Raw genomic sequence first — 57,267 nt, 5'->3', positions numbered from 1 at the left:
GGGTTGTCAGGCCCACTCTTGAGCTACGCTGGCGCCATGGCCGATGCCGAAACTCGTTTGACCCGCAAGGGCCGTGCCACCCGCGATCGGATCGTCGAAGCGGCCGCCGAGGTGGCGCTCGAGCGCGGGGTCCAGGGGATGACGAACGAGGAGGTGCGCCGTGCCGCCGGTGTCAGCGGATCGCAACTCATGCACTACTTCCCGGACAAGGAGTCGCTCCTCTCCGCCGTCATTGATTGGCGGGCCAGGGCCGTCATGAACTTCACCCAGATGGCGGCCAAGGAAGGACTGGACACCTTCGAAGGACTGCAGTCCTGGGTCGATGCCTACCTCGATCACGAGGAAGCATGCGTGGCGGGCTGCAGCTTCGGTTCGCTCGCAGCCGAGCTGGTCAAGAGCGAGACGGGCCTTCGGGAGAAGCTGGCCGACGGGTTCGACCAGTGGGAGGAGCTGTTCCGCGCCGGCCTGCAGGCTATGCGGGATCGCGGCGAACTGAAACGCAGCGCCGACCCCCGAGCCCTGACCAATGCCCTGATGTCCAGCTTCCAAGGGGGGATGCTGCTCTCCCAGGCATCAGGCGATTCCACCGCGCTCCGCGATGCCCTCACCGCAGCGCTGGACTATCTGTCAACCTTCCGCTCCGCCCGATCGCGGGCGTGAACGAAAGTCACTCGCCGGTGGCTGAAAGCTTGCCGTCGCGGTAGTCCACCAGCCGTCCCTGCGCCTGCGGATAAGGCGTCGCCTTGGGTGGAGTGTCGCCGTCGCGGAGCCGGATCGCGGCGTCCACTCCCGCGTCGATTGCTGCCCGGTACGGCAGCGATCCCGTACTCACGCGCCGTACGCCGAGGTCGGCGAGTTCGCGTACCGTCATGCCGGGGACCGGTAGAACATTGACCGGTACGGACAGCGTCGCGGTCAAAGTCCGGATCTCGTCGGGTTGGCTGATGCCGGGGACGAAGATCCCGTCGGCGCCGGCCTCGACGTAGGCCTGCGCGCGGATCATCGTCTCCTCCAGGTTCGCCGATTGGCCCAACCAGTAGGTGTCCACCCGTGCGTTCACGAACAGGTCGGGCGAGGTCGCCTTGATCGCGGCCACCTTGGCGGCGTGCCGGCCAGGTTCGACGAGCCGCTCGTCGGTGCTGTCCTCGATGTTGATCCCCGCCACGCCGAGGTCGGCGAGGTAGGACGCCACCTCGTCGGGATCATCGGAGTAGCCGTCCTCGACGTCGGCGGTCACCGGCACCGGCAGCCGCAACAGGCGAGCCGCCAGCGTGGCCGTCGCCTCTCGCGTGGAACGGCCACCGTCCGGGGAACCCTCGATCGCCGCAACTCCGAAGCTTGTCGTGCCGACCGCCGGGAATCCGGCGACCACGAACCCGAGCGCGGAGCCGACATCCCATGCGTTCGGCAACACCAACGGTGCCGGGCCCTCGTGGAGCGCGCGGAAGGCCTGTGCCGCGTCGCGGGCGTTCACGCCTCCGCCGGTGCGTCGTAGGTCTCGAGTACGCGCGATTCCAGCAGGGGCACGATCCGGCCGAGCACCAGGTCGACGAAGTGCGGCGTCTCACGATGGGCGGCCAATGCCGCGGCGTCGCGGTACCGCTCGAGCAGGGTGATTCGTCGCGGGTCATCCAGGCTGGCGAAGGCCTCGAACGAGACGTTGCCCGCCTCGCCGCGACTCGCCGTCGCTAGCTCCCCCAGCAGCCGCTTGACCTCGGCCTCCTTGCCGGGCCTGATCACGTAGCGAGCGATGAGCTGGATCTCCGACATCAATGGTCCTCTCGTATTGGGCTACATAGCCCATTTTAGGTTGAGATGAGCATCCTGACAAACAGGACGTAGCGCGGCCAACTTCAGTCCTTCGATATCTCCGGGTAGTACTGCGGCGCTTCGTAGCGATCAACCATGCCGTAGTCGCGGACAACGCGGACCTCGCGCACCCTGGTACCGGCCGGCACAGTTCGCGCGATCCTGAATCGCTCCGCCGCTGGGTGGTCCCGCCACGTTGCCACGAGGATGAGCTGACCTGGGGTCAGCACAGCGTCGAACACATCCCAGTCCACCAACCCAACGGTCTCTGGATCGAAGCCGAACCAGGCAGCACAATCCTCTGCGCTGGCCGCCTTCACCTGATCCCGCGGCTTCGTCAAGTTCAGCAGCGTGACAGCTGTGCCCACGCCAGTCTCTGTCTCATCGAGCCTTTGCTCTTGTAGCTGTTGCCCGGCCGGCAGGTCGTTGTCCGCCGTCACCTGCCCTACCCGTAGGTGGTAGTCGCCGAGGATTCGGTCGCGACCCTTCGCCTGGACCTCGTGATGACGGGCCCTGGTATGCCAGCGCACCAGGGCCTTCTCATCGCGCCAGTTCGACAGCGACAGGATCCAGCCATCGCGCGTGATGCTCCGGTATCGGATGTTGTCCACGAACCCAGCGATCTGCTCGAGCTCCGGCTTCAGCATCTTCGCGGAGTCGAGGTAGGTGTTCCACTCTTCGGACCTGGGCCGAACCTCGAACAGCACTGAGAACATGGCTCAACTTCCTTACCAGATCGGTGGCGAAGCGAGGCCTCGCAGCGAGGGATTTGGGATTTGATTCCCATTCCTCTATCTTCTGGGATACAGAACCCAAAAGGAAGTGCTCATGACTTCAGATCTTGCAGGAAAGACCGCCCTCGTCACAGGCGCGACGGCCGGCATCGGCAAGGCCGTCAGCTTGGCCCTCGCGGCACGCGGCGCGACCGTCATCGTTCACGGAAGGGACGCGGCCCGGGGCGCCCAGGTCGTGCAGGAGATCGAGGCAGCAGGTGGTACAGCGCGCTTCATCGCCGCCGACATGAGTGACAAGGACGACGTACGGCGACTCGCGGCCGAGGCCGGCGACGTCGACATCCTGGTCAACAACGCCGGGGTGTATCGGTTCGGAGGCACGACCGACACCGACGACGCCCTCTTCGACCTTCACATCGACACGAACTTCCGGGCGCCGTTCATCCTGGTGCAGGAGCTCGCACCGGCCATGGCTGCCCGCGGTGGCGGCGCGATCGTGAACGTCAGCACGTTCGGCGCGGCCGTGGCCGGCAAGGGCGGTGGCATCTACGGGGCATCCAAGGCGGCGCTCGAGCTGATGACGCTGGTCTGGGCCGACGAGTTCGGCCCGGACGGGGTGCGGGTAAACGCCGTCGCGGCAGGGCCGACGTACACGCCCGGGACGGCGCCGGCCGCCGATATGGTCGAGGCTCTGGGGCGCGCTTTCGCGTTGGAGCGCGTCGCTCAGCCCGAGGAGATCGCCGCCACGGTCAGCTTCCTCGCCGGTCCGGAGTCCAGCTTCGTGAACGGCTCCGTGCTACAGGCCCACGGCGGCATCAAGGCCGTCGTACCGCGGGTCTGATCATGTCCGCGACCACGTCATCCGAGCTGAACCGTGCCACCGCTCATCTCGCGCAGGTCGATGATGTGCTCGCGGCGCTCCTGGACAGCGGAGCCGACCCAGACCCCTTCCACGGGGAAAGCCCGGTGCCGGCCGAAAAGCGGTTCGCCTCGATGGTGCTCCACATCATCGGTCAGCAGATCTCGATCCGGGTCGCGGAGGTGATCTTCGGACGGCTCGAGGCCGCACTCGGGGCGCCTCCCACCCCGGAAGGCGTACTCAAGCTGGGTCCGGAGGCGCTTCGTCCACTCGGGATGTCGCAGGCGAAGGCCTCCTATCTGGTAGACCTCGCCCAGCGCGAGTCCGACGGCCGACTGAGCTTGACCGAGATCCATGCGTACTCCGACGATGAGGCGCTCACGCGGCTGACCGCCGTACGTGGCATCGGGCTCTGGTCGGCGCAGATGTTCCTACTCCACCAGCTTCAGCGGCCCGACATCTTCCCTGCGGGCGATGTCGGTCTCCGCAAAGCCGTGCAGCGAGCCTGGTCCCTTGCCGACGTACCGTCGATCAAGCAAGTTGAACAGCGCGCGGTGGCATGGTCGCCGTATCGCACTTACGCCGCGGCGTTGTTGTGGCGCTCAGGCGGCCACCTGGGCGGGCATCAAGACGACATCTGAGTCCCTTGACTATGCCGGACCCATGATCCTGACGCTCGCCTTCACAGCCTGAAGTTCGTGCGAGCCGCCACAGCCGGATCGCTTGCGAACGTGTGGAGGTGGGCCAGGGCAGCTGAGAGTGAAGCCCGTAGCGGCGCCGGGTCGCGGAACGTCTGGGCCAGCAACATGCCGCCCTGCTGCGCGCCTAGGAGGCTGCAAGCGAGTTTCTCGGGATCGGCATCTTCCCGCAGGTCACCGCGCTCCTTCATCGCTGCCAGCCCGTCCCGGAACATGCCGAGCCACCGGTCGAACCCGGAGGCGAGGTCGGCGCGGAAATCGGCGTCGGTCTCAACCAGTTGCCCGGCCAACGACCCGAAGACGCACCCCCCGACACACTCGCGCTCGAGCATCACGCCGACCTGCATCTCAGCCCAGAGCTCGAGCGCCTCGAACGTGTCCAGGGCACCCAGGTCCGGGTGCCGGTGGTTCTCGATCGTGGAGTCGGCCTGAGCGCACACCACGGCCTTCACGAGGCTTCGCTTGTCAGTGAAGTAGTGCGTCATCTGCGAGCCGCTGACACCGGCTGCCTTGCGCACGTCCTCGATCCCGGTGCCGGCCACGCCGTGCTCGAGGATCAGGTCCGCCGCCACGCCGAGAATCCGATCGCGTGTCGCCCGCCCCTTGCTCGTCAGCCGAGGGCCTGTGGTCTCTGCGTCGCTCATGCTCCAATCCTAGCGTTTTGGGATGTAGATCCCAATGAGCTATATTTTGGGAAATCAATCCCAAAATGAGAGTTGCGACCATGACCGTTGATCTCACTGCCCAGTCCACCGGAACGGCCGCCCCGGTCGTCCTCATCACCGGCGCCCTGACCGGCATCGGTCGCGCGACGGCCACCACCTTCGCCGAGCGCGGTGCAAGGTTGGTCGTCTCCGGCCGCCACCCCGACAAGGGCAAGACCCTCGTCGACGACCTGGAGGCCAAGGGCACCGAGGCACTCTTCGTCCGCACCGATGTTCGTCACGACCAGGAACTGGCAGCCCTCGTCGACACCGCCGTGGAGCGCTTCGGCCGCATCGACATCGCGGTCAACAACGCCGGTACCGACGGCCAGTTCGCCGCCCTGCCCGACATGACCGAGGAGCTCTACAGCCAAACCTTCGACACCAACGTGTTGGGCACCCTGCTCTCTCTCAAGCACGAGCTGCGCATCATGCAGCAGCAGGGGTCGGGCAGCATCGTCAACATCAGCTCCATCTACGGCGAGCGCGGCTTCCCCACCGGATCCCTGTACGTCGCGAGCAAGCACGCCATCATCGGCATCTCCCGATCCGCGGCACTCGAGGCCGCCGCGTACGGCGTACGGGTCAACGCCATCGGTCCCGGCCCTGTCCAGACCGACATGTTCGACCGCGTCACGGGCCACGACGCCGACGCCAAAGCCGCCTTCCTCAGCAGCGTCCCAGTCGGCCGGGCCGGACGCCCGGAGGAGATCGCGGAGGCCATCGTCTACGTCACCTCACCGAACGCCGGCTTCCTCACCGGCCAGACCATCATCATCGACGGCGGCATGAACGCGGCCTGACCCTCGCAACCCCGAAAGCACTGCCTTCCGAGGGAGCCCATCTGCGCGCTCGTAAGCACCAGGACCTCTAGAACTCGTCCTTAGTGTTCCGGGAGGGACTGTGGTAGGCCGAATGCTGCGAAGGCGGTGTTTTCGAAGCGGGTCATGGCGCGGATGTGGTCGTTGACGAGGAGTAGGACGAACAGGCTTGTTCCGCGGCGGGTTCCGTCGGGGGCGCGGACGTAGGCGCCGAAGGCGGGTTGGCCGTTGGCTCGCGTGGGGATGAGGCTGTACTGGCGGCCACTGCCGAAAAGCAACGCCATGAACCGGGCCGCGGACTCCCGCCCCTCGTACTCGAACGGCATTGGCGGCATCGACACGAAAACGTCGTCGGTGAACAGTTCGACGAGGGCTTCGAGGTCGGACGACTCGTAGGCGCGGACGAACCGAGCCACGATGGCGTCCTCCTCTGGCGACCCGGCAGCGGGCTGTACGTCGGTCTGCCCCCACAGGGCCCGTTGCCGTTCCAGATTCGAACGGGCGCGCTTGAGCGCGCTGTTCACCAAGGCCAGTGTGGTGTCGAGGATCTCCGCGACCTCGCCCGCACGGAATCCCAGGACGTCGCGGAGAATCACGACCGCGAGTTGCCGCGGAGGCAGGACCTGCAGCGCGGCGACGAACGCCAACGAGATCGACTCGCGCTGCTCGTACCGAGCCTCGGGGCCGACCGGCAGCCCGAGCGCACCCTCCGCGAAAACGTCCGGGATCGGCCCGAGCCAGACCGCTTCGCCGAGCCGGGTCGGTTCGGGGGGTTCGACACCGGGAATGTCCCACGCCTTCGCCGGCCGCCGGCGGGCAGCTCGCAGCGCGTTGAGGCACTGGTTGGTCGCGATCCGGTACAGCCAGGTGCGGATCGATGCCCGTTCGCCAAAGCCGGCGAGGCCTCGCCAGGCCGCGACCAGCGTCTCCTGTACGGCGTCTTCGGCGTCCGGCATCGAACCCAGCATGCGGTAGCAATGCACAGCGAGCTCGCGACGATGAGGTTCGGTCAGCGCACGGAACGCCTCGGCGTCACCGGCCCGCGCCCTCGAGATCAGGTCTTCCGACACCACATCCACCTTTCCGGCAGCGCGCGGCCATCCCACGCCCATCGTCGTACAGACACCGCGAGCCACGAGAACTGATCGCCCACACCGGCCACCGTCCCGCCAGGCAGGAACGATGCCCTGCGCAACTAGTCTGCCCGGCTCTGGAGGGTGACGACGTACTTGCCCTCGCCGCGGCCTTCGGCGAGGGCCTGCTGGGCTGCGGCGACCTGCTGGAGCCCCTCGAGGGGCGTGACTTCCACTGGGAGTTCGCCGCGCGCGACGGCGGCGAGCGCCTCGGATTGCGCCTCGGCGATCAGCCACGGCGCCCTGGCCGCGAGGCCGCGCATGCTGAATGCGCCGACCATCGCGTTCGTCGCGAAGAGCCGGCCCGTCGGGATGGCGTCGAGCGCCGCACCGCTGGCGTTGCCGTACAGCATGATCCGTCCCGTCGGCGCCACCAGTTCGAGATCCTTGTCGATCCACTTGGTCCCCTGCGAGTCCAGGATGAGGTCCACGCCGCGTCCCTCGGTACGCCGCATTACGGCGGCCGACAACTCGTCGTCGCGAACCAGTACGGCGTCGTACCCTGCTCGCTCAGCACCTGCGGAACGGCTGCTATGGCCGACCGTTCCCAGGATCAGCCCAGCCCCCTGGCGCCGCGCCACCCGAGCCAGTGCTTGCCCTAGGCCACCACCCGCCGAGTGAACCAGCACCGACCCTCCCGGCCGCAAGGACCGTAAGAGAAGTACGGCCGTCGTCAAGGTGCCCGGCACCGCCGCCGCCGTCTCGAACGTGAGCCCGGCCGGAATCGGCGACACCAGACGAGCCGGCACCTTCACGACCTCGGCCAATCCGCCGGCTGTCGTGAACGCAACGACTGGCATGCCGACCTCGAGCCCGTCGACCCCGGGCCCCAGGGCGCGGATGGTTCCAGCTGCCTCGAGGCCGGGAACGAACGGCCAACTCGTCGCGTAGCCCGGGTCGCCCCGGCGCGCCATCACATCGATGAAGTTCACTCCCGCGGCCCGGACGTCGATCGTCACCTCACCCGGCCCCGCCACCGGCACCTCGACCTCCCCGACCCGGGTCGCACTGCCGTCGGCGGCCGGCTGATCGAAGATCACTGCCAGCATGTCCCCTCCTCGTTGTTCGACGTACGACGAACATCGTATAACCAGGCAACCGGACCAGCACAAGGGCCGACGCCGATTGCCCATCCCCGAAGGGCAGGCATACGCGAGTCAGGCCTCGGCGAGCTGTCGCTCGTAGGTCTCCAGCACCGAGTCCAGCAGGCCGGGAAACCGGGCGTTCAGATCGTCCAGCCGAAGTGTCGTCCACCGGCGGTTGCCTTCGTCGCGCTGACGGATCACGCCGGCCTCCCGCAGGACGCGGAAGTGATGCGTCAGCGTCGACGGCGCGACGTCGACCGGGAACGTGCCGCACGGCCGCTCGACATCGGACCGAAGCGTGCGAACGATCGTCATCCGCGTCGGATCCGCCAGCGCGTGCAGCAGGTCGAGAAGATCCAGCTCGACGAGGTCCGGGTGAGTGAGCACGCGACGGTGCGAACGCGGCATGAGGTACCTCCCCTTCGGCAGCAGCTTATACGACGTACGTCGTACGTCGGAGGAGCCCGGGAGCGAGCGTCAGGGCCTGGCGGCGATGATGCTGCGTGGGGATAGGAGGGAAGAACCAGCCATGAGCCTCGAGGTGACCATCGTGCAGGCATGCCTGCGTTCCGGACGAGGTGGAAGCCGGACCGCGGTGATCGAGGACCGGGACCTGAGCGACGCCGCGCGACGTGCCGTACCTGCGGCGGTCGGCGCATCCCACGCGGTCTTCATCTCCGTGCAGGATCCGTCGGCGGTCAGGCTTCGGTTCTTCACCTCCACCGGCGAGCTCCCCGCCTGTGGCCACGGAACGGTCGCCGCCCTCGCCGTACTGGCCCAGCGCAGCGGCGACGACCGGTACGACGGAGTACTGCATTCGACAGCGCGATCGTTGCCAGGTCACGCCATTGGCAGTGAGGGCGTCTACAGCGCGGCCTTCGAGCCCGGCCCGGTCGACCTGCGTGCCGCGACCCCCGAGGAAGCCGATCCAATTCTCTCCGCGTTACGAGTCAGCGCCGAGACCGCCCGATGCCATGTCGCCTCCGTGGGACGACCGCGTCTGCTGGTCGAACTCGCCGACCAGCAGACGCTCGCGGACCTGGCGCCCGACATGCCCGCGTTGCGAGCGGCCACCGATCGGCTCGGCCTGCTCGGCTGCTACGCCTACGGGACGCCGTCGGCTGACGGCCACACCGTCGCCCGCATGTTCGCTCCGTCCATCGGCGTTCCAGAAGACATCGCCAACGCCAACAGCACAGCGTGTGCAGCCGCACATCTGTCGACTCGAGGGCACGCGAGGCTGCAAGTGGATATGGGCGATTCCTTGGGCCATCCCGCGACCATGACAGCCACGGTCACCGGACCGCCCGACGCACCGATCGTCGAAGTCGGCGGCACCGCAACAATCTCAGGCCGGCGCCGCCTCAGCTAAGCGCTCGCGTTCCCCTTCGAGCGACATCAACTTGCTTGTGCCTGCGCGCGAATTGCACGGGCGAGGGAGGCGTTCTCCCGTTCGAGCGCCTTCACCGCGCCGTTGCGCCAGCTCTCGGTCAACGCTTGCGCCATCGGATCCGGGAAGATGTCCTCTTCGTCCTTCTCCACTCCGTCGAGAATGCTCTCCGCGACGGACTCCGGCGACGCCTTGGGAATGTCGACCCCCGCGCTCATGTCGGTGTCGACGATGCCGGTCAGCACGGCATGGACGCTCACGCCGCGATCCGCAAGCAGCGCCCGCATCGATTGAGTCATCGAAAAGGCCGCTGCCTTTGAGATTCCATAGGCCGGAACGACCGGGAACGGCGCGAGAGCGTTCACCGAGAGATTGTTGACGATCGCTCCACCCGAACGGACCAATTGCGGCAGGAAAGCCTCGACCATCCTCTGCATCCCGAAGAGGTTGACGGCAAGATGCCGATCGATCACAGCGCGATCGCTCAGATCGTCGTACGCCGCTACTCCGGCGTTGTTGACCAGGACGTCGAGGGAGTCGATCTGTCCGGCAGCCCGTTCGACCTGTGCCGCGTCGGTCACGTCGAGAGTCAGCGGCGTTACGCGCTGATCCGCGTGGGTCCAGCCCGTCCGCGTGCCGGCGTACACCCGCTTCGCACCTCTCTTCAGGATCTCCTCGACCAATGCCTGCCCGATGCCGCGGTTGGCACCGGTCACCAGAAATGTCTTGCCCGCGATGAATACCATGTTGTCGATTTCCATTCTTCTCAGGGGGAGATAACACGCCGACCGGTTATGACGTGACCGAAGGTCGGCGGCGAGGTCGAGATCAGTGCGCGAGAGCCGGCGCGTGCCCGAATGCCGATACCAGGGACGGATCGACGAACACGGTGACCCGGGAGATCCTGGCCCCGATCAACGTCAGGACCTGAATTCCGTACGCCTCGTAGCGACCGTCGTGGGTACGCTGATAAATCACGAAGGCGGGCTGCCCGTTGGCGGCCGTCGGCACGATCCGCCATTGCTGCCGGTGCAGCAGAACATGATCGGCCAAGAAACCGATGACTGCTCGCCGGCCGGTGAACCAGGTGGGAACGGGTGGCATTTCCAGCTCGACATCGGCCCGCAAGAGGTCCACGAGCGCATCCGCATCAGCGCGATCGAACGCGTCCACATACCGCGCGAGGAGCTCGCGCCGCGATTCCTCCACGGGCTCGGCCAGGTCGTCCTGGACGGGTCCCGCCGCTGCCAGCTGCGCCCGGGCTCGACGCAGCGCGCTGTCGACAGCGGCGGTCGTCGTACCGAGCATTTCCGCGACCTCGACCGACCGGAAGGACAGCACGTCGCGCAGCGTCAGCACAGCACGTTGCCGGGCAGGCAGGAGCTGGAGCGCGGCGATGAACGCGAGCCGGACACTGCTCCTCCCCTCCACGATCGCCGCCGGGTCCTCGCCTCCGAACAGCGCGTCGGGCGCCGGCTGGAGCCATAGAACCGACGGGTCGCCTGGTGCGAGCTCGACCCTGTGATCGTCCGACGGCGCACCGAGACCCGACGGCAGCGGACGTCGGGAGCGTGTCTCGAGAGCGGTCAGACAAGCCATGGTGGCGATCTTGTACAGCCACCGCCGTACCGAAGAACGACCCTCGAACCGGTCGAACCCACGCCATGCGCGCAGATAGGTTTCCTGCACCAGGTCCTCGGCGTCATGGATCGAGCCGAGAATCCGGTAGCAATGCGCGAGCAGCTCTCGTCTGAAGGGCTCAACCGCGGCGGCGAAGTCCCCGTCCGGTGGCATCCCGGTGTCTGCCTGGGTCGCTGTGAGACTCACTGTGAATGTCCTCCGGTCCGGCGTCGCGCGGATCACGCTGATCAGGTTCGGTCGAACGTCATGACCCCCGCTGAGCCCGAAAACCGTCGCTGCGCTGGAGTGACCCCGGTCACAGTGCGGCTCCGCCGGCCGCCTCCCGACGGAAGAAGGCGTCGGCTGCAGACGTTGAGCCGATCAGGACGGCTGAAACGGCAGGAGTCGGGATCATGGAAGTTCGCCAGCTCGAGTTCTTTGTCGCTGTCGCGGAGGAATTGCACTTCGGCCGCGCCGCGGAACGGCTACACATCGGGCAGCCGGCAGTCAGCCAGCAGGTCGCGCGCCTGGAGCGCGAGCTCGGTGTCCAGCTCTTCGATCGCACGACCCGCCGGGTCAAGCTGACCGCGGCCGGCGGCCGGCTGTTGCCGGAGGCACAAGCCACGCTGGCAGCCTTCGGGCGGCTGCGGTCCGCGGTTGCCGAGCCCGTCGCGGTAATCACCGGTCCGCTCAGGATCGGGACAAGCCAGGGATTGGGAGATCGCCTCGACCGCGTCCTCGACTCGATCGCGACGCTGGCACCACAGGTCGAGGTCCGGCTCGTGAGCCTGCAATCGGCGGATCGTCTCGACGCAGTACGGCGCGGTGAGCTCGACGCCGCCTTCATTCGGCCGGCGGCACACGTCACCGGTCTGGACACCGTCGCGGTCTGGAACGAGACCCTCGTGGCCGCACTGCCGGCCACCCACGTGGCCGCGGCGCGCTCGCTGGTAACCCTCGCCGATCTGGCGAGTACGCCGCTCAGGCTGAGCCCGCGGCTGGCGAATCCTGGGCTCTACGACTTCATCACCGGACTCCTTCGGCAATCCGGCGTCGAACCGCCGGCAGGTCCGCCAATCGGCTCGGTGTACGACGCACTCGCCGAGATCGGTGCCGGACCGCCGGCCTGGACCGTCCTGTACTCCTCGGCGGCCGAGCGGTTGCGAGTCCACCGGATCGCCTTCCGGCGATTGGACGTCCCGGCCTTACAGACCCTGATCGCGACCGCTCCCGGCCCGTCGGCTCCCGCGGTCCGGCTCCTGCTGGACAGCTGCCTTGCCGCCGCCTGACTGCGCGCCGCAGGCTCCCAGACGCCTCGGTCCGAGCTTCGTTGACGATTGGTGATTCATGCCGATCGGTGATGAGTGAACATGGCACAGTCGCCTTGTTGACGGCGTATTCACGGCCTGAGATTGACGCATGAAAGCACTCGTGAACACGCCCACAGGCCTCGTCGTCCAGACCGTCGCCGACCCGGCTCCCGCACCCGACCAGGCGCTGATCGCCGTACGGTCGTTCTCCGTCAACCGCGGCGAACTTGACCTGCTAGCGGCCCGTACCGAGGACTGGCGGCCGGGACAGGACATCGCCGGAGTGGTGGTCGAACCGGCCGCGGACGGATCCGGACCGGCAGCAGGAGCGAGGGTCGTCGCGCTCGCCGAAGACAGTGGCTGGGCCGAACTCGCGTCGGTATCCACGGCCCGCTTGGCCGAGCTGCCCGACACCGTGGACATCGAGCACGCCGCCGCGCTGCCGTTGGCCGGTCGAGCCGCGTTGAACACCCTGCGCATAGGCGGCAACTTGGTGGGCAAGAAGGTGCTGGTTACCGGCGCAACCGGTGGCGTCGGTCAGCTCCAGGTCCAGCTCGCAGTCCTAGCCGGCGGCGAAGTCACCGCGATCGGTCGGGGCGAAGCGGCGGAGCTTCTGGTCAAGTACGGCGCCGGCTCCGTCGTACCGACCGTCTCGGAGGCGAACGGTCTGTTCGATCTGGTCACGGAGTCGATCGGCGGTGAGTCGCTCGAAGCCGCGGTCACAAAGGTCGCACCGGGTGGCACCGTGGTGGTCTTCGGCGCGAGCAGTCGACGGAAGGCGTCCATCAACCTCTACGACTTCATCGGGCACGAGGGCGCGCGCCTGGTCAGCTACCTGTCGTACGCCGACCCTTCGCCGGTCAACGCGGACCTTCGAACACTTGCCGACCTCGTCGCCGCTGGTTCCCTGCAGCCGGCGGTAGGTTTCCAGGCCGGGTGGGACCAGGTAGACCGAGCCCTCGACGGGCTCCGCAACCGCAGCTTCCACGGCAAAGCAGTGCTCACGATCCCCTGAAACCCCAGCTCAGCAGGAATGGAGTTTGCATGGTGAGCGTCAGTGTCGAACACCCCTCCGGCCCAAAGTGCCACCGCGCTGAGCAGCCCCAATGAACTATCGGGATGGGCGAGCCGGCGATACTCATGAAGTGGACGTCCTGAGCGACGCTATTGTTGCCGTACGCACCGGTCGGCCGCACTCCATTCGGCACGAGTTGTTCGCGCCGTGGGGGCTGCGTTTCCCACCAGGTGAGGGCGCAGGCTTCCACGTCGTACTTCGGGGCTCGTGCTGGCTGATCCCGGCCGACGAGCCACCGATCGCGCTGAAGGCCGGCGACGTGGCCCTCGTCGGCGGCGACCTCGCCCATGGGATCGCCGACAGCCCGACGTCACGCCTCGTGGAATTCCAGCTCGACGACAGCGATACGCCGTACCGCGAGATCCGGCACGAAGGTTCCGGTCGGAGCACACTGATCTTGTGCGGCGCATACAGGCTGGACCGGACAAGGATCCACCCTGTGCTGTCCGAGCTGCCGCCCGTCGTCCACGTGCCGGCGTACTCCGGAGCGCATTCGTCGGTCCACGCCGTGGTTGAGTTGCTGGCTGATGAGGTTGATCGACAGCAACCCGGCATGGATGCGATCGTGCCGTCGCTGCTGGACACGTTGTTGCTCTACGTTGCGCGTTCCTGGTTCGAACAGAGCTCGCGCGACGAGAGCACGACCGGGTGGATCGCAGCACTGAAAGATCCCGCGATCAGCTCCGCGTTGTCCGCCATCCATCACGATCTGACCCATCCCTGGACGGTGGAAGAACTTGGGGAGAGAGCGGGGCTGTCGCGGGCGGCGTTCGCCCGTCGGTTCACCACGCTGATCGGACAACCACCGCTCGCGTACGTGACCTGGTGGCGGATGATCACGGCCGCCCGGCTGCTGCGGGAGTCCGATGTCCCGTTGCGCGTCGTGGCAAGGCAGGCCGGCTACAGCTCCGAGATCGCCTTCGCCGCCGCGTTCAAGCGGGAGCACGGCGTCAGCCCCGGCCGATACCGGCGACCCTCACCCAAAGACGTTGCTGCGGGCAACAACGTCCAGGTCCCCGCGGAAGACGATCGCTTCGCTGTCGCGGACGATCGAACATGGAGCCTCTTGATCGAACGCTCATAGCCTGATGGAGCCCGGTTCGCGTCGTACCGGGCCAGACGATCAAAGGGAGTCAGGCATGACGAAGGCAGTCCGCTTCGACGAGCTCGGTGGGCCGGAGGTGCTCCGGCTGGAAGAGCTGAAGCTCGAGGAGCCCGCCCATGGTGAGGTCCGGATCCGTGTCGACGCGATCGGCCTGAATCGAGCCGAGTCCAATTTCCGTTCGGGCACCTACGTGTATCCGCCGAACCTCCCGGGCTCCGGCCTCGGCTACGAGGCTGCCGGAGTGGTCGATGCTGTCGGCGAGGGCGTCGACGAGTTCGCGGTCGGCGATGCCGTCAGCGCAGCGCCGACGTTCCTGATGACCGACTACGGCACGTACGGCGAGGCGGTCGTTCTGCCCGCCCATGGCCTGGTTCACCGTCCGGCCGATGTCGATCCGGTGACCGGAGCCGCCACCTGGATGGCCTACACGACCGCCTACGGTCTGCTGGTCGAATTCGGCGGAATCAACCCGGGCGACACGGTATTGATCAACGCGGCATCAAGCAGCGTCGGCCTCGCCTCGATCCAGGTCGCCAACCATCTCGGCGCCGTCCCGATCGCCACCACTCGCACGCACGCCAAGAAGCAACGGCTGCTGGATGCGGGCGCGGCCCATGTCATCGCCACCGAGGAGGAGGACCTCGTCGCGGAAGTTCACGGCCTGACGGGCGGCCGGGGTGTGGAGTTGGCCATCGACGCCATCATGGGCCCGGCGGTCACAACTCTGATCCAGACGGTCGTGCCCGACGGGAGCCTGTTGTTCTACGGCTGGCTGGATCCGACGCCGGCGCCGATGCCCATCGCCGCGGACTTCCGCGGCCGCAATATCCGCACCTACGCGTTCACCGAGGTCACGATCGAGGATCCGGCCCGGCTCCGCCGAGCCAAGCACTTCATCAACGCCGGTGTACGAGCGGGCACCCTCCGCCCCGTGATCGACCGCACCTTCGACCTGACCGACGTAGTCGCGGCTCATCGCCACCTGGAGTCCAACACCCAGTTCGGCAAGATCGTCCTCACGGTCGAGCACTAGACGTCAGGCCGGCGGGTGATCGTCGGTAAGATCATACGTATGGCAAGGGACTCGATTCCGGCATCCGGGCTGATTCCGCGACGTCTGCCCGCGGGTCGGCTCGGGGTTTCGGTCGTCGCCGAGCTGGTGGACCTGATTGTGACGGGCCGGTTGCAGGAGGGCGACCTGCTGCCTCCGGAAGCGCCGCTGAGCGAGCACTTCGGTGTGAGCCGGACGGTGTTGCGTGAGTCGGTGAAACGGCTCGAGGAGAAGGGGCTGGTCACCGTCTCCCAGGGCCGTGGCACCCAGGTGCGAGCACCGGGCTACTGGAACATGCTGGACCCGGTGGTGTTGTCGGCACTGATCGACAACGACGAGAGCCTCGGCGTCCTCGACGAATTGACCGTGGTGCGAGCGAGTCTCGAGTCGGCGATGGCAGGAGCGGTCGCCGGCGCCCACAACGCCGATGAGCTCCGCCGGCTGGAGAACGCGTTGACGGCAATGCGGGAGAGCGAGTCGGAGACAGACTCGTTCCGGCAGGCCGATGTGATCTTCCACTACGCAGTCATGGAGATCTCCGGCAACCAGCTCGCCGAGAACATCGCCAAGCACCTCTACAAGCGAGCCGTCGAGTCCAGCCGGTACCAGGGCATCGACCCGCCGGACGCGGTGGCGCTCACTCTCAAGGAGCACGAGGCGATCGTCAAGGCGATCGCGCGCAATGACCGCGCCGGCGCCGAGAAGGCGATGCACAATCACATCCACGGGTCGTGGGAGCGTCGCCGGCTGTCCGACCACGCTCCCCGCCCCCGCGGTCGCAAACGAGGTCAGCGGCGGGAGTAGATGTCGGCAGCGTTGCCGCCGAACACCCGCGCACGCTCGGCCGTGGACAGCTCACCCAGCAGGCTGTCCACTGCTGCTTTCCACGCCACCGCTCCTCCGCCGAGCTCCACCAGCGGCCAGTCGGAACCGTAGAGCAGGCGATCCGGCCCGAACGCCTCCAGGGCGACCAGCACACGGTCCGCGAGATCCTCGGCGCGCCAGGACCCCGGAGCCAGGCCGGACACGAGACCCGAAACCTTGGCGGCGACATTGGGACGGCGTGCGAGCTCCTTCAGCCCGGTTGCCCAGGCGCTCGTGGCCGCTCCGGGCGCCGGCGGCCCGCCCAGATGGTCCAGCACGAAGCGCACTCCCTCGTGCCGACCGCTCACGACTGCAGCCTGCGGCAGCTGCCAGTCGCGGACCACGAAGTCGAAACACAGACCCTCGCGGTCCAGCACACCGATGCCGAGGGCAACATCCTCCCGCCCCAGCCACTCAGGATCGGGGTCGATGTGCACAAGATGCCGCACCCCGACCAGCGGAACGGTCGCATTCCGGCGGATCAGGTCGAGCTGCGCTCCGACGTCGGTCGTGAGGTCGACCCAGCCGACCAGGCCTGCGACCACGGACGGATCCAGGCGAGCGAGCCGGAGGCTCTCCGACAAACTGTTGCTCGACTGAACGACGACCGCACGCTTGAGCCCCGTCGAGGCAAGCATCGCCTTCAGGTCGGGCGATCCGAAGTCACGGGCGATCGGCGCCATCGTCTCCGGATCGATCCAGTCCTGCGGGTCCAGCGCCCGATCCCACAGATGTACGTGCGCATCGATTCCCACGGTCATCCGAGGTGCCAGACCTCGTCGACGGGCTGCCACAACGCACCCGGGATCCGTTCTTCGGCGATCCGCACCTGACACGGGTCGGTGTGCTTCCACCACTCCTGCGACACCGGGTCGTCCGCGATCCGCTGCATGTCCGCGTCGTGGTCCTCGCCGACGTACTCGTAGTACGCGAACAAGATGTCGCCGAAGACGAAGATGCTGTAGTTGCGAATGTTGCACTCGACAAGCTTCTGCTCCACGCCCGGCCAGACGGCGCTGTGCAGTCTCAGGTACTCCTCGCGCTTCTCGGGACGTACGCCGACGACGAGCGCGTGACGCTCGGGCGCGCGCGTCACGAGACCGGCCTCAGCGGCGTGGCGGGAACGTCGATCACGTCCGGCTCGGCCACCAGCCGTAGTGCGGCGCGCTCCGGCCGGATATGGGGTCCCGTCGAAGCGGGAACCGTCGCCGCGGTACCGGCCGATGCCAGCTTGGACTCGTCCACCTCGATGCCGATACCCGGGCGATCGCCGAGAATGATCCCGCCGTCGTCGAACTCCTGGTCGACGTCCAGACCGACGGGGAAGTGCAGATCCTGGACCTCGTGCGTCAGAAGATTCGGTACTGCGGCAGCCGCGTGTGCGATCGGGTTCGCGTTGTAGGCGACGGGGCTCACCGGCAGGTCGTGACCGTGCGCCAGCGTCGCCACGCGCAGGAAGTGGGTGATCCCCCAGACGTTGCCCACCTGCACGATGTCCAGAGCATTCGCGTCGAGCAACGGCCGGTACTGCTCGAGACCGGTCAGGTTCTCGCCGCTGGCGATAGCTGCCCGGACCTTGCCGCGCAGCGCGGCCAGACCGGCGGCATCCCACCGCCGCAGCGGTTCCTCCACCCAGGTGAGGTCCATCCGCTCCTCGATCGCTGCCACGTACCGGGCAGCCTGGGCCTGGTTCCACGACTCGTTCGCGTCGAACATCAGCGCGGGTCGGCGGGAGTTGCGGCTCAGAACCTCGCGGGCGATCTCCAGTCGCGGCAGGTCGCGGTCGAGGTCACGGCCGCCCTTGAGCTTGGCCGCCTTGAAGCCGCGGTCCGCGAAGCGTCCGTAGAGCTCGGCCAGCTCCTCGTCGGTGAGGCCGTACTCGAGACCGGACGCGTAGCCGGGAACGAACCGTTCGCGCGCGCCGAGAAGCCGCCAGAGCGGCTCCCCGGCCGCCTTGGCCTTGATGTCCCACAGCGCCATGTCGACGGCGCCGATCGTGCCGAACACGGGCCCGGAGTGACCGGCCTTGAACACCCAGTCGAGCATGCGGTCGTAGAGCGCGATCACCGAGCGCGGGTCCTCGCCGGCCACGGCAGGAAAGACCCGCGCGATGTCGTCGTGCGCGCCGAGGCCGACACCCTCGATGCCGGCGTCCGTCTCAACGACGAGCACGGGGACCGGGGTCGTGTTCCCGCTGTGTACGCCGTTGACGTCGCCGGTGACTCTCCCCCAATCGTGAACCGTGCTCAGACTGCGATATCCGGTGATCTTCATAGGTGGTTCTCCTTGAGGGCGGTCATTCCTTGGTGCCTCCCGCGGTCATCCCCGCGACGAGGAACCGTTGCGAGAAGAGGAACACGAACAGCACGGGCAGGATCGACACGATCGTCGCCAACGCCAGGGTAGGCAGCTGGACGGAGTCGGATCCGGCCGAGCTGGGGTTGAACGCGGGGGTCGCGGCCAGCAGCGAAGTGAGCCCGACCTGGACCGGGTAGCCGTCGCTCGAGGGCAGCATCACGAACGGCAGGAAGAAGTTGTTCCAGTTCTGCACGAAGCTGAAGAAGGCGACCAGCGCGACGATCGGCGCGGCCAGCGGCAGCGCGATCCGCGAGAAGACCTGGAACTCCGTGCAGCCGTCGATGCGGGCAGCCGCCAGCAGGTCGCGCGGGATGCTCGTCGAGAAGTAGATGTAGGTCAGGTAGACGCCGAACGGGAAGAACGACATCGGCAGGATCACCGACAGCGGGCTCCCGATCAGGCCGATGCTGTTCAGCTCGAGGAAGATCGGCAGTACCAGAGCGGTGCTGGGGATGAGCATCACGACCAGCGTCAGCACGAGGAGCGCCCGTCGTCCCTTGAACTCCGTGAGCGCCAGCGCGTACCCGGCGGGGACGCCGACGACGAGCGTGATCACCAGGGCACCGAGCGCGTAGACGGCCGAGTTCCCGATCCAGGTGGTGACGGCGCCGTCCTGGAAGGCGAACAGCTGGTGCCAGTTGGCGACGAGATCGCTCCACGACCCGGCTGAGAACGGGTTCGAGACGATCAGCGATTTCGCGGACTTGGTGACCGCGAGCAGCAGCCAGACGATCGGGATCACGAAGAACAGGACGAACAGGGCCATCACGATTCCCGCGACGGACCGCGCGCTCCACCCGCGGAGGTTCACGCGGCTGGACTCACTGGAGAGTGCCGACATACTCATTCCTTCTCGAACAGGCCGCCGCGGGTCACGAACACCCACGACAGCAGGAGCGCGACCACCAGCAGCAGGAGCGAGATCGCCGCCGCGCCGTTGAAGTCGTTCTGCTGGAACGCGTACTGGTAGGCGAGCTGGTTCAGCGAGTAGTCGTTCGGGACCACCGCGTTGCTGGCCTGACTGAGCAGTTGCGGTTCGACGAACAGCTGCGTGCCCGCCGCCAGCGACATGACGCCCATGTACGCGATCCACTTGCGCAGCATCGGCAGCTGGATGTGGATCGCGGTCTGTACGGCGTTCGCGCCGTCGACCCGGGCCGCCTCGATCACCTCGGCGCTGATGTTGTTCAGCGCGCCGTACATGATCACGATCCATCCGCCGGCCCCGGTCCAGAACGCGATGATCGCGAAGATCGCGGGCAGGTGCCCGGGCTGGATGACCGCGACGAAGCTGTCGAACCCGAAGGCCTTGAGCAAGCCGCTGACCGGGCTGGCGGTCGGGTCGAGAACGAACAGCCAGAGCAGCACGCTGGACGCCCCGGCGAGCGCGCCGGGCAGGTAGTAGACGAAGCGCAGCGCCGTACTCACCCAACGCACCCGTACTGCGTGCACGAGCAGTGCCAACCCGACGACGAAGACGACCAGCGCGATCAGCCAGATCACCAGGTAGATGGTCACGTGGAGCACGGCCGGCCAGAACCGAAAGTCGCCGACGACCTTCGTGAAGTTGGTGATGCCGGCGAATCCGCCGTCGGCGTTGGTGAAGGCGAGCACCACGGCGTACAGCGCGGGAACGACGCCGAAGGCCAGGGTCAGGAGTGCGTAGAGCGAGACGAAGACGTAGCCGATCGGCGTGCGGCCGGCTGCCCGGCCGTTCCGCCGGGCCGGCCGCCGGCGCTCGGAAGCGCCGGCGGTCAGCTGGTCGCTCGGGGGAGCGATGGTCATGTCAGTTCACCGAGTATCCGTTGACCTTGGCCTGGTTCTCGATCGCCTGCTGCCAGGTCGGCAAGAGTTCCAGGATCGACTTGCCGCCGGTCACCGCTGTGGTCATCGTCTTGGCCCAGACCGCTTCCTGGCTGAAGATGCCGTAACCCCAGCCGTCCCACACCTGCGACGCGGCGGTGACGATCGGCTCGAGCGAGGTCGCGAAGTACTTGCTGGACTCCTGCTTGGCGACCCACTTCTCGGCCGCCGGCGCGTAGGCCGGATAACCCGGCGCGACCTTGACCTGGTAGTCGTCGGCAGTGGTGACGAACTGGACGAACTTCTCCGCGGCCGCGAGGTTCTTCGAATGGCTGGAGACGAACCACGTCCCGCCGCCCACGTTGCCGGTGACCGGCTTGTCGTCGCCCTTCCACGGCAGCGGCGCGGCGATGCCGAGCTGGCCGGCGGGCACCTTCAGCGACTGCGGGTTGTTGAAGATCGCGCCGGCGTACCAGGCCGGACCGGGCATCATCAGCACCTTGCCGGTGTACTTCTTCAGGAACTCCGGGGTGAAGACGCTGACGACCGGGACGGTTCCGTTGCCGCGGAGCGTGTCCAGCATCGACGCCGCCCGCTTGCACTCGGTCGTGTCGGTCTTCACGGTGACGGACTTCGGTCCGGTGATCCCGTTGGCCTGGCACTTGCTGGCCCAGAAGAAGACCTCGGGCGTCCACGCGTCCCCGGCCGTGCCGATGATGTAGCCCGGGTGCTCCTTGGCCACCTTCTCGCCCAGCGCCTGGTACTCCTCCCACGTGGTGGGAACGGCGTAGCCGAACTGGTCCATCAGCTTCTTGTTGTACCAGAGCACGGCCTGCGCGAGGTCGTTCCGCAGGCAGTACACCTGGCCTTCCACGGTGCACGGGTTCAGCGAGCCCGCCGTGAACTTCGAGAGCGTGTCATCGGGCACCAGGCCCTTGTTCAGCACGGCCGCGAAGGCCTGCTTGCCGCCGCTCTTCTGGCTCGCCCACGCGGCGTCGTTGTTCTGGCTGGAGAACACGACGTCCGGCCAGCCGCTGCCGGCCCGGTCGAAGAGCTGCATCTTGGTACGGAACGAGTTCGACCCGTTCGCCGATCCGTCGTACGAGACGACCTGGATCTTGGTGTCCGGGTTGGCCTGCTGGAAAGCCTTCGCGGCGGCCTGCCGGTCGGCGTCCACCCAGACCGTGATGGTCGACGAAGTGTCCTGCTTGGCTTCGGGGAAGCCGTGCGACCCGCTCGCCGAGCTGTTGCTGCCGCCGCAGGCGGCGAGCGCCAGGAACGCCGTTGCGGCGGCGCAGAGCACGGCGACGGTCCTCGCCGGCCGGCGGCGGAGCTGAACCGCGGTGTGGATTCCGACCATGAGCTGTCCTTGTCTTGTCGACTCTGTTGACGAGTCGGAGTGGATCGGTGATGCCAGATGATAGGGCATACGTATGATGTATGACTATGGCTCGGCGAGTTACCGGGCCAGCCAGCCGCCGTCGACCGGAAGAATCGTGCCGGTGACGTAGCGGGCGGCGTCCGATGCCAGGTAGACGGCCGCACCGGCGATGTCGGCCGCCGTACCCCAGCGACCTGCCGGGATCCGTTCGAGGATGGCCCGCGACCGGTCAGGATCGTCCCGCAGTGCTTCGGTGTTGTCGGTCGCGATGTAGCCGGGAGCGATCCCGTTCACCGTCACGCCGCGCCCTGCCCACTCGTTGGACAGCGCGCGCACCAGCCCGGCCGCACCGGACTTGGCGGCCGCGTACCCCGGCACATTGATCCCGCCCTGGAACGAGAGCAGCGAGGCGGTGAAGACGATCCGGCCGTACTCCGCCTGCAACATCCGCCGGCCGAGAATCTGACTGAGCACGAACGCGCTGGTCAGATCGACCTCGAGCACCTCGTCGAACCAGTCGAGGGGATGCTCGGCCGCGGGCGCGCGGCGGATCGTCCCGGCATTGTTGACCAGAATGTCCACCTGGCGGCCTTCGAGCGCTTCGGCGAAATCGATCACCTGAGCGCGGTCGGCGAAGTCCACCCGGTGCCCGGAGAAGTCCCGGCCGAGCTCGCGCACCCGCTCACCGATCGCGGACGTGGCGGGGTCAAGGGTGGCTGACACACCGACGATGTCGGCGCCGGCCGCGGCCAGCGCCTCGGCGACAGCGAAGCCGATCCCGCGCTTCGCGCCCGTCACCACCGCGAGCCGCCCGGTCAGGTCGAAGGGGTTCATGAGGCGTTCAGCTCCACCAGCAGCTTCATCGCCTGCCCTGCCTCGAGCACACCGAAGGCCGACTGCACCTCGGCCAGCGGTACGACGCCGGTCACCAGCTTCGCCGCCGGAATCGTGCCGTCGGCAACGAGTTCCGCGGCGCGCTCGAAGTCGGCCCGCTGATACACCCGCGCACCGAGGATCCTCAGCTCCCGCCAGAACACCCGATGAAGATCGAGCGGCCGCGGTTGCGGATGGATCGCCACCACGACAAGCGTTCCGCGGACCTTGACCAGGTCGGTGGCCCCTCGGACGGCCGCGGCAGCGCCCGATACCTCGAACACCACATCCGCGCCGGCGCCACCGGTCCACTCCTCCACCCATGCGGCCTGGTCGACCGAGGAGGGGTCCACCGTCGTGAGTCCGAGCTCGGCGGCAGCGGTCCTGCGGGCCGGATCGATCTCCGCGACCACGACCTCGGCACCGAGCGCGGCCGCGACGGTCGCGATCAGCACACCGATCGGTCCGGCGCCGATGACCACGGCCTTGTCTCCGGCCGCGAGTTCAGACCGCCGTACGTCGTGAACCGCGACGGCGACCGGCTCGACGAGTGCGGCGTCTCGCAGCGATACCCCGGCCGGCAGCCTCACCAGAGTTGCCGCCGGGACGTTCCAGAACTGCTGCAAGGCACCAGGGCTGTCGATACCGATGAAGTCCAGGTGCTGGCAGATGTGCTGGTTCCCCGCTCGGCAAGCCGGACACGTTCCGTCCCAGACGAGCGGCATGACGGTCACCGGGTCCCCGATCGACCATCCCTCGACGCCAGGTCCCAGCGCGGCGATCGTGCCCGACATCTCGTGCCCGATGGTTGCCGGCGTGCTGACGCGAGCGTCCATGTCGCCGTGGAACACGTGCAGGTCGGTGCCGCACAGGCCGACGTACGCAACGGCGATCCGAACCTCCCCCGCACGCAGGTCGGCCGGCTCGCGCTCCTCGAGCGCCATCGTCCGGCTACCCACGTAGTTGACCGCGAACATCCCTGTTTCCTCCTCGATGCAGAACGCGGCAAACATAATACGTATGCTGAAAATATGTCCAGAGTCCCTCTTGCCACCAGGCCGCTGCGCACCGGTCACCAGCTCACCGAACTCGGCCTCGGCGCCGCCCAGTTCGGCAACCTGTTCACCGAGACCACCGACCAGCAGGCGGCCGGCGCCGTCACGGTCGCGCTCGACGAAGGCATCCGCTACTTCGACACGGCTCCGCACTACGGCCTGGGTCTGTCGGAGCACCGGCTCGGCCAGGCATTGGGCGGCACCGACGGCGTCCTGGTCTCCTCGAAGGTGGGACGCCTGCTGGTCGCGAGTCCGGAGACCGCCGATCAGCTGGACGACGACGGCTTCGTGGTTCCCGCAACGACCAAGCGCGTCTGGGACTTCAGCCGCGACGGGATTCTCCGGTCAGTGGAGCAGTCCCTTGCCCGCCTCGGGACGGACCGGCTCGACATCGCCTACCTGCATGATCCGGACGACCACTGGGAATCAGCCTCATCGACCGGAATCGCTGCCCTGGTTGAACTTCGGGAGCAGGGCGTCGTCGGCGCGATTGGGGCCGGCATGAATCAGGCGGCGATGCTGGCGGAGTTCGTCCGGCGTACGGATGTCGACGTTGTCATGGTCGCCGGGCGGCTCACCCTCCTCGACCATTCGGCTCTCGACGAACTGCTGCCCATCGCTCACGAGCGCGGTGTCGGCGTGGTCGCGGCGGCGGTCTACAACTCGGGCCTGCTCAGCACTGCGACCGTCGACAGCACCGCGTACTACGACTACGGACAGGCGCCGCAAGCCGTCGTCGACCGTGCCTCACGCCTCGCCGAGATCTGCGATCGGTACGGCGTAAGCCTTCCGGCGGCCGCGATCCAGTACCCGCTGCGCCATCCCGCGGTCGTGTCCGTGGTCACCGGCATGCGCACCGCGGAGCATGTCCGGAGTACCGCGAACAGGTACCGGCAGGACATCCCGGACACCCTGTGGGACGAGCTGCACTCGACCGGTTTAGCTCCGGATCCCGCCCGAAACCTCTAGTCGAGCGAGCGCTTGTCGCAAACATCATACGTATGCTAACTCTGTTCCGGGGGTATCGACGCCCCCTAGAACAGGAAGCGATCGAACATGACATTGAGGTCTGAATCGCGACGCTCGATGACCAAACCCAGGGGACGCCGACCGGCCCTGCTGGCGCTGCTCGGCGCCGGCGCCGTCATCGCCTCGGCGCTCAGCCCGCTGGGTGCGCAGGCCGACCCCGCGACGACGTACTACGCGGCCCCGGACGGCAAGGACGCCGGGAACTGCAGCCAGGTGAAGCCCTGCACGCTGGAACGAGCGCAGCAGGCAGTCCGTAAGTCCGTGAAGCACGGCGACGTGACGGTTCAACTTGCCGATGGCAACTACCGGCTGACGGAGCCGCTCCGGTTCGACGCCGACGACAGCGGCGGCGACAACACCGTGCACTGGACTGCCGCCCCCGGCGCCCACCCCGTCATCACCGGTGCCTCCGCGGTCACCGGCTGGACCAAGTCCGCGGCAGGCCCGGGCATCTGGGAAGCCAGCACTCCCAGCGGCCTCGACAGCCGCCAGCTGTACGTGAACGGCGTGATCGCTCCGCGCGCCGCGATCCGTCTCGCCAACTCCGACGTCACTCCGACCGCGACCGGTCTGACCATCAAGAACCCGGCACTGAGCTATCTCGCCACGCTCCCCGACCAGGGCCGGATCGAGTTCGAGTCGCTCGGAGACTTCACCAACCGGTACTCGCCGGTGCAGAGCATCAGCCCGACCGAGATCACGATGGCGCAGCCGGCCTGGGACAACAACACGTGGGGCTGGGACACTGTCCAGCGGTCCTTCCTGGCGGGGCCGAGCTGGTACCTCGACAACTCGCTGAGCTTCCTCACCCAGGTCGGTCAGTGGTACATCGACCCGACCGGCGGCAAGGTCTACTACAAGCCCGCCGACGGCGTGGACCCGAACCAGCTGGACGTCGAGCTGCCCAGGCTGCAGTCGCTCATCAGCATCGGCGGGACCTACGACAACCCGGTCACCGGCCTCTCCTTCGAGGGCATCCAGTTCTCCGGCACGTCGTGGCTCGGCCCGTCGGTCGACGGGTACGCCGACCAGCAGAACGGCCTGTTCATCAAGGGCGCGTACGACTACCGGCCCGCGGACGCCTTTACCAGCTGCTCCCGCGGCTGTGAGATGTTCGAGCGCGCACGCACCAGCTGGTATCAGGAGCCCGCCGCAGTGCAGGTCTCGGCTGCCAGTCGCGTCTCGTTCACCGGGAACACGTTCACGAACCTCGGCCAGTCGGCCCTGGGAATCGGGAACGACGCCAACGCGACCGTGACCGGAGTCGGCCTCGGCGCGAGCAACATCGATGTCGTCGGCAACCAGTTCGTCGAGAACAGCGGCCATGGCGTCGCGGTCGGCGGCGTACTGCCCGACGCGCATCACCCCAGCGACCCGCGGATGACCAACCAGGACATCCTGATCGAGAACAACACGATCAACCGGGTCGGCGTGGACTACAAGGACAACAGCGGCATCCTCAGCACCTACGTCACCGGCGCCCGGATCCTCCACAACGAGGTCTCCAACGTCCCGTACGACGGGATCGACACCGGCTACGGCTGGGGTATCAACGACGCGGGCGGCTCGAACGACTACGTCGACCGCGGCTACTACAACTGGAACACCAAGTACACGACGCCGACCACGCTCAAGGACACCCAGGTCGAGGGCAACCTCGTGCACAACACGAAGGCACGCTTCGCCGACGGTGGCTCGGTCTACAACCTGTCGGCGAACCCCGGCGCGGTGGTCAGCAAGAACTACCTGTTCAACATCTCCGGTGTCGGGCTGTACCTCGACGAGGGCTCGCGCTCGATGACCTACGAGAACAACGTGATCCAGGGCGGTTCGTTCGTGTTCACGAACGCCTCGAGCCTGCGGAACAACACCAGTGACAACCTGATCCAGAACAACTGGTACAACTCCGGCGGCGCCTCCACACCGAACGCGGCGGCGCACAACAACCAGCTGATCAACAACCTCAAGATCACCGGCACCAACTGGCCCGCGGGAGCAGTCGACGTCATCTGCGCGGCCGGAGTCGCCCCGCAGTACCGGACGTCGCTCAACGCCAACCAGTTCGGCTTCACCGGCTGCCCGGTCGCTGCGCCCGTCGCGCCCGGATACGCGATCGCCACCGGCTCTGTCGTCAACTCCTACACCGGCCAGAACGGCGGAGCCTTCGGCATCGCGGCTGCGGGTGCGGACGTCTGGGGCGCCGGCGGTCAGCACGACGACCAGTTCGCCGCGATCTACCGCCCCGGTTCGGTCCAGGCGACGACCAGCGTCTCCGCGCGGGTCGTGGCGGTGAACGACTCCAACTCGAACGCCAAGTCGGGCGTCATGATCCGCAACGACATCACCAAGGCCGGATCCTCGGCCGGCTACGCGGTCGTCGCGGTCACCGCCCGGAACGGAGTCGTCTTCGAGTACGACTCCAACGGTGACGGCTACCTTGACACCGAGGTGCGTGCGAGCGTCGACATCTACCGGCCCATCTGGGTGAAACTCGCCCGGTCCGGCACGTCGTACAGCGCCTCGTACTCCTACGATGGCCAGAACTACGTCCCGATCGGCACGCCGGTAACCCTCACCTCGGCCGCAGCACAACAGGACGGCGGCATCTTCTCCACCTCCCACAACACAACCCAATCAGCAATCAACCAGTTCGACTCAGTGCAGTTCGCCGGCTGACCGTAGCCAGTAGCGACCGCGGGCCTTCCACCCCTGGGTGGAAGGCCCGCGGTTGTGTTTGAGCCGTCGGCACTTCCTCCCAGGTAGACAACTTCCTGACACGGAGGAGCACGAGATGACGGCAGAGAATATGGCGCCCTCGCCGGACCCACATCGGCTTCGGACCCGGCACCGTCTTCGACACCACGACGCAACAGCACCTGTCGTCGTACGACGGGAAACTGAGCATCGGCGCCGTCTGTCTATGGCCAGGGGCGTCTTCGCCGCGGTGGTCAGGGCGTCCGAACTGCTCGGGGCTGACCAGTAGAGTCGCCCGCATGGAAGGACTCCGCGACAACCTCGCGGCGTACCGGTTGAGATCGAATCCCGACGCCCTGTGGGCGAGGAGTACGACGTACTGAACCTGGAGACGCTGGACCCAGGGTCTCGACAACGGCGATTGGGAGATCGCACTCAACACGTATCTCCACTCGCCGGGCTACCTGAACCAGGTCGAGGGCCAGGTCATCGACAGGAACGGCTCGAGCGCTTCCACGTGGACGCGGCCAAGCTCGGGCGTGCGGATGACATGGTGAACATCCTGAACACGCAGTACGGCGTGTTCAGCACCTACGGCGTCTTCCCGAACCTGCTTTTCAACCAGCTGGACTACTACTCGGCCGAAGGCTACGGCACCTTTGCGGCAGCGCTGCAGGATGCATTGCACCAAAGCCTGAGTCCGACTCCAGTCGGCGATCCCGTGATCCGCGTGTTCCCGGCGTGGGACGCGAAGTACAAGCTGCTGGTCAAGGACGGTTTCCTGGGGTCGTCGTCGAGACACTCGTCGCCCCGAGAACGGTCTGCTGGAGTTCAAGACGCACAAGGGCGAGAACGTCGTCCTTGGTCCGGGTGGGCACGGCGCCGGAGACGTACCGGACGTCTGAGGTGATCGACACGACCGCGGCAAGCGCCAGCCCGAGCTAGGACATGTCGCCGGTCGCGCTCACGGGCGGCTCCTCGAGTTCGGTTGCTCTTAGCAACCGGCCCGTGGAGCCGCCCGTGGGCGTCGTATGGCTTCGATCTTTACTGGGTGACTACCAGGTGGTCGAGGTTGAACCAGCCGGCGTCGGTGGGGGTGTAGAGGACGGCGATCGTGTTGGAGCCTGACTGGAGATTCACCGGGATGGTTGCGTCTCCCCAGGTGTTCCAGCTTCCGGTGAGCGGTAGTGGGATCTGCTGAGAAGCTCCACCGTTGACCGATACCGAGGCGCTACGGGTTCCAGCCGGACCGTTGGGACCGGCCGCGTAGCGGAGGTCGAGGGTGTACGTGCCCGCAGACTGGGTCATGATCCGTTGCGTCACGCTCCCCCCGGGTGTCGTGAAGCAGGCGGCGAAGCCGGACCCCGTGTACCCCGGATGGTCAGTAGCCAGGCATGCACCACCGGCGAGCGTCCCGTCCTCGGCCTCGCAGACGTCGCCGATCCCGCATTGCTGCAGCACATCGGAGGAGTTCTGCACGGAGATGTCCTGCCCGCCGGACTTGGCGGCCGCCGTGGCCGTGAACCGATAGTTGCCTTTAGCAAGGTCGGCGGACGTGGTCACCGTGTACTGCGCAACCACGCTTTGTCCGGCACCGAGCGACGGCACGCTCGCGCAGGCCGCTGCGTCGGTACCGCCACAGGTGATGTTGAATCCCGGGGCTGGCTCGCCGGCCGCGGTGTAGACGGCAAGACCGGTCTGGACCTTGCGATCGACCTGGTCGCCGCCGTTGGTGAAGGTGACAGGGACGGTGTACGAACTCCCGGCCTGTACTGCGCTCGGAGCCTCGAGTGAGACCTCCTGCGGTTCGGCCGAGGACAGGTAGACGCCGTACGCATCGTGCTTCGACTGGAAGTCGAAGGGTACGGCGACGGCGTCGCCGTCAACTGCGACGTCCTGGCTGAAGACGACCTGGCGCGCGAAGAGCGGGCCCTGGTCCGGGATTCGGTAGACGGTGGCGTGGACACGGCCGTCGCGGACCAGCCACGGCGTCGAGGACAGGCCGGTGAAGTTCACCGCCATCGGTCCGACGTACCCGCCCTGGATGTCACCGATCAGCGCGACGGCTCGTTTTTCCGCAGGGTCCTCGGACGCCGAGATCGCGGTCGACCCGACTTGTTCGGAGGTGGAGACGAGCGTCCCGGTCAGGTCGGCGTAGGTTCGCATGGCCCACCAGTTGCCATTCGGGGCCCAGCCGGCCGGGGTCTTGGTGAGCAGCCCCGTCAGGTTCGGGATTGTGCAGCAGATCCAGTTGCCGCGCATGGCGTTGGCGTAGTTCGACTGTGCGAGCCGGGCGTCGTACCAGGCGGTGTCGCCGGCGGTCTGCCGGTCGGCCGGCTGGTACTCGTTCGCCGAGAGCGGCCGCTGGCTGATTCCGTTGGCATCCAGCGCGTCGGCGAGCGACTGGCCCACCGTCACCGGGTCGTCGATGTCCCCTTCGTCGTGATTGGTGATCTCGTCGGGGACGGTGCCGGCCGCCTTCGCATGGGCCAGGAAGGTCTGCCATTCGTCCGGACGCCGCTCAGGGGTGAACGCGAACGAAGGGCCGGCGATCTTCGCATCGGGGGCAAGGCGACGGATCTCGCGATAGGCGCTGTCCCACATCTGGAAGTACTGCGCCGTGTTCACTCCCGGCTTCCAGAAGATGCTGAGGTCCGGCTCGTTCCAGATCTCGTAGGTGAACTCCTGATCGGATGCCTGCAGTTGGGTCACGGTCGCGTCGATGAAGCTGATCCAGTTGCTGCAGTCTCCGTTGGTGCACGGCCACAGGGTGCTCGCGGGCGCACCGCCGGTCGAACCGAACACGTCGCTCAGCAGGACCTGGTACTCGAACTTGTGACGTGGCGGCTGCTGCAACCGCTTCGCCTCGGCGATCACCGCGTCGATGTTGGCCTGCGTGGCCGCTCCGAACGTGAACTGGTCTTTGATCCAGCCGCCGGAATACCAACCGCCACTGCGAAACGCATTGAGCTTCAGGGGGTCGATGAATTGGTCGGACGGCTGTAATCCGTCCTGCGTGACGCCGTAGAGGATGCCGAGACCGACTCCCGCAGACCGCTTCGTCTTTGCGGACAGGTCGACGCTCAGCTGCTTTGCGCTTGCGGCCTCGACAGCGGCGTCCGCCGATGCGGGCTTCTGGGCGCCGACCAAGAGTGCAGCCGCGATGAGAAGCGCGCCGAGGGTTGCGATTCCCTTCCTACGGCGCAGTCTTCGGGTCTGCGCCGTCGCGGCGACAGTGCCGACGCGGCGCACTCCGTTCGATAGGTGTCCTGGACTGGGTGACATGGTTCTCCTCTTTCGATGACGGACGTCGCAGGCACACGCAGGCAAGGGAGTTCCGCAGGGTGTGCGTGCTCGACGACGAGCCGACCATCACGACCGGGCGAGGGACTCGGTCACGACTCGGCTCTGTCGCCGTCGAATCGATTCGATGAACAGTTCGACGAACATAACTCGAATCGAGCCGGGCAACAAGAGCCTGGCAACCTTGCGATTTCGGACTGGCGCCGCGACTTAGCGGGTGCTGCCGCGATCGACGATCTCGGCGGCCACGAGCCGCGTCCCGTGCGGACCGGCGTCGTCTCCGTGGGCGATGCGCTCGGTCAGCTGCGTGATAGCGACCTTCCCCAGGAGCCCGGGCGACGACTCGATCGCCGTGTAGGGCAACGAGAACCACCGGGCGAAGTCTCGAGAATAGAGGCTGACGACCGATAGATCGTCGGGTACTCGCACGCCTCGTTCGTTCAGCAAGCGCGGCAGTGCGGCGACCGACGCATCGTTGTGCATGATCAGCCCGGTAGCGTCCGGGCTCTCGTCGAGGATCTCGTGGAGATTCGCGTCGATTGCCGGCTGTTGAGACTCGCCGTAGCGCGCGGTCAACCTCAAGCCGATCTCGGACGCACGCTGAACGGCCGCGTCACGGAACCGCCAGGAGTAGGTGCCGCCTCGGTCGAAGACATGCCGCGGAGGTGATACCAGCACGACGTCGCGGTGTCCGAGGTCGAAGAGGTGGTCGACCAGATTGCGTGCGGCGGCCGCGAAGTCCAGGTCCACGACGTCCAAGCCGCGCGTGTCGCCAGGCAGTCCGACCAGGACGCCTGGCTGATGGGTGGCTCGCAGCGCGTCGACCCGCGGGTCGCCATCGATAACGTCCAAGAGGATCAGGCCGTCGACCATTCCGGACTCTGCGGCCCGCGTGAGCGCTTCAGCTCCGTCGTTCTCCGTCATCATCAAGATGTCGTAGCCGAGCGCGCGGGCAGTCTCGGTGATCGGCAGGATGTACTGCAGCATCGCCGGCGCGAACTCGTCCTCGTGAAACTGGACCAGCAACCCCAACACACCGGTCTGCGCTGTCCGGAGGGATCGTGCACCGGCGTTCGGGGTGAACTTCAACTCCTTGATGGCGTCGTCCACCCGGCGGCGAGTCTCCGGCGAAATCGACCGCTTCCCCGAGAGCGCATAGGAAACCGTGCTACGGGAGACTCCCGCCACCCTCGCAACGTCACCAATAGTTGCCAAAACGCTTCTCTTCCTATCGACCCGACCCGCCTAGGCCCACCGCTCGATCGCCGCCCCACGCCGACCACCGACACCAACTCTCAGGAGTATTGCAGTACGCCCCCAACCGACCGTCGCCGAACACCTAATCGAACCGATTCGACTCATTCTCGCACGACGAGGCACGTGATCGCCGTAGTCAGTCTGGGTGATGTCAAGGTGGGGCGGGTGGCTTCGACTGTGGGGTGAGACTAGGCGGAGGAGATGTAGATGGAATTCGGGCGGCATTGTGAGTTGATTGTCGAGCAGGCGGGGCTGCTGGCCGGTCATCTGGTTGGTAGGCCGGGCGAGCAGTTGGGTACGGCGGTGCCGTCGTGTCCCGGGTGGAATGTCGGGCAGCTCGTCCGGCATGTCGGCGGCGCGCACCGCGAGGCAACCGTCGTCGCGCGGACCGGTGAGGCACCGCCGTACGACGAGTTCCGCGACCCGACGCACTGGTACTCCGAACCGGGCGACTGCACCGACGCCGAACTGCGCGAGCTCGCCGGCTGGGTCGTCGCCGGAGCGCTGGAGCTGGCAGATGCCCTCCGCAGCGCAGGCCCCGACGTACCGATCAAGATGCCGATCGAAAACCCGACCACACGTTTTACCGCCCGACGGATGGCGTATGAGACCGTGATGCATCGCGCCGACGCGGCGCTCGCTCTCGGAGTCGAGTACGAGCTGGATCCCGAGGTCGCGGCGGACGGGATCGACGAGTGGATGGAGCTCGGCGCTCTCCCGTTCCACTTCGAGGTGCATCCCTGGATGCGCGAGCTGCTCGGCCCCGGCCGGACGTTGAAGTTCGCCGCTCCGGAGCGGTCCTGGGTGGTCGATCTGACCGGCGATGCGATCCGCTGGCGGCACAGCGACGAGCTGGCAGCGGTCGTCGCCCGAGGGCCGGTCACCGAGTTGCTGCTACACCTCTACAAGCGCCGCGACAGCAGAATCGAAGTGCACGGCGACAAGAGCCTGCTCGACTACTACCTGGAGCGCGTCAGCTTCGGATAACCAACCGGCGGCATCGCGGATCAGCGTGGAGGTGCTGTGCTCTCGCGGATTGTGAGTGAGGTGGCCAGTTCGATGCGGCTGGGTTCGCCGGGTTCGGTGCCGCCGTCGATGATGACTTGTACTGCCATGCGGGCCATGTCCACCAGGCGTTGCTGGACGGTGGTCAGTGGTGGGGTCACCCAGTCGCACGCGGCCAGGTCGTCGAAGCCCACGACGCTGATGTCGTCGGGGATGCGTACGCCGCGCGACTGCAGGGCTTTGTAGGCGCCGAAAGCCTGGAGGTCGGTTCCCGCGAAGATCGCGGTCGGCGGGTCGGCCAGGTCCAGCAACTCGAGTGCCGCGGCTTGCCCGCTCGGCGGAAAGTGGTCGCCGAAACGGAGCAGCTCGGGCTCGGGCGTGATTCCGGCCCGTTCCAGCGCGGCGCGGTACCCGCCGAGGCGGGCCTGGGTGCACAACAAGTTCGGCAGCCCGGCGATCATCGCGATCCGCCGGTGCCCGAGGCCGACGAGGTGCTCGGTCGCGGCCAGGCCGCCGGCCCAGTTGGTCGATCCGATCGACGGAATATTTGCGTCAGGATCTCCGATGGGGTCGATCAGCACGAGCGGGACTCCCAGCGCGTCGAGACGTTCCCGCTCGGCTCGGTCCAGATTCGAGACGGCGAGCAGAACGCCGTCCGAGTGTCGCCCGGCGAGGTTGTCCAGCCACCGCTGAGCATCGACCCGATCGCTGTGCACCGCGGACACGACCAGGCCGATGCCGGCTTCCCGGCAGGCATCCTCCGCGCCCCGGATGATCTCGACGGACCACGGGATCGCCAGTTCCTTGATCACCAGGTCGACCAGCCCCGCCTTGGGCTGCTTCCCGCTGGGACGCCGCTGGTAGTTGTGCGCCCGCAGTACTTCCTGGACGCGGTCGCGCGTTTCCGGAGCGACCTCTGCCCGGCCGTTGAGCACCTTCGACACGGTCGGAGCCGACACACCGGCCGCGCGAGCGATATCGGTGAGCCTCACGCGGTCGGTTCTGGCCATCATGACTCCCCGGCAGAAATTTTCGGCGCTCCCGCCGACAGTTTACTCACGACCAGCTCTGTCGGTGGAGCCAAGGCCGCGGCCTCGAACTCTTGACGAGCCCCACAACGCGATTTAGCGTTCGACACGAAAGATTCAGAAACTTTCATTCATTCTTGCGGGCCAGCCCCGCCGACCCATCCGCCGTTCTGTCGCGCGCTGCGAGTGTCAGTGCCTCGTGTACGCCGCGACGGCATCGCCGTACCTGCACGGATTCGCCATCCACACCACGCGTCGAGGGGAAGTCGAGAACCAGATGGACAGCATCTCTCCCGAAAGCAGCGGCATCTCGCGCCGCACCGTCATCCAGGCATCCGTCGCAGCCGGTCTGGCGACCGGACTGTCCGCGACGGCCGGCACAGTCGCGGCGTACGCCGACAGCCCCGGCATCCAGGCCGGGATCGACGTCACCAAGACGAGCGACCCGATCCAGAAGTACGTGTACGGCGCCTTCATCGAACACATCGGCACGCTCGTCTACGACAGCCTGTGGTCGGAGGTGCTGTCGGACCGCAAGTTCTTCTACCCCGTGGACACGCAGAACCCCTCGATGAAGAAATGGCGGCCCGTCGGGACGGCGACTGCCATCACCATGGACACGACGACGCCGTACGTCGGCGAGCAATCGGCGAAGGTCGCGCTCAGCCGCTCGGAGTCGCGTGGCATCGGGCAGACGGGTCTCGGTCTCGCCGCCAAGGGGTACGTCGGCCGGGTGGTGATCGCCGGAGACCCGGGTACGCACGTCGTCGCCACGCTGGCCTGGGGTGACGGCCCGGGGCAGAGCCAGAGCGTGACCCTCGCGGTGAAGAAGGGCTGGACGACGATCCCGCTGCGGTTCACCTGCCGCGCCGCGACCACCGCCGGCACGTTCCAGATCACCGGCACCGGCTCCGGCGAGTTCCGGGTCGGCGCCGCGTCGTTGATGCCGGCCGACAACGTCAAGGGCTTCCGCAAGGACACCATCGACCTGCTCCGCGGGATGGGCGGCTTCTGGCGTTTCCCCGGCGGGAACTTCGTCTCCGGCCACGACTGGCAGAACGCCATCGGCGACCCGGACCTGCGCGCGACCACGTTCGACTACGACCGCAATCAGGCGCAGTCCAACGATGTCGGCACCGACGAGTTCCTGGCCATGTGCGACCTGCTCGACACCGAACCGTATCCCTGCGTCAACACCGGCTTGGGATCTGCTCGCGAGGCCGCGCTCATGGTCGAGTACGTCAACGGAGCGGCCGATACGCCGATGGGCCGGCGGCGTGCCGAGAACGGCCACCCGAAGCCGTACAACGTGAAGTACTGGGCTGTCGGCAACGAGATGTTCGGCTTCTGGCAACTGGGCTACATGACGCCCGCGCACTACATGATCAAGCACAATCTCTTCGCCGACGCGATGCGGAAGGTCGATCCGGACATCGCCATCGTCGCGGTCGGTGCGTTCCCGGCCAGCATGACGGTTCACCGCCTGTCGTACTACATCGATCCGAGCACCCGCCAGATCGTCCAGCCGACTCCGGTGAACGTCGCGTACGGATCCGCCACGGACTGGAACTACCGGCTGCTGAAGAGCAGCTCGGGCAAGTTCGACATCATCTCCGAGCACTGCTACGGAACGACGCAGCGCTTCGACCTCGATCAGGGCAAGTACGTCGATGTCAGCCCGGCCGAGTCTGTCGTCGACTCGAGCCGCCGAGGCGCGAACTACATCAAGTCGGTGCACGAGAACTGGGACCTGTTCACCAAGGACTTCCCGGAACTGCAGGCCAACAAGATCAAGGTCAGCATCGACGAGTGGGGGTTCCAGAAGGCCAGCGGTCTCAAGCAGTTGTTCGGCCTGGCGATGATGCTGCACGAGATGTTCCGGGCCAGCGACTTCATCACGATGGCGGCGTACACGATGGGTACGTCGTGGCTGTCGTACAACAAGACGGATTCGACGTACAGCGGGGCAGGCGTGTTGTTCAAGCTCTACCGGGAGCGGTTCGGCGTGACGCCGGTGGCCATCACCGGTAACTCGCCCCAGCCCACGCCGGGCTGGCCGGCTGGTGGCGATCAGCCAAGCGTCAACGCGGGCAGTCCGACGTACCCGGTCGACATGATGGCGGCGCTGTCGGAAGACGGCCGGACGTTGACGGTGGCAACCGTCAACGCGACCGCGGACGTCCAGAACGTCACTGTCGACCTCGCCGGGTTCCAGGCCCGGCCGAATGGCCGCTTGTGGCGGCTCACCGGCACCAGCCTGGACGCGACGAACAGGGTCGGGCAACCGCCGCAGGTCACCGTCGCCGAGGCAACCTTCGACGCACGTGACAGCGTCCTGGCGACTACTCCGTACAGCATCGAGATCCGGGCCTTCACGCGGGCCTGATCCGGCTCGTCCCCGTGCGCGCGACCGTCATCGCAACCGGTCGCGCGTACGGCGGAGCCAGGGTGGAGCTGGGGTCGACCGGCACCGCCCGTTCAGGGCCGATCAGCGGCCGGCAATGTACGGGATCGTCTGCGGACCTTCGGGCAGGATGCACAGGCGCGCATCCGGACCCGCCGCGGCCAGGGACTCGGCGATGGTCGCGGTGATGTCGGCGGTTTGTTCCAGGTGAGCGGTCCGCAGTTCGGCGTCGGTGAGGAAGCCGGTGTGCATGACGACGCGGCTCGTGGCCTGGATCCGGGCCTGGATCTGCACCTGCCATTGGTCGGGAGCGGTTTCGGCGCTCCGTCCGATCTGATCAAGAAGCGCCTGGGGCGAGTCGGCCGAGACCAGGACCGAGCGGTAGTCCCCGTGATCGGGGAAGCCGTCGCGGCATTCGGCCGCGCAGATGATCGTGCCGCCGGGGCGAACGATCTGGTGGGCGGCCGACATTCCCTTCACGGACTGATAGAGGTTCTGATCAAGGGGAAATCCCGAGTTCGTGGTGACCACCACGTCGAACGGCGCATCCACCGGCTGCATGGCGATTCGCTTGGCCGTGGCACAGGCCGCGGCATGCATCGCCGGCAGATCACCGCCGAACGCCGCAACGATGTCCTTGTCGCGATTGAGCACGACGTCCAAGGCGAACGTGACACCAGTGGCCTCGGCAATCGCCCGGACGTCGTCGTGCACCGGGTTGCCCTGAGTCACCCCCCACGTCGCTCTCGGACTTCCGATCCGGGCGGCGTCATGCAGCACCAGAACAGTGTCGAGACCCGCCAGACCCGGCGCGACCAGCTTCGGCCCACCCGAGAAGCCGGCGAAGAAGTGCGGCTCGACGAAGCCGGTGGTGATCCTGACATCCGCATCGACCCACTGGCGGTTCAACCAGACGGGTACGCCGTCGCCGTGGACTCCCAGCCACGCCAACTGATCCTGATCGCGTCCGTCGTGATTGACGATCCGCACGGAGTCGACGACCTCGTCCCCGAACATCTGGCGAAGTTCGGCGTCGCTGTTGCCGCGATGCGTTCCGGTGGCGACCAGCACGATCACGTCAGCCAGGTCGACCAAGCCGTCGAGCTCGGCAAGGACGGCCGGGATCATCAAGTGCCGCGGCTGCGGCCGAGTTCCGTCGCAGGCCGAGATCGCCACGGTCTGGCCACGCTGGACACGCTCCCGCAACGGTGGTCCGGCCACAGGCTCACGCAACGCGCGGCGCAGCACGGCGTACGGATCCGCGGCGGCTTCGTGATGGACCGGTTCCACCACGGTCGTACGCGCAGAGTCTGCCTCCACGACCAGACCGGACTCCCCATAGGCCAAACGCACCTTCATCTGCCGGATCTTCCTCTCCAAAGACTTCTGAACTCACATCCAAGCAGCACTGAGCCGCTCGTATTCTTCGGCGGTCACCGGCAGAACGACGCCGTGGCACGGATCTTTCGGCAGCCGATGGTCTTTCGACGGGATCCACTCGCCGCCGGCGAGGTCGGTCGTCTCGAAGGGGACGTACCGGCGTTCCGGCGTGAACTCGTCGATCCAGAGGTACCACTTGTTCTCGGTGTTCGACTTGTACACCAACGGACCTTCGCCCCGGGTGACCACTCCGAGTCCGATGCCCTCGGCCAGCGGCTTCCAGTCGGACGCCGACAGCGACGTCGACGCCTCGGAGTAGATCGACTTGCCGTGCGGTACGTCGCCACTGCGGCTGCGTTCGTCCTTCAGGAACCGGTAATAAACACCCTCGTGCTGGATCACCGTGGTGTCGATCGTGTGCCATCCTCGGTCGATCCAGACGCGCGGCGGGGAGAACTCGCGGAAGTCGCGGGTGGAGGCGCACATGATCCGGTTGTAGCTGTCACCCTCGTGTTCGGCGTTGTCGTACAGGGTCGAGGACCAGTGCACCAGATAGGCGTCCTGCTCAGGGTCCCAGACCGCCTCCGGTGCCCAGGTGTTGCCGGCCTCGGGCGGAGCGACCTCGACGAGTCGGCCCTCACCCCAGTTCACGAGATCTGCCGACTCCCAGACCATGATCGAGCGGCTGCCCCAGCGCTGGTGCCGGTCCCAGTCGAGGCTGACGTAGAGCCGCAGGTCGGTTGCGACCAGGAAGAACCGGTCGCCGTCCGGGGAACGGACGATGTGCGGGTCACGGACACCGCACTCCCCCAGCGCGGAGTACAGAACCGGCTTGCCGCCGTTGAGATCGTCGAAGTGCAGCGGGTCGTTGCCGTCGCTCAAGGCGAAGTAGATCTGCTCCCCGTCGGCTGATTCACGCTTGAAATGCGCGTACAGGTAGCCCGCGTAGTCGGGTGGCACATCGCGGGTCATTGCAGGCGGAGGACGCGGGCGGCGGGTTCGGGGGTGTTGGCGGTGATGACCAGACCGTCGTCGGTCCAGGCGTAGGTCCAGTCGCCGAGGTCGGTCGGGAAGTGTGGCCCGATCTTCTTCGACCGCGGAATCGGGAGGGTGATGGTGGACGGGCCGGGCGCGCGGTGCCACAGGGTCAGGTATGAGACCTTGGCGCCGTTCAGGGACAGGGCCAGCCACTCGTCGGTCCAGGCGGGCAGGCCGAGCGGCCAGGTGGGGATGAGCGTCTCCAGGTCCTCGAGGACTTCTCGATGGGCTGACAGCGCCGACCGGATCAGCTCGAGCTCGGCGGGTGTCATCCGGTTCAGGTGGCCGGACAGGTAGAGGCGGCCGGGGATGCCGTTCACGAGGGCGAAGATGAATTCCTCGCGAGTGGTTCCGGTGATCGGATAGGCCCAATGGCCGGCCTGTTCAGGGAGTACGGCGGCCGGTGCGGCCGCGGTGATCGATGCGTACAGCAACGGGTGTTCCTGGTCCGAGGTCGACTGCAGATGGAGGCGGGCCAGCATGGCGTAGTCCATCCGCATGGCACCGGAGGCGCAGTTCTCGATCAGCAGGTCCGGATGGCGTTCCTGGATGCCGTCCAGCCAGCTGAGCAGTGCGCGGTTGTGCTCCAGAAGGCCCTGACCCACGGACGTCCCGTTCTTGTCGGTTCCGGGCCCGGTCACGGAATTGTTGTCGAACTTGAAGAAGCCGATGCCGAACTCGTCGACCAGCCGGTCGACCGTGGTGTCGAGGTGTTTGCGTGCGGCCGGGCTGCGCAGGTCGAGCAGGTAGCGATCGTTCTCGGCGACTCTCCGGCCGTGGCGGGTAAGGAAGGCGTCATCGGGTAGTTCGTCGGCGATCGGCGAGCGGACACCGACGACTTCGGGTTCGAGCCAGAGTCCGGGCACCATGCCGTGGTGGTGGATCCGGTTGATCACCTCGTCGAGCCCGTTCGGGAACCGCGTCGCCGACGGTTGCCACTCGCCGACGGTGTTCCACCAGACGCCCTCGGCGTACCAGCCCGCATCGATACAGAAGTAGTCCGCGCCGACCTCGGCCGCGGCGTCGATCAGCGGCAGCAGCTTCTCCGTTGTCGGGTCACCCAGCAACGTGTTCATGTAGTCGTTGAAGACGACCGGCATCCGGTCGTCGACCGGGCGCCGCATCCGGATCGCCCGGCGCTGACGCGTGAGCGCGGCGAACACGCTGTCGACGTCGGTCCCGACGACAAGCGACACTGGCACCGTCGTGAACGGCTTGTCGGCAGTGACCTCGACGCTCCACTGGTGCTCCAGATCCGTCGGGCCGCTCAACAGCAGGTAGCCGCCGTGCCGGGTCTCACCGAGCTCGTAGTGCCACGGGCCGTTGTGCTCGATCTGCCAGCCCAGGGCGTACGGCGTACTCCGGTCGACCAGAACGCCGACAGGCAGCCTCTCCCCCGTGGACCACGAGTTCATACCCGTCACCGCGTACCGGCTCTTGGCGACATGGTGATGCGGATCGTGGACGATGTCGGCCAACACGTCCCGCAGTACGCCCTTGGACCAACGGTTCTCCGCCATCCAGCTGTTCGCGGCGGAGTACAGCTCGGCGTCGATCGACGTGAGGCCGACGACCAAGGACGACAGGCTGGTGAGCTCCAGAGAACCCGGGCCGATGATCGACGCTTCGGTCCAGGCGCGTACGCCGGCCCGCGCCTCGAAGACGCTGGTGACGCGGAGACCCGTCGTCGGCTCCTCCTGGACGATGCGCAGCGTGGTCCCGGTCTCGTCGTGCCCGGCGTACCTCAACCGCTGCCCCAGGAGAGTGCCTGCGTGACGGTTGCTGGAATGGCCATATCCCACAGCGGCCACCTCCACCAAGGGCTGGCCCGGATCAGACTCGCCACCCCTCGGCTGCGAGCCCTCCCGGACAGCAACCAGCCGGACGGGGCCGTCATCGAGGACGAAGGTCAGAGCAAGGTCAGGCGTGCTCCAGTGCAGCAGGTCGGTCATAGATCCTCACTTGGTCGTACGGCTCGCCGTGCGTTGCTCGAGGAGATGTGCTCACCGGTGGACGTTGCGCAGCGCACCGGGAAGTAGACGGTGTACCGCTCGTCGCGGACCTCGGCGAGTGGGATGAAGCGCAGGCCGGTGGTTTGGCCGTGGGTCCGGTATCTCCCCGGCTGCCACCAGCTGTGGTGTCGCTCCCGGTCAGGTGTGAGGAACGACGCCGGGTCGGCAGGGTCACCGGACAACACGGTCTCCTGCTCGGTGAGGCCGACCAGGACGACCGGACCGTCGAGTACGGCGACCAGGTCCGGCTGGTCGGGCAATCGCACGGTGGACAATCCCGACGGCACAGTCAGCCGGATGCGCTGGCTGCTCCATTCCTCGGACAGCAGGATCCATCCGTCCCTGACCTCGACCGGCAACGGTTTCCCGTCGATCTCCAGCGTCGGCGAGCCGGTAGCCCATAGTGGGACGCGGAGCCGGATCTCGAACCTGGTCGGTCGCTCGCACCGTACGTCGATGGCGTGCACGTGGTGGTTCGGCCGGCGGCGCGGCAACGGCCGCGCCGACAACTCCTGGATTCCCGCGGCGGCATAGGCAGTTTGTCGTTGGCCGAGGGCGACGCCCTGCTCGACGTCCGCCGTGATCGCGAGCTCGACCCGGCCGCCGAACAGATCGGGCCAGGTCGTGACCGACTCGAGGTATTGGCAGACCGCAATCCCCTGGTCGTCGAGGTAAACAGCCGCCTCACCGACCGAGCTCTGGGCCTGCAGCAAGGTGCCGTGGCAGCACCAGAAATCCTCGGTCGGCCGACCCCACTTCTTCTGGCTTCCGGTTGCCAAAGGCAAGAAGTACGCGGGCATACCGGTGTCCGGGTGTTGCTGCGCCCGGATCCCGTTGACCAGGTTCCGTTCCCAGTAGTCTCCGTAGCGGTGATCGCCGGTCCACCGGAACAGAACAGCGGCGAGGCGCATCAGGTTGTAGACGAGGCAATGTTCCTGGACGGCGTGCAGACGGGCTGACTGTTCCCCGGGCGGCTGCCACACCTCTCCGCAACTGCTGCCACCGGTGCAGTACGTCCCGCGGGCCCGCACCGCGGAGTCCCAGAAGGCTTCGACGATGTCACGCCAGCGTCGCTCGCCCGTGACCTCCCAGGCCCTGGCCGCGCCGAGAATCTCCGCGATCTGCGTGTTGGCGTGCTTGTTGGTCAGTAGGTCGGCACCGGCGAGGAGCGGCTCGAAGAACCGGCGCCGGTCGTATCGCTCGATCAGATCGGCGGCGGTCTGATCACCGGTGAACGCAAGCAGGTCCGCCCAGACCTCCAGCATCCCACCCGTCTCGCGGTCGAGGATGTCGTCGAGCTGCTCGCGCGACAGTCGACTCGTCCAGGTATGGAACCATCCGGCGAAAGCCGACGCGATCTCGAGCGCCTGGTCGTTGCCCGCGATTCGGTACTGGTCGAGCAACCCCATCAAGGTCTTGTGGACGACGTACTGCGGAGCCCACACGTCCCGGCCCGCGGCCAGCCGTTCGAAGTACGCCGGTGGAATCGACCCGGCCCACTGCCCGCCGTTGGCCCGCTGGCACGTCGCGAGCTCGTCCACGACGGTGGCAGCTCGTGCTGCCACCTCGCGGTCCTCCTCACCGACCCGCGCCGCCGCCGACAGCCAATGACCGAGGATGTGGCCTCGCAGATCGCACGTCGGCGACTCCCATCCCCAGTGCCAGGTCTGCGGACCATCCGGCGAGTCCGCGCCAACGGTCGTGCCCCAGGAGCCCGAATAACTCCACAGACCGGCCTCTGCGCGGTAAGGCCGCAGCAGGTTGTCCGCACTGAGCCCACGTAGATAACGGGCGTTCAGCAACCATCTGTCTCTGGTCGGCCCTTCCTTCAGTGTTGTCCGGCCGCCGGACGCACGAACCGTGCGCAGCACGTCACGCGCCGAGCTCGAGGGCGAGGCAGTTCGCGACGTCGACCGGAGCAGTCTCGGGCAGCCGGACGACAAGGATCCCGTGGGCCTGCTCGAACGGGACCGGACCGTGGCCGAGGAGTCGTACGCCGGTCACCGTCTCGTGATCCGCGAGGCTGCGGATCACCGCGCGTCCGTCCTCCGGCCAGGCCATCTGGAAGGCGTAGACGGTGTTCTCCCGGCGGGTGAAGCGGAAGTCGGAAGCAGTCCAGCCCACGCGGTCCTCGGTGAATCCGTCGATGACGACACTGGACGGGCCTTCGCCGAAGACCCGAAACGGACGCGTGCCGTGGATGCCTTCGCCGCACGCCCGCATCCAGGCGCCCAGCTCGTCGAGCAGTTGCATGCATTCGAGGTCGAGCGTGCCGTCCGGCAGCTGCGGCACGTTGAGCAGGAGGTTGCCGTTCTTCGACACGATGTCGACGAGCATCTCGATCACGTGCCCGCCGGTCTTGTAGACGTCGCGGACGTTGTAGAACCAGTCGCCGACGGAGGTATCGGTCTGCCACGGCCGGGGGTTGATCCCAGGCGTCTGACTGCGCTCGATGTCCATCACGCCGACCGCGCTCACCTCGGGCCGGCGATCCTTCTGCTGGTACACGGCGCGGTTGGTCCCGTGGATCCCCGCACTGGTGTTGTACAGGTGGGCGATCGCGGTCAGACCGGGGGTGTACTCGGCCTCGCCGAACGGCACAGGCCCGTCGGTGTACAGCAGATCCGGCTGGTACCGGTCGATCATCTCCGTGACCGCCGCGAGCCAGTACGCGTGCCAGGCGGGATCCTGGCCGTACCACGGGTCCTGCACCACGATGTCTTCGGCCGGCAGATACTTGGCGTTGTCGAGGTAGAGGTCCCGGTACGCCGGATCGGTCCCGTCGTACGGCACGCCGGCCAGCGGCCCGTGCCGGTCGCTGCCCTTGTTGACTGCGAACCAGGTCAACGCGGCACCGAGATGCTCGGTGATACCGAACGGCAATCCACGCTCTTCGGCCGCGGCCTTCCACAGGCCGACGATGTCCTTGCCCGGCCCGACCTTCGCCGAGTTCCACGGGTTCACCGACGACTCGTAGTTGAAGAAGTTGTCGTGATGGACGGCCTGCGCCACGAAGTACCGCGCACCGGCCGCCACGAACCGGTCCATCAGGTCGGCCGGATCGAAGCGCTCCGCCTTCCACTGCCGGACGATGTCCTTGTAGCCGGACTGCGACGGGTGTCCGTACATCCGCAGGTGGTGCAGGTACTGCTCAGAGCCTTGCCGGTACATGTGACGCGCGTACCAGTCGCCGTACCGCGGCACCGACTGCGGTCCCCAGTGCGACCAGATGCCGAGTTTCGCGTCCCGGAACCAGTCAGGGCACTCGAACGTGGACAGGGACTCGAACGTTGCGTCGAACGGCACTCTTTGCTCCTAGTCGCTGATACCGGTTGAGGGCCGGCCGGATCACTCCGGCCGGCCCGGGTCCGCCTACTTGTTGGGCACCTTGTCGTACGCGGTCTGCTGGATCTCCAGGTAGCGCTTCAGACCGAGACTCTCCAGCCCCTTGACGTAGCTGTCCCAGTCGGTGTCGATGTTCTTCGAGCCGGTGATGAACTGCAGGGAGTTCTGCTGGATGTAGTTCTCCAGGTTGGTCTGCAGGGTCGCGACCTCGTTGGCGAGGGTGGGGTCGATCCAGACCTTCCAGAACGGGTAGATCTGCGCCTTGTCCTCGTGGCCGGCGTACAGCTTGGTGGCATCGAAGAGCTTGCGCTCGTACCCCGCCTGCGTTTGGGTGTCGGTGTCGATGACCTCGGAGTTCCGGAACTGCGCTGTGTTGTTGTACTGCGCGAGCGCGCCCCACCCGGAGTTCCGCGGCTTCGAGCCGGGCTTCAGCGGGATCTGCTTGAAGCTCGGCTTCAGCGACTTGTCGAGCGCCACGTCACCAGGACCCGGCTTCGTCCACGCCTTGCCCTCCGAGCCGAACTGACCGTTGATCTGGCCCTCGTCGGTGAAGATGTAGTCCAGCATCTTGATCGCCTGGATCTGCTTCTCCGGCGTGGCCTTCGAGGTCAGCACGAAGGTGGCACCGGGAATGCTCGGGAAGACGTAGCTGGCGTAGTTCTTGCCTTCCGGACCGGTCAGCGGCGGTACGGCGTCGTACTCCTTGTCCCGTCCGTCCGCCGAACCGGTGTTGACGAAGATGCCCGGGTGCATGACGGTGCCCGCGCCGAGGATCACCGAGCCGCCGTGGTTGCCCTGCTGCTGCATCGCGTCCGGGTTCTGCGTGAAGGCGCCCTTGTCGATCAGGCCGTCCTTGTAGAGCGAGTTGATGTACTTCAGGCCTTCGCGCCAGCCGTCCTTGTTCGCCTGGACGTCGACCTTACCGTTGTTGAGCACCAGCGTGGTGTTGTTGCCGCCGCTGTTGTTCTGCCCTTGCGGGTCGTAGATGAAGGCGTTCATGAAGTACGGGATGAGGTTGTCGCGGACGTTCGCGCTGACCGCGATCTCGTCCGCCTTGCCGTTGCCGTTCGGGTCCTGGGTCTTGAACGCCTGCAGCACCTTCCGCATGTCCTCGGTGGTCTTCGGCTGCTCGAGGCCCAGCTTCTTCAGCCACGCCGAGTTCATCCACAGCTTGTCCGGGTACGAACAGTGGAAGCAGTCCACCCACTGCGGGATCCCGTAGATCTTGCCGTCCGGCGCGGTCGCCATCGCCTTCCACTCCGGCGTGGAGTCGAACGCCTTCTTGATGTTCGGCGCGTACTGGTCGATCAGCTGGTTCAGCGGGACCAGGACACCCTGATTTCCCAGCTTCAGCAGGTCCGCCGTGGTGAACTGGTCGACCCACGGGATCAGCAGGTACAGATCGGGGTAGTCGCCGCTGGCCAGCGAGATCTGCCGCTTCTCCTTGGCCGGCCCACCGTCGAACGTCGTGGTCTGCCACTTGATGGTGAGGTTGAACTTCTGCTTGATCAGCTTGGTGAAGTCGTTCGTGGCCAGATTCGTGTCGGCCGACTGCGGCGAGAAGACGTTCAGGGTGACGGCGGGATTCCCGGTGATCGTCGGCAGTGGCTTGCCCTCCGTGGCGTCCGAGCCACTACCTCCCGAACAGGCCGCGAGACCGAGTGCCAGGAGACTGATACCGGCGATCGCGGCACGCCTCCGCCTACTGATTCGTACAGACATGGTTCCCTCACAGGGGTCGAGGTGATACGGGGTGATACGGAGTGATACCGGGTGATATCGGAGGATCAGCCCTTGACGGCGCCGATCAGGATTCCCTTGGTGAAGTAGCGGGCGACGAACGGATAGATGACCAGCACCGGAACGCTCGCGACCACGATCAGCGAGTACTTGAGCAGGTCGGCGAGCTGCTGGCGCTGGATGACGACGGACGCGTCGACGGCGCCGCCGCCGGTCGTGTTGAGGATCAGGATGTTCCGCAGGACCAGCTGGAGCGGGAACAGATCCGGGTTCTTCAGATAGATCAGCGCGTCGAAGTAGGAGTTCCACTGCATGATCGCGTACATCAGTGCGACCACCGCGATCATTGGCTTGGCCAACGGGATCACCACCGACCACAGGAACCGCAGGTCGCCGCAGCCGTCCAGCTGCGCGGCCTCGACCAGCTCGTCGGGGATGGCCGTCCGGAAGTACGTCCGGGCGATGATGACCTGCCAGACCCCGATCGCCTGCGGGATGATCAACGCCCACCGGGTGTCCAGCAGGCCGACCGACTGGACCACCAGGTACGTCGGAATCAGGCCGCCGGTGAACAACATCGTGAACAGGATGGCCGTCATCACCACGTTGCGTCCGACCAGCGTACGGCGCGACATCGGGTAGGCGATCGCGATCGTCATCGTGACGCTGACGATCGTGCCGACCACGGTGTAGAACAGCGAGTTCAGGTAGCCCTGGATGATCTGCGGATTCGCGAACACCGCGTGGTACCCGCGCAGCGAGAAATCCACCGGCCAGAACAGCACCCGGCCGGCCGACACTGCTTCGGGGCTGCTGAACGAACTGGCCACGATGTACAGCAACGGCGCCAGGACGACAACGAAGAAGACCGCGAGCAGCAGGTACACGCAGAACAGGAAGATCCGGTCGGTCCGCGGCTCCTGGATCCGGCGGGCGCGCGCCGCGCGACGCTCGACCCGCTTGTTCGGCACCGTTCTCGTTTCGGTTTGGACGCTCATGACCACAATCCGTTCCCGGTGATCCGCTTGGCGATCGCATTGACCATCAGCAGCAGCGCGAGGTTGATGACCGAGTTGAACAGGCCGATCGCGGTGGCGCCGCTGAAGTCGGCGTTCAGCAGGCCGGTCTTGTAGACGTAGGTGGCGATGATCTCGGACTCGCTCAGGTTGAGCGGGTTCTGCAGCAGGAACGCCTTCTCGAACCCGATGGCCATGATGTTGCCGACAGCAAGCACCAGGATGATCACCGCGGTCGGCATGATGCCGGGAAGGTCGACGTGCCGGATCCGTTGCAACCGGCTGGCGCCGTCGAGCTTGGCCGACTCGTGCAGCGCCGGGTCGATGCCGGACAGCGCGGCCAGGTAGATCACCGCGGAGTACCCGGTGGTCTGCCAGACGTCCGACCACACGTAGATGTGGCGGAAGTACTGCGGATTGCCGAGGAAGTCGATCGACGGAACGCCGAAGAAGCCCAGGCCCTCGTTGACGATGCCGAGGCGCGGTGACAGCACCAGGATCGTCATCGAGACGACCACCACGGTGGAGATGAAGTACGGCGCGTAGGTCACCATCTGGACGGACCGCTTGAAGATACCGTTGCGGACCTCGTTGAGTGCCAGCGCGAGGATGATCGCGATCGGGAAGCTCGCCGCCACGGTGTAGACCGACAGGATGAAGGTGTTCTTCACCAGGGTCCAGAACACCGGGTTGTGGAAGAACAGGTCGAAGTTCTGCCAGCCCACCCACGGGCTTCCCCAGATGCCCTTGATCACATTGAAGCTCTTGAACGCCAGGACTGCGTTCGTCATCGGGATGTACTTGAAGATCACGAACCACACCAGCGGCACGACCATCAACAGGTACAGGGTCCAGTGCCGCCGAAGACTGCGGCGCAGTCCTTGGACTCCGGGACGTTCTCGCCGCCGCCGGCGCCGTACCGGCGTCTCACCGGCCGGTGGCCGGACCGTGGTCAGGGTAGCCATGGAACCTCCTTCATCCGTGCCGTTGTCAGATCGGGCTCACGCGGTGAGCGACGCCGGCGCTCAAGCTGACCGGAACCCGGTCGTCGCCGCGACGTACGACCCGCTCCTGGTCCCGGTCGGCGGTCAGGACCGCTTCGACGCCGGCCGGCGTCCACGCGATATCGACGGTGACCCCGCCGCGAGCCCGCAGGCCCGTGACCCGCCCGCTCGGCCATTCGGCCGGCAGCGCGGGAAGCAGTTCGATCTCGCCCGTGTGGCTCTGCAGCAGCATCTCGGCGATGCCCGCGGTCGCGCCGAAGTTCCCGTCGATCTGGAACGGCGGATGGGCGCAGAAGAGATTCGGGTAGACGCCGGCGCCGCTGCCGACATAGTCGGTCGAGGTGTCGCCGGCCGGCGCGAGGAACGCCCGAACGAGCCGGTGCGTGCCGGCCGCGTCGCGCAACCGGGCGTACAGGTTGATCTTCCAGGCCAGCGACCAGCCGGTGGCCTGGTCGCCACGCAGTTCGAGCGTCCGGGCCGCGGCGGCCGCGAGGGCCGGCGTGCCGTCGGGCGTAATCGCGTCTCCCGGATGAAGACCGACGAGGTGCGACATGTGCCGGTGATGGGGATCTTCTTCGGGTAGATCCGCCAACCACTCCTGCAGCTGTCCGCGCGAGCCGATCGCGGGCTCGGGCAGTCGCTTGCGGGCGGTGGACAGCTCGCCGACCAGCGGATCGACGATATCGAGCAGTTCGGCCGCTTGTTCGACCCGCTGGAAGAGATCCGAGATCAGGGCCAGGTCCATGGTCGCCGACCAGGTCACCGACGCGGGCTGTCCGTCGTCGGCCAGGTAGGTGTTCTCCGGGGAGGTCGACGGCGCCGTACCGAGGGTGCCGTCCGGCATCTCCGTCAACCAGTCCAGGCAGAACTCCGCGGCGCCAAGCAGTACGCGCCACGATTCGCGAAGGAAGTCCAGATCACCGGTGAACGCGTAGTGGTCCCACAGGTGGCGGGCCAGCCAGGCACCTGCCATCGGCCAGTTCGACCATCGCGGATCGCCCTCGACCGGAAACGACCAGCACCATGCGTCGGCGTTGTGGTGCGCGGTCCAGCCACCACAGCCGTACCGCTCCTTCGCCGTCGTATGCCCGGCCTCGGCTAGCTGACCGATGTAGCGGAGCAGCGGTTCATGGCACTCGGAAAGATTGGTCGTCTCTGCGGGCCAGTAGTTCATCTCGGTGTTGATGTTCACCGTGAAGTTGCTGGACCACGGCGGCCGGAGGATGTCGTTCCAGATCCCCTGCAGATTGGTCGGCAGGCCACCCGGTCGCGAGCCCGCGATCATCAGGTAGCGGCCGTAGTTGAACAGCAGCGCGACCAGTGCAGGGTCTTCGACGTCGACCGCACCGGCGACGCGTACGTCGGTCGGCAGGTCGGCATTCTCGGCAGGACCGGGCAGCTCGAGCGACGAACGACGGAAGAGCCGCTGGTGATCCTCACGATGGTCCGCCACGAGCTCGTCGTACGGGCGATCACGCGCCGCAAGCACTTTCTGATCCGCAGCGGCCCAGCACTCCGTCGCCGATCGGGTCGGTGAGGTCGACGGCCCGTCGTACCCGGTATCGGTGGACAGAATCAGGACGACCTCGGTCGCCTCCTCGATCGTGAGCTCGGTGTCGAGGGCTCGGAGCTGCCCGTCGGTCGTGGCACGCAGTGCGATGGCCGCTTCCATACCGCGGTCCGCACCGTCGGAGTACCGGATCGGCACCGGAACATCGCGATGGTGCGGGGCGACATCGGCCGGAGCTTGCAACAACAATCCGAGCCCGTTCTCGACGGGGTGCGGCTGTGACTGCAACTGCGAGGTCAACCGGCTCGTCAGCCCCAGTACCGGCTCGGACGCTGTCAGGCGCACGACCAGGACACCGTCCGGAGCGCTGACGAAGACTTCCTGGCGCACTGCGACTCCGCCAAGCTCGTACTCCGCGGTCGCCGTCGCGGTGTCCAGATCGAGCTCGCGGCGGTACTGCGCGACCTCGCCGACGGAAGGCGTGGTGCCGCTGATACGAACGTCCATCAGCAGGTCGCCCAGGGGCAGGTACGCCTGGCAATAGCCGGAGTGGAAACCGCCGGCCAACTCGTGCGCCCGGCGGAGCTCGCCCGCCACGAGGGCATCACGCACTGCCTGCACCGCCTCCGCGCCGGTCGCACCGAGCGGAGCCGACAACAAGCGGGCGGTCTCCGGGCCGCCCGACCAGAGAGTCTCGTCGTTCAGCCCGATCCGGTCACTGCCGAGACCCCCGAAACACATCGCGCCGATGCGGCCGTTGCCGAGCGGCACAGCCTCGAGCCACGTCTCCGCAGGCCGGTCGTAGCGCAAGCGCTGCGCAGCGGACCGGTCTGAGCTCACCAGGTTGCTCATACCGCAGTCCTCCGTCGATGAGACGAGGTATTAGTCCTATGAATTTCCGGGATCGTAGCGCTGCGCGGACGGTTGGTCCATACTGAGCGGCATCGTTCTGTCAAAAAGATCCCATCTCTATGGGACCGATGTGAGGGGCCGCCATGCCACGCATCACCTCGCTGGAGGTTGTCGACGTCCGATTCCCGACCTCGCTGACCAGCGACGGTTCGGACGCGATGAACAAGGACGGTGATCACTCGGCGGCGTACATCGTTCTGCACACCGACGCTCCCGGCCTGTCCGGACACGGCTTCACCTTCACGATCGGCCGGGGCAACGACCTGTGCGTCGCGGCGGCGCAACAACGCGCCCAGCCGCTGATCGGCCGGGACGTCGACGAGTTGTGCAACGACCTCGGCGGCATCTACCGGGAACTCCAGTCGGACAGCCAGTTGCGCTGGCTCGGTCCCGACAAGGGAGTCATCCACCTGGCGCTGGCCGCGGTGATGAACGCCGTCTGGGACCTCGCCGCCCGGCGGGCCGGCGTACCGCTGTGGCGACTGCTGTCCGAGATGTCGCCCGAAGAACTCGTCGACGCCGCGGATCTGCGCTACCTGAGCGACGTCCTGACCGCCGATCAGGCGGTGGCCCTGCTGGCCGCTCAGGAAGCGGGCCGCAAGCAACGAATTGCCGAGCTCGAGGTGTCCGGCTACCCGTGCTACACCACCTCTGCGGGATGGCTCGGATACTCAGACGCCAAGCTGCGCAGGCTTTGCGAAGAGGCCGTTGCCTCCGGCTACAAACACGTCAAGCTGAAGGTCGGGGCCAACCTCGACGACGACATCCGGCGCTGCGGCATCGCCCGCGAGGTGCTCGGCCCGGACGGTCATCTGATGATCGACGCGAACCAGGTCTGGGACGTGCCGCAGGCCATCGAATGGGTCAAGGCGCTGGCCGGGTTCGACCCGCTGTGGATCGAAGAGCCGACCAGCCCCGACGACATCCTCGGCCACGCCGCGATCCGTAAGGCCGTGGCGCCCATCGGCGTCGCCACCGGTGAGCACGGCATGAACCGCGTGCTGTTCAAGCAGATGTTCCAAGCCGGCGCCATCGACTACTGCCAACTCGACGCCGCGCGCCTCGGCAGCGTCAACGAAGTACTCGCGGTCTATCTGCTCGCTGCCTGCTTCGACGTGCCGGTCTGCCCGCACGCGGGCGGTGTCGGGCTGTGTGAACTCGTCCAGCACCTCGCGATCTTCGACTACGTCGCCCTGTCGGGCAGCCTCGAGGGACGCGTCACGGAGTACGTCGACCACCTGCACGAGCACTTCGTCGAACCCTGCGTGGTCAAGGCCGGTGCTTACGTGCTTCCGGCCGCTCCGGGTTACAGTGCCGAGATGCACAGGGAGTCACTTCAGACCTACCGGTTCCCGGACGGCGGCTACTGGTCGGCGCGAGCGGAACGGGAACGGCTGCCGTGAGCCCCGGCGACGTGGCCGAGCGGTCCCGGCCACCTGGCGTGTCCCAGACCGATGTCGTCATCGAGGGCATCCGGCAGATGATCATCGACGGCGAGCTCCGCTCCGGCGACCGGCTTCCCGTCGAGAAGGACCTTGCCGCGGCGCTCGGCGTCTCCCGGAATCCGCTCCGCGAAGGGGTCCGCGCGCTGTCGATGATGGGCGTGCTGGAGACCCGCCAAGGTGACGGCACCTACGTCACCAAACTGGACCCGTCGATGCTCCTCGCCCCGATCGGATTCGTCGTCGACCTGCAGGACGGCAGCGGCACGCATCACCTGCACGCGGTACGCCGGGTCCTCGAGACCGAGGCCGCAGGCCTTGCGGCGCGACAGATCGCGCCGGCAGAGCTCGAAGCCGCCGCTGAACTGCTGCGCCACAACGAGGCCGAACTGAGGCTCGACGCGCCGAATCACGAGACAGTGATCGAGAACGACATCGCCTTCCACCGCATCATCGCGGATGCGGCCGGCAATCCGGTCCTGGCGGCGTTGATCAACGCACTCGGTGGACGAACGATGCGCGACCGGCTCCGTCGATCGATCACGGAGCCCGGCGCCGATGAAACCGCCCACGGCGAACACCTCGCGATCCTCGCCGCGCTGACGGCGCACAACCCCGATCGGGCGCGGATCCAGATGTCGGCGCACCTGTTCACCGTCGAGGACTACCTCCTCGAGACGCACCAGGGGCTCGCCTGAGAGGCAGTCAGCGCGGCGGTCGGAGCACCGCGAAGGGGTCGGTCACGGTCAGTTCGCGCGCGACGAATTTGTAGACGGTCGCGGGCCGGCCACCGCTCTGGCCGGGAGTGGCTCGACGCTCGGTCGGGTCGATGACGTGGCGCCGGGTCAGGACGCGGGTCAGGTTGGTGGCGCCGAGCTCGTAGCCGAGTGCGGCGCCGAACAGATCGCGCAGTTCGGCGATCGTGAACTCCAGCGGGGCTAGCGCGAAGCCGATGTTCGTGTAGGACAGCTTGGCGCGCAGCCGACCGACCGCGGCCTCGATGAAGTAGTGGTGGTCGAACGCGGTCTGCGGCAGGTCCTCGACCGGGTGCCAGACAGTGTCGGACGGAAGCACCGGCTGTACGTCGGACGGAACCAGGCCGAGGTAGGCCGTCGCCAGTACGCGCGCCCGTGGATCGCGATCGATCGCACTGTGAGTGGCCAGCTGTTCAAGGTGTGCGACATCGCGGACGTCCACCTTCGTCGCCAGGTGGCTGGTGATGGCCTCCCGGAGCCGCTGCGTCGGCTCGACCCCGCCGCCGGGAAGCGCCCACCGACCGCGATAGGGGTTCCGGGCGCGCTTCCACAGCAGGACGCACAACCTGCCATCCCGGACCGACAGGACCACCGACAGCACCTCGTGCGGGTAGCTCGGGAAGTTAACCGGATCACCTTTCTTGGCTTCGGGCACGACGCCGATGGTAGCGTGCAGCTAGTTATCGCCTCTGAAGCGAAAACATCACGGAAGGTCGGAGCACCTATGCAACTGACGACGGAGACGGTCCGGACCGCGGTGACGGCCGCGTTGGCCGAGGATCAGGCGGTGGACGACGTCACCACGCGATGGAGCGTCCCGGCCGACCTACAGGTCGAGGCGACGGTGGTCGCCAAGCAGGCGGGGCGCGTGGCCGGCCTGCCGCTCCTGCAAGGAGTGTTCGCCGCGGTCGATCCCACCGTCACGGTGCGGCCGGCTGTTGCCGACGGCGATCCGGTCGTCCCCGGACAGCCGCTCGCGTCGATCAGTGGTGCCGCGCGCTCGATCATCACCGGCGAGCGGGTGGCGCTGAACTGGGTCCAGCGGATGTCCGGCATCGCAACCCTCACGGCAGCCTTCGTGGCCGCGATCGGAGCGCGCCCGGTCCAGCTCCTCGACACCCGCAAGACCGCGCCCGGTCTCCGCGCCATCGACAAGTACGCCGTCAGTTGCGGCGGCGGGACGAATCACAGGCTCGACCTGGCCGCCATGGTCCTCCTCAAGGAGAACCATCTCGCCGCGGCGGGAGGCATCCTCCCAGCCGTACGCCGGGTCCGGGACGGCATGACCGCAGAAGGTCGAGATCTGGCGATCGAGGTCGAGGTCACCACTGCGGAGGAAGCCCGCCAAGCGCTGGACTGCCAGGTCGAGTGGATCCTGCTGGACAACATGCCGGCCGAGGAGATGGCCCTGATCGTCAAGCGGCGCAACACCTCCGGGTCCACTTCGCAACTCGAGGCCTCCGGCACCATCACGCTCGACACCGTCGCAGACGTCGCCGCCACCGGTGTCGACGCCGTCTCGGTCGGCGCCCTGACCCACTCCCCCACGGCACTCGACATCAGTCTGCTGGTCGCCCGCGATCACAGCCTCAACTGAGGAAGAAGGAACTGTTGTGACCATTGGTCAGAACACAGCGATCACCTGGCAGGACGAGGTACGACGCCTCGCCCAGGAGCGCGACGCGGTGATCCTCGCCCACAACTACCAGGAGCCTGCGATCCAGGACGTCGCCGACCACGTCGGCGACTCACTCGCTCTGTCGCGCATCGCGGCCGAGACGGACGCCTCCACGATCGTGTTCTGCGGCGTGCACTTCATGGCGGAGACCGCCAAGCTTCTCAGCCCGGACAAGACCGTGCTGATCCCCACCGCTCAGGCGGGCTGCTCGCTGGCGGACACCATCGACGCCGACCAGCTACGGGCCTGGAAGGCCGAGCACCCCGACGCCGCGGTCGTTGCCTACGTCAACACCAGCGCGGCAGTGAAGGCCGAGGCCGACGTCTGCTGTACGTCGTCCAACGCGGTGGAGGTGGTGAACTCGATTCCGGCGGACCAGCCGATCCTGTTCCTCCCGGACCAGTTCCTCGGAGCACATGTCCGGCGGCAGACCGGCCGGGACAACATCGAGGTGTGGATGGGCGAGTGCCACGTGCATGCCGGCATCAGCGCGGCCGACCTGCGCGCTCAGGTGGCGGCCGATCCAGAGGCCGAGGTCCTGGTCCATCCCGAGTGCGGCTGCGCGTCGTCGGCGATCTGGCTTGCCGGCGTGGGTGATCTGCCGGCCGAGCGGACCCACATCCTCTCCACCGCCGGCATGCTGGACACCGCTCGCGACCTGACCTCGAAGACGGCCTTGATCGCGACGGAGATCGGCATGCTGCACCAGCTTCGCAAGGTCAACCAGCGAACGAATTTCGTCCCTGTGAACCCGAAGGCCTCGTGCCGCTTCATGAAGATGATCACCCCGGAGCTGCTGGTCAGGTGCCTGCGCGAAGGACGCGACGAGATCCAGCTCCCGCCCGAGATCGTCGAGCGGGCCCGGCGTTCGGTCGAGCGGATGGTTGCCATCGGCAAGCCTGCGGGTGCTCGGTGACGCGCGCCGTCGACGTGGTCGTGATCGGCTCCGGCGTGGCGGGCCTGTCGACCGCGCTCGGTCTCGCCGCGACCCGCGACGTACTCCTGCTCAGCGCGGGCGACGGCAGCACGCCCTGGGCGCAGGGCGGCGTCTCGGCGGCGTACGGCGAGGACGATCCGCTCGACCACTGGCGTGACACCGACATCGCGGGCGCGGGATTCTGCGATCCCCGCAACGTCCGGGCGCTGGTCGAGGAAGGACCGCAGCGACTCGCCGAGCTCATCGCTCACGGGGCTCGCTTCGACCGCAACGCCGATGGATCGCTGTCGAGAACTCTGGAGGGCGGCCACAGCCGGCCCCGGATCGTGCACGCCGGCGGTGACGCGACCGGGGCGGAGGTTCATCGCGCGCTCCGTACCGCCCTGCAGCGAACCAGCGTCCGGACGATGACCGGCCGGACGATCGGCCTGGTCCAGTCGGACTCGGGAAGCGTCGTCGGGGTGCTCGTCGAGACGGGTAACCAGCTCACGCAGATCGACGCGCGCGCCGTCGTACTGGCCACAGGCGGTATCGGCAATGCCTACTTGGCGAGCACCAATCCGTCGGCGGTGCGCGGTGACGGCATCGCCCTGGCGCTGCGAGCCGGAGCATCGCTGGTGGACATGGAGTTCGTCCAGTTCCACCCCACCGCGCTCCACACCGGTGAGACCAGTGGCCAGTTGCCTCTGGTAACCGAGGCCGTCCGGGGCGAGGGCGCCGTACTGCGTGACGTCCATGGCCGCAGGATCATGGACGGATTGCACCCGCGAGCCGATCTGGCTCCGCGGGACGTCGTCGCCCGGGCGATCGAGGCGACGATGCGCCGGGACGGCTCGGACCACGTCTGGCTGGACGCGACAGGTGTCGCGCCCGACGTACTCCGGCGGCGATTCCCGACCGTGCTGGCCTCCTGTGCACGCATCGGCGTCGACATGGTGTCCGAGCAGATCCCGGTCGCGCCGGCCGAACACTTCCTGTGCGGCGGGGTTCGGACCGACCGCAACGGCGCAACCGACGTACCAGGCCTGTACGCCGTCGGCGAGGTCGCCGCGACCGGCGTACACGGAGCCAACCGGCTCGCGTCCAACAGCCTGCTGGAGGGATTGGTGTTCGGGAGGCGCGTCGCCACGGCCCTGACCCTCGAGCTCCCCCCGGCGGATCACGGCCGTTCGCACGAGGTCGCGCTGGGTGAGGACCGCGAACCGGAGCGGATCCGCACGATCCTCAGCAGGTACGCCGGCATCCGCCGCGACGGCGCCGGCCTGAACGCCGCCGCGGACGAGCTGGACACCGCCGGCACCGGACCGCTCGCAACGGTGGCACGATCCGTCGTCGCAGCAGCGACCGCCCGCCAGGACAGCCGCGGCTGCCACTGGCGCTCCGACCATCCCCACTCCGACAACCGCTGGGACGACCACATCGTCGTACATCTCGACGAGCAAGACCGACCGACCACCCGCCAACTTCAGAGTTCAAAGGCTTGACCGGTCGCGTGCACACGTGACACCAGGGACTTTCCCTGGTGTCACGCAGGTGGGGATCGGCGACGCTCGGAGTATGAGCGATTCGATGAGCTATTCGCAGGCCGGTTCGGCTGGGCGGGATCAGGTGCGGACGTTGTTCGCGCAGACCATGCAGTACGTCGCGATGACGGCGGGGCTGTTCGCGCTCGGGGCGTATCTCGGCCGCGATCTGCACGGCGCCGTAGGCATCATCGCGTTCATCGGCGCGTTCGTGGCGCTGATTGCCCTGCAGTTTGCCGTCCGGAGGTCGCCGGGAGGTGCAGTCGCGCTCCTGGCGGCGTTCGGCCTACTGATGGGGGTGGCGGTTGCGCCGACTCTGGCGTACTACGCCGACGTGAACCCCAGCGCGCTGTGGCAGGCGGGTGGCGCGACCGCGCTGTTCATCGCAGCCTTCGGCACCGCGGGGTATGCCACCCGCCGGGATCTGTCCGCGATCGCCCGCGTCGCGTCCTGGGCCTTGATCGGCCTGCTCGTGTTCGGGATCGTGCTGATCTTCGTCCGGATTCCCGGCGGGGCCGTGATCTACT

The 57,267-nt window shown here is 67.0% G+C and carries 51 protein-coding genes (1 of these 51 cut by a window edge); 21 read left to right on the top strand and 30 right to left on the bottom strand.

The window, feature by feature from the left end:
* Nucleotides 1–36: 36 nt before the first annotated feature.
* Nucleotides 37–660 carry a TetR/AcrR family transcriptional regulator gene (locus AB0J62_RS18705; RefSeq protein WP_363871923.1) on the top strand — a complete coding sequence of 208 codons (624 nt, stop codon included), beginning with the start codon at nucleotides 37–39 and terminating at the stop codon, nucleotides 658–660.
* A 7-nt stretch (nucleotides 661–667) separates the two neighbouring features.
* Here AB0J62_RS18705 and AB0J62_RS18700 read toward each other — a convergent pair whose 3' ends face one another.
* From AB0J62_RS18700 to AB0J62_RS18690, 3 genes are all read right to left on the bottom strand, one after another.
* Nucleotides 668–1,474: an isocitrate lyase/phosphoenolpyruvate mutase family protein gene (locus AB0J62_RS18700; protein ID WP_363871920.1), complete on the bottom strand. Its 807-nt coding sequence runs from the start codon at nucleotides 1,472–1,474 to the stop codon at nucleotides 668–670.
* Entirely contained in the window at nucleotides 1,471–1,770 is a 300-nt protein-coding gene (locus AB0J62_RS18695; protein WP_363871917.1) for a putative quinol monooxygenase, read from the bottom strand. The genes AB0J62_RS18700 and AB0J62_RS18695 overlap by 4 nt, the downstream gene beginning before the upstream one ends.
* Before the next feature lie 83 nt (nucleotides 1,771–1,853).
* Complete coding sequence (locus AB0J62_RS18690) at nucleotides 1,854–2,525, bottom strand: antibiotic biosynthesis monooxygenase (protein ID WP_363871914.1); 672 nt, start codon at nucleotides 2,523–2,525, stop codon at nucleotides 1,854–1,856.
* A 112-nt stretch (nucleotides 2,526–2,637) separates the two neighbouring features.
* Here AB0J62_RS18690 and AB0J62_RS18685 point away from each other — a divergent pair, with 112 nt between their 5' ends.
* The gene (locus AB0J62_RS18685) at nucleotides 2,638–3,384 is read left to right on the top strand and encodes an SDR family oxidoreductase (RefSeq protein ID WP_363871911.1); all 747 of its coding nucleotides are present in this window, start codon (nucleotides 2,638–2,640) and stop codon (nucleotides 3,382–3,384) included.
* Between the two features lie 2 nt (nucleotides 3,385–3,386).
* Complete coding sequence (locus AB0J62_RS18680) at nucleotides 3,387–4,043, top strand: hypothetical protein (protein WP_363871908.1); 657 nt, start codon at nucleotides 3,387–3,389, stop codon at nucleotides 4,041–4,043.
* A gap of 41 nt (nucleotides 4,044–4,084) precedes the next feature.
* Here the strand turns inward: AB0J62_RS18680 and AB0J62_RS18675 are convergent, their stop codons facing one another.
* On the bottom strand, nucleotides 4,085–4,744 hold the full coding sequence (locus tag AB0J62_RS18675; protein WP_363871905.1) for a TetR/AcrR family transcriptional regulator: 660 nt from the start codon (nucleotides 4,742–4,744) through the stop codon (nucleotides 4,085–4,087).
* 80 nt (nucleotides 4,745–4,824) lie between these two features.
* Between AB0J62_RS18675 and AB0J62_RS18670 the strand changes: the two genes are divergently transcribed.
* Nucleotides 4,825–5,607: a glucose 1-dehydrogenase gene (locus AB0J62_RS18670; protein ID WP_363871902.1), complete on the top strand. Its 783-nt coding sequence runs from the start codon at nucleotides 4,825–4,827 to the stop codon at nucleotides 5,605–5,607.
* An 80-nt stretch (nucleotides 5,608–5,687) separates the two neighbouring features.
* Here AB0J62_RS18670 and AB0J62_RS18665 read toward each other — a convergent pair whose 3' ends face one another.
* The 3 genes from AB0J62_RS18665 to AB0J62_RS18655 all read right to left on the bottom strand — a co-directional run bounded on the left by AB0J62_RS18665 (nucleotide 5,688) and on the right by AB0J62_RS18655 (nucleotide 8,251).
* Nucleotides 5,688–6,695 (bottom strand): RNA polymerase subunit sigma-70, encoded by a 1,008-nt coding sequence (locus AB0J62_RS18665; RefSeq protein ID WP_363871899.1) that lies wholly within the window; start codon nucleotides 6,693–6,695, stop codon nucleotides 5,688–5,690.
* Between the two features lie 125 nt (nucleotides 6,696–6,820).
* Nucleotides 6,821–7,807, bottom strand: coding sequence for a zinc-binding dehydrogenase (locus AB0J62_RS18660; protein WP_363871896.1), 987 nt, complete (start codon nucleotides 7,805–7,807; stop codon nucleotides 6,821–6,823).
* Nucleotides 7,808–7,915: 108 nt separating this feature from the next.
* Nucleotides 7,916–8,251, bottom strand: coding sequence for a helix-turn-helix domain-containing protein (locus AB0J62_RS18655; RefSeq protein ID WP_363871893.1), 336 nt, complete (start codon nucleotides 8,249–8,251; stop codon nucleotides 7,916–7,918).
* Between AB0J62_RS18655 and AB0J62_RS18650 the strand changes: the two genes are divergently transcribed.
* A complete protein-coding gene (locus AB0J62_RS18650; RefSeq protein WP_363871890.1) occupies nucleotides 8,250–9,215 on the top strand; it encodes a PhzF family phenazine biosynthesis isomerase in 966 nt (321 codons plus the stop codon). The genes AB0J62_RS18655 and AB0J62_RS18650 overlap by 2 nt on opposite strands.
* Before the next feature lie 26 nt (nucleotides 9,216–9,241).
* Here the strand turns inward: AB0J62_RS18650 and AB0J62_RS18645 are convergent, their stop codons facing one another.
* Both AB0J62_RS18645 and AB0J62_RS18640 read right to left on the bottom strand, forming a co-directional pair.
* Nucleotides 9,242–9,994 carry an SDR family NAD(P)-dependent oxidoreductase gene (locus AB0J62_RS18645; protein WP_363871888.1) on the bottom strand — a complete coding sequence of 251 codons (753 nt, stop codon included), beginning with the start codon at nucleotides 9,992–9,994 and terminating at the stop codon, nucleotides 9,242–9,244.
* Between the two features lie 67 nt (nucleotides 9,995–10,061).
* A complete protein-coding gene (locus tag AB0J62_RS18640; protein ID WP_363871886.1) occupies nucleotides 10,062–11,060 on the bottom strand; it encodes an RNA polymerase subunit sigma-70 in 999 nt (332 codons plus the stop codon).
* Nucleotides 11,061–11,266: 206 nt separating this feature from the next.
* On the opposite strand from AB0J62_RS18640, the gene AB0J62_RS18635 reads away from it, so the two are divergent.
* The 5 genes from AB0J62_RS18635 to AB0J62_RS18615 all read left to right on the top strand — a co-directional run bounded on the left by AB0J62_RS18635 (nucleotide 11,267) and on the right by AB0J62_RS18615 (nucleotide 16,198).
* The gene (locus tag AB0J62_RS18635; RefSeq protein ID WP_363871883.1) at nucleotides 11,267–12,142 is read left to right on the top strand and encodes a LysR family transcriptional regulator; all 876 of its coding nucleotides are present in this window, start codon (nucleotides 11,267–11,269) and stop codon (nucleotides 12,140–12,142) included.
* A gap of 130 nt (nucleotides 12,143–12,272) precedes the next feature.
* Complete coding sequence (locus AB0J62_RS18630; protein ID WP_363871881.1) at nucleotides 12,273–13,178, top strand: zinc-binding dehydrogenase; 906 nt, start codon at nucleotides 12,273–12,275, stop codon at nucleotides 13,176–13,178.
* Between the two features lie 130 nt (nucleotides 13,179–13,308).
* Complete coding sequence (locus tag AB0J62_RS18625; RefSeq protein ID WP_363871879.1) at nucleotides 13,309–14,322, top strand: AraC family transcriptional regulator; 1,014 nt, start codon at nucleotides 13,309–13,311, stop codon at nucleotides 14,320–14,322.
* 55 nt (nucleotides 14,323–14,377) lie between these two features.
* On the top strand, nucleotides 14,378–15,376 hold the full coding sequence (locus AB0J62_RS18620; RefSeq protein ID WP_363871877.1) for a zinc-dependent alcohol dehydrogenase family protein: 999 nt from the start codon (nucleotides 14,378–14,380) through the stop codon (nucleotides 15,374–15,376).
* 39 nt (nucleotides 15,377–15,415) lie between these two features.
* Nucleotides 15,416–16,198, top strand: a complete 783-nt coding sequence (locus AB0J62_RS18615) for a FadR/GntR family transcriptional regulator (protein ID WP_134105057.1) — start codon at nucleotides 15,416–15,418, stop codon at nucleotides 16,196–16,198.
* On the opposite strand, the gene AB0J62_RS18610 is transcribed toward AB0J62_RS18615, so the two are convergent.
* The 8 genes from AB0J62_RS18610 to AB0J62_RS18575 all read right to left on the bottom strand — a co-directional run bounded on the left by AB0J62_RS18610 (nucleotide 16,183) and on the right by AB0J62_RS18575 (nucleotide 23,686).
* A complete protein-coding gene (locus AB0J62_RS18610) occupies nucleotides 16,183–17,019 on the bottom strand; it encodes an amidohydrolase family protein (protein ID WP_363871874.1) in 837 nt (278 codons plus the stop codon). The two genes, AB0J62_RS18615 and AB0J62_RS18610, sit on opposite strands and share 16 nt — an antisense overlap.
* Complete coding sequence (locus tag AB0J62_RS18605) at nucleotides 17,016–17,354, bottom strand: L-rhamnose mutarotase (protein ID WP_363871872.1); 339 nt, start codon at nucleotides 17,352–17,354, stop codon at nucleotides 17,016–17,018. The genes AB0J62_RS18610 and AB0J62_RS18605 overlap by 4 nt, the downstream gene beginning before the upstream one ends.
* Nucleotides 17,351–18,532 (bottom strand): mandelate racemase/muconate lactonizing enzyme family protein, encoded by a 1,182-nt coding sequence (locus tag AB0J62_RS18600; RefSeq protein WP_363871870.1) that lies wholly within the window; start codon nucleotides 18,530–18,532, stop codon nucleotides 17,351–17,353. Before AB0J62_RS18600 ends, AB0J62_RS18605 begins: the two co-directional genes overlap by 4 nt.
* 22 nt (nucleotides 18,533–18,554) lie before the next feature.
* Complete coding sequence (locus AB0J62_RS18595; protein ID WP_363871867.1) at nucleotides 18,555–19,457, bottom strand: carbohydrate ABC transporter permease; 903 nt, start codon at nucleotides 19,455–19,457, stop codon at nucleotides 18,555–18,557.
* Nucleotides 19,458–19,459: 2 nt separating this feature from the next.
* Complete coding sequence (locus AB0J62_RS18590; RefSeq protein ID WP_363871864.1) at nucleotides 19,460–20,401, bottom strand: sugar ABC transporter permease; 942 nt, start codon at nucleotides 20,399–20,401, stop codon at nucleotides 19,460–19,462.
* Nucleotide 20,402: 1 nt separating this feature from the next.
* Complete coding sequence (locus AB0J62_RS18585) at nucleotides 20,403–21,779, bottom strand: extracellular solute-binding protein (protein ID WP_363871861.1); 1,377 nt, start codon at nucleotides 21,777–21,779, stop codon at nucleotides 20,403–20,405.
* 99 nt (nucleotides 21,780–21,878) lie between these two features.
* Entirely contained in the window at nucleotides 21,879–22,634 is a 756-nt protein-coding gene (locus AB0J62_RS18580; RefSeq protein WP_363871858.1) for an SDR family oxidoreductase, read from the bottom strand.
* The gene (locus tag AB0J62_RS18575) at nucleotides 22,631–23,686 is read right to left on the bottom strand and encodes an alcohol dehydrogenase catalytic domain-containing protein (protein ID WP_363871855.1); all 1,056 of its coding nucleotides are present in this window, start codon (nucleotides 23,684–23,686) and stop codon (nucleotides 22,631–22,633) included. The genes AB0J62_RS18580 and AB0J62_RS18575 overlap by 4 nt, the downstream gene beginning before the upstream one ends.
* An 18-nt stretch (nucleotides 23,687–23,704) precedes the next feature.
* Between AB0J62_RS18575 and AB0J62_RS18570 the strand changes: the two genes are divergently transcribed.
* From AB0J62_RS18570 to AB0J62_RS18560, 3 genes are all read left to right on the top strand, one after another.
* Entirely contained in the window at nucleotides 23,705–24,697 is a 993-nt protein-coding gene (locus tag AB0J62_RS18570; RefSeq protein WP_363871852.1) for an aldo/keto reductase, read from the top strand.
* Between the two features lie 117 nt (nucleotides 24,698–24,814).
* Nucleotides 24,815–27,433, top strand: coding sequence for a right-handed parallel beta-helix repeat-containing protein (locus tag AB0J62_RS18565; protein WP_363871849.1), 2,619 nt, complete (start codon nucleotides 24,815–24,817; stop codon nucleotides 27,431–27,433).
* A gap of 535 nt (nucleotides 27,434–27,968) precedes the next feature.
* Nucleotides 27,969–28,361: a hypothetical protein gene (locus tag AB0J62_RS18560; protein WP_363871846.1), complete on the top strand. Its 393-nt coding sequence runs from the start codon at nucleotides 27,969–27,971 to the stop codon at nucleotides 28,359–28,361.
* A gap of 134 nt (nucleotides 28,362–28,495) precedes the next feature.
* Here AB0J62_RS18560 and AB0J62_RS18555 read toward each other — a convergent pair whose 3' ends face one another.
* Nucleotides 28,496–30,736, bottom strand: coding sequence for a CBM35 domain-containing protein (locus AB0J62_RS18555; protein WP_363871843.1), 2,241 nt, complete (start codon nucleotides 30,734–30,736; stop codon nucleotides 28,496–28,498).
* A 228-nt stretch (nucleotides 30,737–30,964) separates the two neighbouring features.
* The gene (locus AB0J62_RS18550) at nucleotides 30,965–31,969 is read right to left on the bottom strand and encodes a LacI family DNA-binding transcriptional regulator (protein WP_363871840.1); all 1,005 of its coding nucleotides are present in this window, start codon (nucleotides 31,967–31,969) and stop codon (nucleotides 30,965–30,967) included.
* Between the two features lie 249 nt (nucleotides 31,970–32,218).
* Between AB0J62_RS18550 and AB0J62_RS18545 the strand changes: the two genes are divergently transcribed.
* Nucleotides 32,219–32,998, top strand: a complete 780-nt coding sequence (locus tag AB0J62_RS18545; RefSeq protein WP_363871837.1) for a maleylpyruvate isomerase family mycothiol-dependent enzyme — start codon at nucleotides 32,219–32,221, stop codon at nucleotides 32,996–32,998.
* Nucleotides 32,999–33,018: 20 nt separating this feature from the next.
* On the opposite strand, the gene AB0J62_RS18540 is transcribed toward AB0J62_RS18545, so the two are convergent.
* On the bottom strand, nucleotides 33,019–34,026 hold the full coding sequence (locus AB0J62_RS18540) for a LacI family DNA-binding transcriptional regulator (protein WP_363871834.1): 1,008 nt from the start codon (nucleotides 34,024–34,026) through the stop codon (nucleotides 33,019–33,021).
* A 295-nt stretch (nucleotides 34,027–34,321) separates the two neighbouring features.
* Between AB0J62_RS18540 and AB0J62_RS18535 the strand changes: the two genes are divergently transcribed.
* Complete coding sequence (locus AB0J62_RS18535; RefSeq protein WP_363871831.1) at nucleotides 34,322–36,430, top strand: hypothetical protein; 2,109 nt, start codon at nucleotides 34,322–34,324, stop codon at nucleotides 36,428–36,430.
* Nucleotides 36,431–36,532: 102 nt separating this feature from the next.
* Here the strand turns inward: AB0J62_RS18535 and larA are convergent, their stop codons facing one another.
* The 9 genes from larA to AB0J62_RS18490 all read right to left on the bottom strand — a co-directional run bounded on the left by larA (nucleotide 36,533) and on the right by AB0J62_RS18490 (nucleotide 50,345).
* The gene (larA, locus tag AB0J62_RS18530; protein WP_363871828.1) at nucleotides 36,533–37,807 is read right to left on the bottom strand and encodes a nickel-dependent lactate racemase; all 1,275 of its coding nucleotides are present in this window, start codon (nucleotides 37,805–37,807) and stop codon (nucleotides 36,533–36,535) included.
* Nucleotides 37,808–37,840: 33 nt separating this feature from the next.
* On the bottom strand, nucleotides 37,841–38,788 hold the full coding sequence (locus AB0J62_RS18525; RefSeq protein ID WP_363871825.1) for a glycoside hydrolase family 43 protein: 948 nt from the start codon (nucleotides 38,786–38,788) through the stop codon (nucleotides 37,841–37,843).
* Between the two features lie 8 nt (nucleotides 38,789–38,796).
* Nucleotides 38,797–40,818, bottom strand: a complete 2,022-nt coding sequence (locus AB0J62_RS18520; protein ID WP_363871822.1) for a glycoside hydrolase family 36 protein — start codon at nucleotides 40,816–40,818, stop codon at nucleotides 38,797–38,799.
* A complete protein-coding gene (locus AB0J62_RS18515) occupies nucleotides 40,815–42,749 on the bottom strand; it encodes a beta-L-arabinofuranosidase domain-containing protein (protein WP_363871818.1) in 1,935 nt (644 codons plus the stop codon). The genes AB0J62_RS18520 and AB0J62_RS18515 overlap by 4 nt, the downstream gene beginning before the upstream one ends.
* 1 nt (nucleotide 42,750) lies before the next feature.
* A complete protein-coding gene (locus AB0J62_RS18510) occupies nucleotides 42,751–44,184 on the bottom strand; it encodes an alpha-L-fucosidase (protein WP_363871815.1) in 1,434 nt (477 codons plus the stop codon).
* Between the two features lie 66 nt (nucleotides 44,185–44,250).
* Nucleotides 44,251–45,945, bottom strand: coding sequence for an ABC transporter substrate-binding protein (locus AB0J62_RS18505; RefSeq protein WP_363871812.1), 1,695 nt, complete (start codon nucleotides 45,943–45,945; stop codon nucleotides 44,251–44,253).
* 65 nt (nucleotides 45,946–46,010) lie between these two features.
* Complete coding sequence (locus tag AB0J62_RS18500) at nucleotides 46,011–46,961, bottom strand: carbohydrate ABC transporter permease (protein ID WP_363871809.1); 951 nt, start codon at nucleotides 46,959–46,961, stop codon at nucleotides 46,011–46,013.
* Nucleotides 46,958–47,944: an ABC transporter permease subunit gene (locus tag AB0J62_RS18495; RefSeq protein ID WP_363871806.1), complete on the bottom strand. Its 987-nt coding sequence runs from the start codon at nucleotides 47,942–47,944 to the stop codon at nucleotides 46,958–46,960. The genes AB0J62_RS18500 and AB0J62_RS18495 overlap by 4 nt, the downstream gene beginning before the upstream one ends.
* Nucleotides 47,945–47,969: 25 nt before the next feature.
* Entirely contained in the window at nucleotides 47,970–50,345 is a 2,376-nt protein-coding gene (locus tag AB0J62_RS18490) for a glycoside hydrolase family 95 protein (protein ID WP_363871803.1), read from the bottom strand.
* A gap of 143 nt (nucleotides 50,346–50,488) precedes the next feature.
* On the opposite strand from AB0J62_RS18490, the gene AB0J62_RS18485 reads away from it, so the two are divergent.
* Both AB0J62_RS18485 and AB0J62_RS18480 read left to right on the top strand, forming a co-directional pair.
* Nucleotides 50,489–51,808, top strand: coding sequence for an L-fuconate dehydratase (locus AB0J62_RS18485; RefSeq protein ID WP_363871800.1), 1,320 nt, complete (start codon nucleotides 50,489–50,491; stop codon nucleotides 51,806–51,808).
* Nucleotides 51,805–52,545 (top strand): FadR/GntR family transcriptional regulator, encoded by a 741-nt coding sequence (locus AB0J62_RS18480; RefSeq protein ID WP_363871797.1) that lies wholly within the window; start codon nucleotides 51,805–51,807, stop codon nucleotides 52,543–52,545. Before AB0J62_RS18485 ends, AB0J62_RS18480 begins: the two co-directional genes overlap by 4 nt.
* A 7-nt stretch (nucleotides 52,546–52,552) precedes the next feature.
* Here AB0J62_RS18480 and AB0J62_RS18475 read toward each other — a convergent pair whose 3' ends face one another.
* Complete coding sequence (locus tag AB0J62_RS18475) at nucleotides 52,553–53,257, bottom strand: NUDIX domain-containing protein (RefSeq protein WP_363871794.1); 705 nt, start codon at nucleotides 53,255–53,257, stop codon at nucleotides 52,553–52,555.
* A gap of 69 nt (nucleotides 53,258–53,326) precedes the next feature.
* Here AB0J62_RS18475 and nadC point away from each other — a divergent pair, with 69 nt between their 5' ends.
* From nadC to AB0J62_RS18455, 4 genes are all read left to right on the top strand, one after another.
* Nucleotides 53,327–54,199, top strand: coding sequence for a carboxylating nicotinate-nucleotide diphosphorylase (nadC, locus tag AB0J62_RS18470; RefSeq protein ID WP_363871791.1), 873 nt, complete (start codon nucleotides 53,327–53,329; stop codon nucleotides 54,197–54,199).
* 16 nt (nucleotides 54,200–54,215) lie between these two features.
* Nucleotides 54,216–55,196 (top strand): quinolinate synthase NadA, encoded by a 981-nt coding sequence (gene nadA, locus AB0J62_RS18465; protein ID WP_363871788.1) that lies wholly within the window; start codon nucleotides 54,216–54,218, stop codon nucleotides 55,194–55,196.
* Nucleotides 55,193–56,701 carry an L-aspartate oxidase gene (gene nadB / locus AB0J62_RS18460; protein WP_363871785.1) on the top strand — a complete coding sequence of 503 codons (1,509 nt, stop codon included), beginning with the start codon at nucleotides 55,193–55,195 and terminating at the stop codon, nucleotides 56,699–56,701. The genes nadA and nadB overlap by 4 nt, the downstream gene beginning before the upstream one ends.
* 73 nt (nucleotides 56,702–56,774) lie before the next feature.
* Nucleotides 56,775–57,267 carry the 5' portion of a Bax inhibitor-1 family protein gene (locus AB0J62_RS18455; protein WP_363871782.1) on the top strand. The gene runs 170 nt beyond the window's last position, so the window shows 493 of its 663 coding nt (coding positions 1–493); the start codon lies at nucleotides 56,775–56,777; the stop codon falls past the right edge of the window.

Source organism: Kribbella sp. NPDC049584 (genome assembly GCF_040675555.1).
In the GTDB taxonomy this organism is placed as follows: Bacteria; Actinomycetota; Actinomycetes; order Propionibacteriales; family Kribbellaceae; genus Kribbella.
This window is presented reverse-complemented; position numbering and strand designations above follow the sequence as displayed.

Bases quoted from the DNA above. Each gene is read 5' to 3' on its own strand.
- AB0J62_RS18580 (WP_363871858.1), bottom strand. From the start codon at position 22,634: ATGAACCCCTTCGACCTGACCGGGCGGCTCGCGGTGGTGACGGGCGCG.
- AB0J62_RS18615 (WP_134105057.1), top strand. From the start codon at position 15,416: ATGGCAAGGGACTCGATTCCGGCATCCGGGCTGATTCCGCGACGTCTG.
- AB0J62_RS18685 (WP_363871911.1), top strand. From the start codon at position 2,638: ATGACTTCAGATCTTGCAGGAAAGACCGCCCTCGTCACAGGCGCGACG.
- AB0J62_RS18630 (WP_363871881.1), top strand. From the start codon at position 12,273: ATGAAAGCACTCGTGAACACGCCCACAGGCCTCGTCGTCCAGACCGTC.
- AB0J62_RS18565 (WP_363871849.1), top strand. From the start codon at position 24,815: ATGACCAAACCCAGGGGACGCCGACCGGCCCTGCTGGCGCTGCTCGGC.
- nadC (WP_363871791.1), top strand. From the start codon at position 53,327: ATGCAACTGACGACGGAGACGGTCCGGACCGCGGTGACGGCCGCGTTG.
- larA (WP_363871828.1), bottom strand. From the start codon at position 37,807: ATGAAGGTGCGTTTGGCCTATGGGGAGTCCGGTCTGGTCGTGGAGGCA.
- AB0J62_RS18695 (WP_363871917.1), bottom strand. From the start codon at position 1,770: ATGTCGGAGATCCAGCTCATCGCTCGCTACGTGATCAGGCCCGGCAAG.
- AB0J62_RS18610 (WP_363871874.1), bottom strand. From the start codon at position 17,019: ATGACCGTGGGAATCGATGCGCACGTACATCTGTGGGATCGGGCGCTG.
- AB0J62_RS18485 (WP_363871800.1), top strand. From the start codon at position 50,489: ATGCCACGCATCACCTCGCTGGAGGTTGTCGACGTCCGATTCCCGACC.
- AB0J62_RS18555 (WP_363871843.1), bottom strand. From the start codon at position 30,736: ATGTCACCCAGTCCAGGACACCTATCGAACGGAGTGCGCCGCGTCGGC.
- AB0J62_RS18660 (WP_363871896.1), bottom strand. From the start codon at position 7,807: ATGCTGGCAGTGATCTTCGATCAGCCGGCCGCCGACGGCAGTGCGACC.
- AB0J62_RS18570 (WP_363871852.1), top strand. From the start codon at position 23,705: ATGTCCAGAGTCCCTCTTGCCACCAGGCCGCTGCGCACCGGTCACCAG.
- AB0J62_RS18705 (WP_363871923.1), top strand. From the start codon at position 37: ATGGCCGATGCCGAAACTCGTTTGACCCGCAAGGGCCGTGCCACCCGC.
- AB0J62_RS18645 (WP_363871888.1), bottom strand. From the start codon at position 9,994: ATGGAAATCGACAACATGGTATTCATCGCGGGCAAGACATTTCTGGTG.
- AB0J62_RS18585 (WP_363871861.1), bottom strand. From the start codon at position 21,779: ATGGTCGGAATCCACACCGCGGTTCAGCTCCGCCGCCGGCCGGCGAGG.
- AB0J62_RS18655 (WP_363871893.1), bottom strand. From the start codon at position 8,251: ATGCCGCGTTCGCACCGTCGCGTGCTCACTCACCCGGACCTCGTCGAG.
- AB0J62_RS18490 (WP_363871803.1), bottom strand. From the start codon at position 50,345: ATGAGCAACCTGGTGAGCTCAGACCGGTCCGCTGCGCAGCGCTTGCGC.
- AB0J62_RS18535 (WP_363871831.1), top strand. From the start codon at position 34,322: ATGGACAGCATCTCTCCCGAAAGCAGCGGCATCTCGCGCCGCACCGTC.
- AB0J62_RS18520 (WP_363871822.1), bottom strand. From the start codon at position 40,818: ATGACCGACCTGCTGCACTGGAGCACGCCTGACCTTGCTCTGACCTTC.
- AB0J62_RS18635 (WP_363871883.1), top strand. From the start codon at position 11,267: ATGGAAGTTCGCCAGCTCGAGTTCTTTGTCGCTGTCGCGGAGGAATTG.
- AB0J62_RS18600 (WP_363871870.1), bottom strand. From the start codon at position 18,532: ATGAAGATCACCGGATATCGCAGTCTGAGCACGGTTCACGATTGGGGG.
- AB0J62_RS18540 (WP_363871834.1), bottom strand. From the start codon at position 34,026: ATGGCCAGAACCGACCGCGTGAGGCTCACCGATATCGCTCGCGCGGCC.
- AB0J62_RS18495 (WP_363871806.1), bottom strand. From the start codon at position 47,944: ATGGCTACCCTGACCACGGTCCGGCCACCGGCCGGTGAGACGCCGGTA.
- AB0J62_RS18500 (WP_363871809.1), bottom strand. From the start codon at position 46,961: ATGAGCGTCCAAACCGAAACGAGAACGGTGCCGAACAAGCGGGTCGAG.
- AB0J62_RS18575 (WP_363871855.1), bottom strand. From the start codon at position 23,686: ATGTTTGCCGCGTTCTGCATCGAGGAGGAAACAGGGATGTTCGCGGTC.
- AB0J62_RS18650 (WP_363871890.1), top strand. From the start codon at position 8,250: ATGAGGTACCTCCCCTTCGGCAGCAGCTTATACGACGTACGTCGTACG.
- AB0J62_RS18590 (WP_363871864.1), bottom strand. From the start codon at position 20,401: ATGACCATCGCTCCCCCGAGCGACCAGCTGACCGCCGGCGCTTCCGAG.
- AB0J62_RS18595 (WP_363871867.1), bottom strand. From the start codon at position 19,457: ATGTCGGCACTCTCCAGTGAGTCCAGCCGCGTGAACCTCCGCGGGTGG.
- AB0J62_RS18675 (WP_363871905.1), bottom strand. From the start codon at position 4,744: ATGAGCGACGCAGAGACCACAGGCCCTCGGCTGACGAGCAAGGGGCGG.
- AB0J62_RS18690 (WP_363871914.1), bottom strand. From the start codon at position 2,525: ATGTTCTCAGTGCTGTTCGAGGTTCGGCCCAGGTCCGAAGAGTGGAAC.
- AB0J62_RS18505 (WP_363871812.1), bottom strand. From the start codon at position 45,945: ATGTCTGTACGAATCAGTAGGCGGAGGCGTGCCGCGATCGCCGGTATC.
- AB0J62_RS18620 (WP_363871877.1), top strand. From the start codon at position 14,378: ATGACGAAGGCAGTCCGCTTCGACGAGCTCGGTGGGCCGGAGGTGCTC.
- AB0J62_RS18545 (WP_363871837.1), top strand. From the start codon at position 32,219: ATGGAATTCGGGCGGCATTGTGAGTTGATTGTCGAGCAGGCGGGGCTG.
- AB0J62_RS18680 (WP_363871908.1), top strand. From the start codon at position 3,387: ATGTCCGCGACCACGTCATCCGAGCTGAACCGTGCCACCGCTCATCTC.
- AB0J62_RS18670 (WP_363871902.1), top strand. From the start codon at position 4,825: ATGACCGTTGATCTCACTGCCCAGTCCACCGGAACGGCCGCCCCGGTC.